The organism is Pseudomonas sp. MN1F (assembly GCF_009391885.1).
GTDB lineage: Bacteria > Pseudomonadota > Gammaproteobacteria > Pseudomonadales > Pseudomonadaceae > Aquipseudomonas.
In genome coordinates, this window is record NZ_VZII01000027.1 from 1 (window position 1) to 56,403 (window position 56,403).

The following is a 56,403-nucleotide window of genomic DNA, read 5'->3' on the forward strand; positions in this document are numbered from 1 at the left end:
AAACCTGCTGCAGCCAAGGCCCCAGCCAAATCGGCGGCCAAAACGGCTGCTGCCAAAGCACCGGCCAAACCTGCTGCAGCCAAGCCAGCAGCAAGGCCTGCGGCGAAGGCTCCAGCAAAACCCGCGGCAGCCAAGCCTGCCGAAACCAAACCGGCTGCACCTGCCGCCAGTGCGCCAGCGACCAACTCGGCCGCTCCCGCTACCTCCTCGGCACCCGCCAGCAGCCCCGCTCAGACGCCGTCTTCGGCCTCCTGAAGCTCTGCGGCCGCGACGCGCAAGCTAGCCAGCGCGTCGTGGCCGCGGGCCTGGTCCGGTGCCAGCCGGTCCAGCCAATCGTCCGTGCTCTCGAGCGAGCCTGTGGGCCATTGTTGCGCACAGGATTGCAGCCGTTGCAGCAACTGCTTCTCCGCTTGTAACTCCAGCCCCTTCACCTGCTCACGCAACGCCGCGAGGTGCGGATCGTGTTGCGCGGGTGTACGCCATTGCTGGCGCAGGTTGCGTAACGGTGCAACCACGTCGTGTTGCCAAGGCCCGGCAATCGCACGCAGTGCCTGGGCGCGCTCTTCACTGAAGGGCACTGCATGCGCCTGCAGCCAGGTCGCGCACAGCAGCAGGCAGACGTCGCCCCCCATCGCCTGGATCTCCAGGCAAGCCGTTTCGACTCCCGGGCGGGCATACAGCGCCAGGGCGTGATTCCACAGGTCGGTGTACATGATTCCACTCACGCTGCGGGCCGAGGAAGCTGGTAGACTCCGCGACCACTATGATCAGACTATCCAACCTCACTTTACAGCGTGGTCCGCAGCGCTTGCTAGAAGGCGCCGAGATGACCCTGCACGCCGGTCACAAGGCCGGCCTGATCGGCGCCAATGGCGCCGGAAAATCCAGCCTGTTCGCCATGCTGCGCGGCGAACTGTCGCCCGATGCCGGCGATTGCCAGCTGCCCGGCGACTGGCGCATTGCCCACATGCGTCAGGAGGTCGATACCCTCGACCGCCTGGCCGTGGACTATGTGCTCGACGGTGACGCCCGCCTGCGCAAGGTCCAGGCTGAACTGGCCGTGGCCGAACAGGCCCACGACGGCACCGCCCTGGCGCGCCTGCACAGTGAGCTGGAAGTTGCCGACGGTTACACCGCCGATGCCCGCGCCCGTAAATTGCTGGCTGGCCTTGGCTTCACCAACGAGCAGATGGACCGCCGCGTCGGTGACTTCTCCGGTGGCTGGCGGATGCGCCTGAACCTGGCCCAGGCGCTGATGTGCCCGTCCGACCTGCTGCTGCTCGACGAGCCGACCAACCACCTCGATCTCGATGCGATCCTGTGGCTGGAAGACTGGCTCAAGGGTTACCCGGGCACGCTGTTGCTGATCTCCCACGACCGCGATTTCCTCGATGCAGTGGTCGACCATGTGCTGCATGTCGAGCAGCGCAAGCTCAACCTGTACAAGGGTGGTTACACCGCCTTCGAGCGCACCCGTGCCGAGCGCCTGGCGCAGCAGCAGCAGGCCTACGAGAAGCAGCAGGCGCAGCGCGCGCACATGGAAAAGTACATCGCCCGCTTCAAGGCCCAGGCCACCAAGGCTCGTCAGGCGCAGAGCCGGATCAAGGCCCTGGAGCGCATGGAAGAGCTGTCGGCGGCACATGTCGATTCGCCGTTCGACTTCGTCTTCCGCGAATCGCAGAAAATCTCCAGCCCGCTGCTGAGCCTGTCCGAAGGCCGTTTGGGTTATGGCGACAAGGCGATCCTCGACAAGGTCAAGCTGCAGCTGGTTCCGGGTGCACGCATCGGCCTGCTCGGCCCCAACGGCGCCGGCAAGTCGACCCTGATCAAGAACCTCGCCGGTGAGCTGGAACCGTTGTCGGGCCGCCTGGTGCGTGGCGAGAACCTCGCTGTCGGCTACTTCGCCCAGCACCAGCTCGACTCGCTGGACGACAAGGCCAGCCCGCTCCTGCACCTGCAGCGCATCGCGCCGACCGAGCGCGAGCAGACCCTGCGTGACTTCCTTGGCGGCTTTGATTTCCATGGCGACCGCGTCGACGAGCCAGTGGTGAACTTCTCCGGTGGCGAGAAGGCCCGTCTGGCCCTGGCGCTGATTGCCTGGGAGCGGCCGAACCTGCTGCTGCTCGACGAACCGACCAACCACCTCGACCTGGAGATGCGCCTGGCGCTGACCATGGCCTTGCAGGAGTTTGCCGGTGCCGTGGTGGTGGTTTCCCACGACCGTCACCTGCTCAAGAGCACCACCGACGATTTCCTGCTGGTGGCCGATGGCAAGGTCGAGACCTTCGATGGCGACCTCGACGACTACAGCCGCTGGCTGGTCGAGTACCGCCAGCGCAGTGCGCCGGCCAGCAACGCCCCGGTCAACCCGGACAAGACCGACAAGAAGGCCCAGCGCCAGGCTGCGGCGGCCTTGCGTCAGCAGTTGGCACCGCACAAGAAGGTGGCCGACAAGCTGGAGACCGAGCTTAACCAGGTGCATGCGCAACTGGCCGAGATCGAGACCGCGCTGGGTGACGGCGGTGTGTACGAGGCGGCGCGCAAGGATGAATTGCGTGATTTGCTGGCTCGGCAGACCAAGTTGAAGCAGCGTGAGGGTGAGTTGGAAGAGGCCTGGATGGAGGCTCTGGAAGCGCTGGAGAGCATGCAGGCTGAGTTGGAAGCGCTTTCCTGAAAGGTCTCTATCGCCTGGGCTGGCCTCTTCGCGGATAAATCCGCTCCTACAGGGGCCAGTGCAGGCGATGGAAATCCCGCAGAATTTGCTGGTTATTTTTTCGCCAAGACCTTAGCTTAACGTTTTGCAACAACTGTTGAGCGAGGTGTGTGATGTCGATGGAAGTGTGGTTGGGCTTCTTTGCTGCGTGCTGGGTGATCAGCCTGTCGCCAGGTGCCGGGGCCATTGCCTCGATGTCCAGCGGGCTACAGTACGGCTTCTGGCGTGGCTACTGGAATGCCCTGGGCCTGCAACTGGGCCTGATCGTGCAGATCGCCATCATTGCTGCCGGCGTCGGCGCCATCCTCGCCGCTTCCGCCACCGCCTTCCAGGTCATCAAATGGTTCGGCGTGGGCTACCTGGTCTACCTGGCCTACAAGCAATGGCGTGCCCTGCCCATGGACATGACCGACGAATCCGGCGTGCGCCCGATCGGCAAGCCGTTGAGCCTGGTGTTCCGCGGCTTCCTGGTCAACGTCAGCAACCCCAAGGCGCTGGTGTTCATGCTGGCGGTGCTGCCGCAGTTCATCAACCCGCACGCGCCACTGCTGCCACAGTACATCGCGATCACCGTGACCATGGTCAGCGTCGACATGCTGGTGATGGCGGGTTACACCGGGCTGGCTTCGCGGGTGTTGCGCCTGCTGCGAACGCCCAAGCAGCAAAAGCGCCTGAACCGTACCTTTGCCGGCCTGTTCATCGGTGCCGCCACGTTCCTGGCCACCCTGCGCCGGGCGCCACTCTGATCGAATACCGGGGCTGCCCTGCAGCCCCGGTCATTTCTGCTTGTCCACCAACCCCTTGAGCAAGTCGACCGGCAACGGAAAGACAATGGTCGAGCTCTTGTCCCCGGCAATCGTCCCCAGCGTCTGCATGTAACGCAACTGCATGGCCCCAGGCTCCTTGCTGAGCATCTGCGCGGCTTGCATCAACTTCTCCGACGCCTGCAACTCGCCCTCGGCATGGATCACCTTGGCCCGCCGTTCCCGTTCGGCCTCCGCCTGACGGGCGATGGCGCGGACCATCGACTCGTTGAGGTCGACGTGCTTGATCTCGACGTTGGCCACCTTGATGCCCCAGGCGTCGGTTTGTGCGTCCAGTACCTGGCGGATGTCCAGGTTCAGCTGCTCGCGCTCGGCCAGCAATTCGTCCAGCTCGTGCTTGCCCAGTACCGCACGTAAAGTAGTCTGGGCCAGTTGGCTAGTGGCGACGAGGAAGTCCTCGACCTGGATGATCGCCTTCTGCGGGTCGAGCACGCGGAAATACAACACCGCATTGACCTTTACCGACACGTTGTCGCGGGTGATCACATCCTGTGGCGGCACATCCAGCACCACGGTACGCAGGTCGACCCGGACCATCTGCTGGATGACCGGGATCAGCAGGATCAGCCCCGGCCCCTTGACCTGCCAGAAGCGCCCCAACTGGAACACCACGCCCCGCTCGTACTCGCGCAGGATGCGGAATGCTGACAGCAACAGCATCGCCAGCACGATCAGCACAGCGCCGAAACCCACTTGCATGAACATCGTCAATCTCCTTGCGCCGCGGGCGCGGCGGCGCTCACTTCCAGCATCACGCCATGGCGTGCCATGACCCGGACGTTCTGCCCGGCCTGCAACGGCGTGGCGCACTGGACTTGCCATTGTTCGCCCTGGGCCTGGACCGAGCCACAGAACGGGTTGTCCGCCAGCACTTGGGTGACCGTCACCAGGCTGCCGACCAGGCCGGCGTCACCGCTGACCAGCGCCCGTCGCCGCGCCTTGATGGCCATGCCCAGCACACCGCCGATCAGCAGGGCCGAGAGCACGGCGAGGCTGCCGATCAGTGTCAGCGGAATACCGAAGCCGGGGGCATCGGTGTCGATCAGGATCACCGCACCGACCACGAAGGCGACGATGCCGCCGAAGCCGACCACGCCGAAACTGGGCAGGAATGCCTCGGCGATCATGAAGGCGATGCCGAGCAGGATCAGCGCCACGCCAGCGAAGCTCACCGGCAACAACTGCAGGGCATACAGCGCCAGTAGCAGGCAGATGCCGCCGACCACGCCGCCCAGTGCGGAGCCGGGGTTCATGAATTCGAACAGCAGGCCGTATACCCCGATCATGATCAGGATCAGCGCCACGCTGGGGTTGGTGATGACGGCCAGCAGGCGCGTGCGCCAGTCCGGCAGATGCTCGATCAGGGCCGCATCCCGTGTTTGCAGCAGCTGTGGCTGGCCAGCGGCGAGCAAGGTCTTGCCGTCAAGCTGGCGCATCAGGTCGGGCAGGTCGTTGGCCAGCTGGTCGATCACTTTCAGGCGCAGCGCTTCACTGGCAGGCAAGCTGACCGCCTCGCGCACGGCCTGCTCTGCCCAGTCGGCATTGCGCCCGCGCAGTTGCGCCAGGCCTCGGATGTAGGCCGCTGCGTCATTGACCTGTTTGCGGGCCAGGGTCTGTTCATCGTCGCTCGGCTTGGCCTTGTCGTCCTTTGCCGTGCCAGGCAGGCCGCCGATCTGCACGGGCGTGGCGGCGCCGAGGTTGGTCCCCGGGGCCATGGCGGCGACGTGGCTGGCATAGAGGATATAGGTGCCGGCGCTGGCGGCACGGGCGCCACTGGGGGCGACGTAACTGGCGACCGGTACCGGGCTTGCGAGAATCGCCTTGATCATCTGGCGCATGGCACTGTCCAGCCCGCCGGGGGTGTCCAGGCGCAGCACCACCAGCTGGGCGCCCTGGGCCTTGGCCTGTTCGAGGTTGCGCACCAGGTAGTCGGCGCTGGCCGGGCCGATGGCGTCATCGATGCTCAACAGCCAGACGCTGCCGGGCGCTGCCAGGCCCGCCTGGGCAAAGCCAAGCAGCAGCAACAGCAGCAGGCCGCGGCAACATCGAGTGATCACCTGTCGTCACCTCGTTGACCTCTCTGCTTGAAGTTTAGCCATGCCTGCCGGCCCAAGGCCTAAAATTGGAAGTTGGGGGGCGAAACCGGAGGTGCATCATGCGTATGGCCAAGACCCTGCAGCAACGCCTGGACCAGGCCAACTGCGATTACGACATCATTCCCCACCCACACTCGGCCACCAGCCTGGAGTCGGCGCGCACGGCTGGCGTACCTGCCGAGCGGGTGGCCAAGTCGGTCATGCTCGACGACCGTCATGGCAACTACATCATGGCCGTGCTACCGGCCAACCGGCACATGGACATGAGCAAGGTGCGCATGTCCGGCGCCTGGCAACTGACCCGCGAAAGCGCCTTGCCGATGCTGTTCGGCGACTGCGAAAGGGGCGCCATCCCGGCAATGGGTGACGCCTATCAGATAAAGATGCTGCTCGATTCGAGTCTTACCCGCCAGGGCGATGTCTACCTGGAGGCGGGTGACCACGATCACCTGATCCACATGAGCATGGAGCAGTACCTGAAACTGGTACCGCAAGCCGAAGTACGCGAGCTGTGCTGATGTGCTCAAGCCAATGCCGGGCTGGCGTCGTGGACGGCCCGCCCGGCACACAGGAGGAACCATGGACGCACCGATCCATCCATTCGCAGAGCTGTTCAAGCAATTGGGCCTGCCCGACGATGCGCAGAGCATCGACCAGTTCATCACCAGCCATTCGCCGTTGAAAAACGAGACCAAGCTGGTGGATGCACCGTTCTGGACTGACTCACAGCGCACCTTCCTGAAGGAAAGCATCATTGAAGATGCCGATTGGGCGGTGCCTTTCGATCAACTCAACGAAGCGCTGCGCCGCCCCCGAAAATAAAGTGCCGAGCGGCACCTGACGAGTGATTGGCCGTTGCTATGCTCAGGGAAAACAAGAGGGGATAGCGTGATGAAAGATCCCTACGCACCAGGCTTCTGGTGCTCCGTGACGATCCTGGGCACCTTGACGGCCGGTTACTTCTACGGCATCCGCCACACCCAGCAGATGAACCAGGCCATACAGTTCCTCTACGCTGCCGCCGCGGTCACTGGCGCGGTCGCGCTGGTGGCGCTGACCTGGATTGCCTGGCAGCAGTTACGCCTGAACAAGCGCGAAGTGATCCAGGGGCGAACGTTGCTGACCATCTGGAACACCAAGGTCGCGCTACGCCGCGTCGAAACGGTGTTCGACCGCTACTTCTGGGGCAGCTACTGGCATTCCGGGCGCACCTTCGAGGAGGTGATGGGCGAACTCAAGGGCACGCCGCTGGAGCAGAGCCTGGATGCGTTGAAACGCCAGTGCCGGGCGCTCGACCGGGAAATCCACGACCATCACCATCACTGGCTGGCCAATGCCCGCGACCTGTCCAGCGTGGCCACGGCCATGGCCCGCGAGCGTTATCAGCTGGACCTGTGCGAGCCGTCGAGCAACGGCCATGGTAATACCGCCGTGCTCAATCGTGACCTGGAAGTGCTGGTGTACACCTGGTCGGCGCGGCTGCGCAGCTTCGACCATCAGCTGGACGAACTGGAGCGCGCCTACCACTGAGGCCCGGCTATTCGCCGCGGATGTACTGCTCCAGTTGCTTGATCAGGCTGGCCTGTTCGGCGATGGTTTCCTTGACCAGGTCGCCGATCGACAAAAGGCCGAGCAGCTTGCCGTTTTCGACCACTGGCAGGTGGCGCAAGTGACGGTCGGTCATCTGTTGCATGCAGTAATCCAGGTTCTTCTTTGGCTCCACCGTGATCACTGGCGCACTCATGATCTCGCGCACCGGCGTGGCGGCCGAGGAGCGGCCCTTGAGCACCAGCTTGCGGGCATAGTCCCGCTCACTGACGATGCCCACCACCTGGTCGTTTTCGACGACCGGCAAGGCACCGACATTTTTCTCCGCCAGCAGTTTCAGGGCGTCGAGCACCGAGTCATCCGGGCCGATGGTGTACACGGTCTGGTGCTGGGATTTGGTCTTGAGGATTTGTTCGACGGTCTTCATACGGGCCTCTGCGGGTGAAAAAGACGAGCTCCTGGAGTAAATAAAGCATCCGGCACGCCGGCCTGCACGGCAATGCAGGAAACGGCATGGAGTCGATTGAAAAACGTCATTGAGCAGGTACGCACGTTGGTGAAGAGGCGGATTTCAGGTTTTTCAGAATTTGCCTACGAAAACTGCCCTCCTACGGCATCGGACTTCGAATTTACCCATCGCAATCAAAGGCTTAATTTCTAGAACTAGCTGAGACTCTCACGCCCGTAGTGCTGCGCACACGGGCGTTGATCTTTCTGGGGTGGAAAATGCTCGCGATGGAAAACAAGAAGTCATGCAGAACTCACAATTACCCAGGCGTAGCGCGTTGCAAGATGCCTTCATTGCCTTGGTTGAAATTGCACTGGCCCGTCGTCGCTCCGCTGACCACGGGGCAAATGATGAAGGTGTGCCTGCGTTCTCGTACTTGCTCACGCCTAAGCAGTTTGATCGTGTAAGGAAGATCTGCAAGGAGAAGGGCTGGGATGTGCCCAATCAGAGAGGCGTACTCATTGATCTGGAAGCGGTCGCTCATCCTTTGGATGCGCGGATGACCAAGGATCAATGCACGGTTGAGGAGGTCGTGGAAATTCTGTTCGCGGCCTATTCGCCACAAAGCCAGGTTGGCTTGAACAAGCCGAAGCATGCACAAGCGATCGTCTTCAATACGCGACAGAAAGTCCGCATTGGCAAGGCCAGCTTTTATGCTGTCGCTGTGGTCAGGATACGAGTTGAGGGAGCTAAAAAGTACTTGGCCCCGGTTACTGCATATCATGCAACCGAGGCCAAGATCAGGAATATCAGGTGACTACGCGGAAGGACGGCTTTGTAGGCGAATCTCCCACACTCAAGTGGAACGACTCATTTTGCCTGCAATCTCCCTTCATATGACCCCAATGTTTCGAGGCCTTCGCAGCACCGCCGACAAATTTTCTGCTGTCGTCGTAGTCAGAGCCAATGGTAGTTGGATGGCTACGCCGCTGCAAGCATTGCTCAAAGCTTCGGCATCTGCCCGATGCGCGCCACCATCTCGCTCACCACCTGCAAATCGAGCATGAACTGTTCCACGGTCTTGAACTCGTTGTCGTTGTGCCCGGTGTACTTCACATCTGGCATGGCCAGGCCGAACTGCACGCCGTTGGGCAGGTCATGCACCGAGGTGGCACCGGCCGAGGTGCCGAATGCGTGTTTCATGCCCAGGTTCTCGCTGGCCACATCGAGCAGCGCCTTGACCCATTCACCCTCGGGGTTGCGGAACATCGGCTCGTCGAGGCTGTAGTCGAAGGCCACCGAGGTGTGGCTCTGGCGGGTCCATTTGCCCAGCTTGTCGGCCAGCTGGTCCTTGAGTGTGGCCAGTGGCTTGCCTTTGGGAATACGCAGGTTAACGGCCAGCTTCAGGCCCTTGTCATCCACGCCGACGAAGGTCAGCGAGGTGGTCAGTGGGCCCATGAACGTGTCTTCGAAGCCGATGCCGAGTTTCTTGCCCAGGTAATCCAGGCCCCAGTTGTCGGCGGCGTAGCGGGCGGCATCGGTGAAGTGGTTGTGCTTGAGTGGTACCTGTTTGCCCAGGCCATTGAGGAAGTCGAGCATGCGCGCCACCGGGTTGACGCCGGACTCTGGCTCCGAGGAGTGGGCAGAAACGCCGGTCACGGTGAGCAGCACGTTGTTGCCGTCGACCTTGGCGTCGATGCTGAAGTCATTGCCATGACGCTTCACATAGTCGGCGCCGGCTTTCTCCAGACGCTTGGCCAGTTCCGCCGGTTTGTCTGCCACCAGGGTCGCTACCGACGTCGTCGGGATCTGGTTGGTCGCCAGGCCGCCGGTCAGGTTGACGATTTCCGCTCCCTGGCCGGTAGCCGGGCGTTTGCTGAAGCTGGCCATGACCGTGCCGTAGCCTTTTTCGGCAATCACCACCGGGTAACCGCCATCGAGCGCCAGGTTGTAGTCGGGAGTAGGGTTGCGCTCGAAGTAGTAGGGGATGGCGTCGCCGCTGGTTTCTTCGGTGGTGTCGATCAGCAGCTTGAACTGGCGGGCCAGTGGCAGGTTTTCGTCCTTGGCCACTTTCAGTGCATACAGGGCGACGATGATGCCGTTCTTGTCGTCTTCAGTACCACGGCCGTACATGCGGTCGCCGACCAGGGTGACCTTGAACGGGTCGAGGCGGGTGCCGTCGGCCAGTTTCCAGTTGTCCGGGTTGACCGGCACCACGTCAGCGTGGGCGTGGATGCCGACCACTTCCTTGCCTTCGCCCAGCGAGATCTCGTAGACGCGGTTGTCGACATTGCGGAAAGCCAGGCCGAAGCTCTCGGCCAGGGCTTTGATCTTGTCGGCGATCTTCAGGAACTCGGGGTTTTCGTGCTGCGGCACGCCGTCGACGCTGAAGGTGGGGATGGCTACCAGCTCGCGCAGGTTTTCCGTGGCGGCCTTGGCGTACTTGATGCGGGTATACAGGCCGAGCAGGCGGTTGATCTCGTTCTGCTGCTCGGCTGCGAGCGGCTTGCCGGCCAGGTAGGCGTCGAGGGTGGCTGCAAGGTTGTCGGCCTTGGCAAGGTCGCTGCCTTTGAGTTTGCCGAGGAACTGCTTGAAGTCGGCCGGGTTGCTGCCGTCGAAAGCCTTGACGATGGCGGCGGACTGTTGCGGGGAGAGGTTGGCCTGGGCCGGTTGGGTGAACAGGCCGATGCTGGCCAGCAGCAGGGCGGTGGAGGTGAGTTTTTTCAGGTGCATGGGCACGCATTCCTTCGCGAATCATTGTTATGGGATACCCGTCGGGACGGGAGGGGACCCACGCTAACACCAATGACCCATGGCACGGGAGTGCCAGAAACGCGACATGTCGCACAAATGAAAAAGCCCCGGGAGTGATCCCAGGGCTTTCAGGTATGGCGCACTCGGCGGGATTCGAACCCACGACCCCTGCCTTCGGAGGGCAGTACTCTATCCAGCTGAGCTACGAGTGCAACGCGCACGCATGATACCCATCTGATTCGGCGGCGTCCATCGCCTTGATCTATGGCTGTTTTTCCACTGTGGCCCGCTCAGTCCAGCGAAAATCCATCTATTCATATGCGATATCAGTATTTCCTTGACGGTTCTTATGCCCTCTATTATCTGGTCACAACTTGTTATAACAAGTCACCGACTTAGCGAAGAGACCCATGGCCGAACTGCTCCCCCTGTCCCCGGTACCGCTCTACACCCAGCTCAAGGAGCTGCTGCGCGAGCGCATCCTCGACGGTAGTTATCCACCGCACAGCCGTATGCCCTCGGAAAGCGAGCTGGGCAAGGCGTTCGATGTCAGCCGTATTACCGTGCGCCAGGCGCTGGGTGATCTGCAGAAAGAAGGGCTGATCTTCAAGATCCACGGCAAAGGCACCTTCGTCGCCAAACCCAAGGCGTTCCAGAACGTCAGCACCCTGCAGGGCCTGGGCGAGTCGATGACGCAGATGGGCTACGAGGTGATCAACCGCCTGCGCAGCTTCCGCCATGTGCCAGCCAATGCCTTGGTGGCGGCGCGGCTGCAGGTCGAGGAGGGCAGCCTGGTCACCGAGATCCGCCGGGTGCGGCTGATCAACCGCGAGCCAGTGTCGCTGGAGCTGACCTGGCTGCCCAAGGCCGTCGGCGAAAAGCTGGAAAAGGCCGACCTGGTTACCCGCGACATCTTCCTGCTGCTGGAAAACGACTGCGGCATCGCTCTGGGTCACGCCGACCTGGCCATCGACGCAGTGCTGGCCGACAGCGACCTGACCCAGGCGCTGGAGGTGGAAGAGGGCGCGCCGATCATGCGCATCGAACGCCTGACCCACGCCGCCGATGGCACGCCGCTGGACTTCGAACACCTCTATTACCGCGGCGATGCCTTCCAGTACCGCCTGCGCATCGACCGCCAGAAGGGGAGCAAGGCATGAGCATAGAAACCCAGGACTACGACATCATCGTCATCGGCGGCGGCACCGCCGGGCCGATGGCGGCGATCAAGGCCAAGGAGCACGACAAGCGCCTGCGCGTGCTGCTGCTGGACAAGGCCAACGTCAAGCGCAGCGGCGCCATCAGCATGGGCATGGACGGCCTGAACAACGCCATCATCCCCGGCCATGCCACGCCCGAGCAGTACACCAAGGAAATCACCGTGGCCAACGACGGCATCGTCAACCAGGCCGCCGTGCATGCCTATGCCACCCACAGTTTCGAGACTATCGAGCAACTCGACCGCTGGGGGGTGAAGTTCGAAAAGGACGAGACCGGCGACTACGCGGTGAAGAAGGTCCACCACATGGGCGCCTACGTGCTGCCCATGCCCGAAGGCCACGACATCAAGAAGGTGCTCTATCGCCAGCTCAAGCGTGCTCGGGTCGAGATCAGCAACCGCATGGTCTGCACCCGCGTGCTGCTCGATGCTGAAGGTGCTGCTGCCGGTGTGCTGGGCTTCGACTGCCGCACTGGCGAGTTTCGCGTCGTGCGGGCCAAGGCGGTGATCCTCGCCTGCGGCGCCGCCGGGCGCCTGGGCCTGCCGTCGTCGGGTTACCTGATGGGCACCTACGAGAACCCGACCAATGCCGGCGACGGCTATGCCATGGCCTACCATGCCGGCGCCGAGTTGGCCAACCTCGAGTGCTTCCAGATCAACCCGCTGATCAAGGACTACAACGGCCCGGCCTGCGCCTACGTCACCGGCCCGCTGGGTGGCTACACCGCCAATAGCAAGGGCGAGCGCTTCATCGAGTGCGACTACTGGAGCGGGCAGATGATGTGGGAGTTCCACCAGGAGCTTGAAGGCGGCAACGGCCCGGTATTCCTCAAGCTCGACCACCTGGCCGAGGAAACCATCCAGAACATCGAAGAGATCCTGCACAGCAACGAACGCCCCAGCCGTGGCCAGTTCCATGCCGGGCGTGGCACCGACTACCGCCAGCACATGGTCGAGATGCACATCTCCGAGATCGGCTTCTGCTCGGGGCATTCGGCTTCCGGGGTATGGGTCAACGAGAAGGCCGAGACTAGCGTGAAGGGCCTGTATGCCGCGGGTGACATGGCTGCGGTGCCACACAACTACATGCTCGGTGCGTTCACCTACGGCTGGTTTGCCGGCGTCAATGCCGCGCAGTACGTGGCCGGGCGGGAATTGGCCGAGGTCGATACCGGGCAGGTCGAGCGCGAACGTGCCCGGGTCTTCGCCCCGCTGCAGCGAGAGCATGGCCTGCCGCCGGCGCAGGTCGAGTACAAGCTGCGGCGCATGGTGAACGATTACCTGCAGCCGCCAAAGGTGACCAAGAAGATGGAAATCGGCCTGGCGCGCTTTGCCGAAATTGAACGTGATCTCGACCAGATGAAGGCCAGCAACCCGCATGAGCTGATGCGCGCGATGGAAGTGGCGGTGATCCGCGATTGTGCCGAGATGGCAGCACGGGCCTCGTTGTTCCGCGAGGAGAGCCGCTGGGGCCTTTACCACCACCGGGTGGACTTCCCCGAGCGCAACGATGGCGAATGGTTCTGCCATTGCCATCTGAAAAAGGGCGAAGACGGTGCAATGACCAGCTTCAAGAAAGCCATCGAACCGTACCTGATTGCGTTGGATGCCCAAGAACAGACCGCCTATGACCGGCTGCGGGTGAAAGCCGACGCTGCCTGATTAAAACAGAGGGCCGAAGGCCCCAAGGACCCCGTGAAATGGCCTACCAGCCCCAGGAAATCTTCTTTCGCAGCAGCGCCCCGGTAACCATCGACGAAGACAAGTGCATCGCCGAAAAAGGCTGCACTGTCTGTGTCGAGGCCTGCCCCATGGACCTGCTGGCGATCAACCCGGCCACGCAAAAGGCGTACATGGCCTTTGACGAGTGCTGGTACTGCATGCCCTGCGAGAAAGACTGCCCCACCGGTGCGGTCAAGGTCGACATCCCGTACCTGCTGCGCTGATCCATCCGCGCCATCCGGCAAACCACCGGACGCGCCTTCCTGCAATGCCCCTCGTTTCCCACCCCCCAAGCCGGGCGGCGGAGACGATTCCAGAACTCAAAACGATTCGAGGGGAAACACCCATGCGCCTTGTAGCAACCGTGGCCGGCCTCGCGCTGGCGCTCACCGGCCTGAACGCCAGCGGCGAAACCATCCGCATCGCCATCGGCACCCAGGACACCACCATCAACTGCGCCACCGGCGGCCTGCTGATCCGCGAGCTGGGCCTACTCGACAAATACCTGCCGCACGACGGCAAGTACAAGGATGCGCAGTACCAGGTCGAGTGGAAGAACTTCACCAGCGGCGCGCCGCTGACCAATGAGATGGTCGCCGGTAAGCTCGACTTCGGCGCCATGGCCGATTTCCCCGGTTCGTTCAACGGCGTCGCGCACCTGGATGCCGGCAAGCGCAGCCTGTTCATCAGCGTGCTGTCGGGCAGTGTGCATGGCAGCGGCAATGGCATTGTCGTACCGGCAGCATCGAAGGTGCAGTCGCTGGCTGAGCTCAAGGGCAAGACCATCTCCGTGCCGTTCGCCTCCACCGCCCACGGTATGCTGCTGCGCGCCGTCGCGGCCCAGGGCTGGGACCCGCAGAAGGACGTGCAAATCATTGCCCAGGCGCCTGAGATCGCCGGTTCCGCCCTGCGCAGCAACCGCATCGAAGCCCACGCCGACTTTGTGCCGTTCGCCGAGCTGTTCCCCAATCGCGGCTTTGCCCGCAAGATCTACGACGGCGCCCAGGCCAATGCACCGACGTTCCATGGCGCCCTGGTGGATGCCGACTATGCGAAGAAGTACCCGGAAGTAGTCACCGCCTACCTGCGTGCCAGCCTTGAAGCCGACCGCTTGATCGCTGCCGAACCAGAGAAATACAGCGAGCTGATCGAGAAGGTCACCGGCATCGAGGCCGAGGTCAATTACCTGTTCCACGGCCCGCTCGGCTTGCAGACCCGCGACCTGACCTGGAAGCCGGAGTACCGCCAGGCGGTGGCCACGTCCATTGATACGCTGAAGCTGCTGAAGAAGACCGACCGCGGCCTCGACACTGACCAGTTCATCGACGACCAGTACATCCGTGCGGCCTTCAAGCAGGCCGGCCAGGACTACGACAAGGCGCTGAAGAACTACGACCCGTTGCCGCTCAAGGCCAACGACGCGCTCACGGGCAAGCCGATCACCGACTTCAGCCGCCTGGCGCAGATATGGGTGCGCGGTGAAGCCAAGGTGCGCCACTACGCCTCGCCAGAGGCTGCCCTGGGTGCCTTGAGTCAGCTCGAGCAGGAGGGCAAGGACATCCGTGCGATCTACGCCCAGGCTGCCGACAGCGGCATCAAGCTGCTGGCCAACCAGGCCTGGTTCGTGCGCAATACCAAGGGCGAGCTGGCCGCGTTCCTGCTCAAGGACCAGGCCGAACAGTACGCCAAGGCCCACGGCGGTGAAGCGCTGGACTTCGTCAGTGCCAACCAGAAGCTGGTCGCCCAGCGCTGATCGGGAGGCACCGACATGACCCGCGACCTCAAGCGTTGGCCCGTGCGCCTGGTTTCGCTGCTGGCCTGCTTGCTGTTCTGGCAGGTGGCGGCCAGCGTCAAGCTGGACCTTGGCCTGCTGACCTTCACCTATGTCCCCACACCGCAGGCGGTGCTGAATGCGGCCTGGCAGTTGTTGACTTCCAGCGCCCTGTTGGCGCACCTGGGCAGCAGCCTGTCGCGGGTGTTTGCCGGTTATGCCGCTGCGGCGCTGCTGGGCTTGGCCCTGGGGCTGCTGATCGGCCGTTCGAAATGGGCCGAGGACACCTTGCTGCCACCACTCGAAGTGCTGCGGCCGATACCGGCGGTGGCGTGGATCCCGCTGGCGATCCTGATGTTCCCGTCGTCGGAGCTGTCGATGGTGTTCATCACCTTCACTGGCGCGCTGTTCCCGATCCTGCTCAACACCGTGCATGGCGCAGAGGCCGTCGACCCGCGCCTGGTGGCCTCGGCGCGCAGCCTTGGTGCCGGGCCCTGGGCGATTCTGCGCGAAGTGGTACTGCCTGGCGCGCTGCCGAGCATCATCACGGGCCTGGCCATCGGCATGGGCACCTCGTGGTTCTGCCTGGTCACCGCCGAGATGATCGCCGGGCAGTTCGGTATCGGTTACTACACCTGGGAGTCGTACACCTTGCAGAACTACCCGGACATCATCGTCGGCATGCTGTTGATCGGCGTGCTGGGCATGGGCAGTAGCGCACTGGTCAAGCGCCTCGGTGCACTGGCCACGCCCTGGTACCGCACGCGGAGGGCCGCTTGATGAGCCGTTATCAACCAGCCCCCGGGCGGATCGACGGGCATGGCCTGTCGATTCGGCTGGGGCAAGGCCGTGAAGCCTTCGAGGCGGTGCAACGCCTCGACTTTGCCGTGGAGCCTGGGGAGTTCGTCTGCATCCTCGGGCCGTCTGGCTGCGGCAAGTCGACCCTGCTCGGCGCCCTGGCCGGGCACCTGGTGCCCAGCAGCGGCCAGCTGAGCGTGGATGGCCAGGCCATTGCCGGGCCGTCGCCGCAGCGCGGCATGGTGTTCCAGCACCACACCTTGCTGCCGTGGCGCAGCGTGCTCGACAACGTCGCCTTCGGCTTGAAGATGCAAGGCCTGGGCAAGGCCGAACGCCGCCAGCAGGCACGCGAAATGCTGCAGCTGGTGGGCCTGGCCGACTTCGCCGAGCGCTGGCCCAGCCAGTTGTCCGGTGGCATGCAGCAGCGTGCCGAGATTGCCCGGGTGTTGATCAACCGCCCGCGCCTGCTGTTGATGGACGAGCCGTTCGGCGCCCTGGATGCGCAAACCCGCTCGCGCATGCAGGAGCTGCTGCTGGACATCTGGGCGCGCATCCGCACCACCGTGGTGTTCGTCACCCATGATATCGACGAAGCCTTGTTTCTGGCCGACCGCATTTTGGTGATGAGCCCGCGCCCCGGTCGCTTCATCGAGGACCTGCGCCTGGACTTTGCGCGCCCGCGCCGTGCCAGCCTGTTGACCAGCCCTGAATTCACCCACCTCAAACGCCATTGCCTGGCCTTGCTGCGCCATGAAGAGGGCCGCGAACTGCCGCGCCTGACGCCACTCGGCCTGCCAGCCACCGACCATCCGTCGCTAAGGATCGCGCTATGACTGTACGAAGCACCGACAACCCTGAAATTCGCGAATTGCTGCCACGTCTCGAAGCCGATGACGCGGGCGTGCGGCGCATTGCCTTGATCGAACTGGCCGACCTGGAAGACCCCGATGCCTTGCCGTGGCTGACCGACGCCCTGTTGGTCGATGGCGCCGACGAAGTGCGTGCCGAGGCCGCGCGCCTGCTGGAGGCCTGGGAGGAACCGGAAGTGGTACAGGCACTGTGCGCTGCGTTGGCCGATGGCGCCGAAGCGGTTCGCCTGGCGGCCGCGCAGAGCCTTAGCGAGTTGAAGAGCCCGGAAGCCGGCCAGCTGATTCTGCCGTGGACGGTACATGCCGATGCCTTTGTTCGCGCCAGTGCCTTGCGTGCCTTGCGTGAGCTGCGCCTGGAAGACGCTGCCCAGCCTGCGCTGCGGGCATTGGAGGATCAGGACGCAGCCGTACGGCGCGAGGCCGTGGGTATTCTCGGTTGGCTCAAGCACGAGCCTGCGCTGCCTGCCTTGGCAAAACTGGCCGAACACGAGCCCGACACCGAGGTACGTCGCGCCGCGATTGGCGCCTTGGGCCTTGCGCGCGACCTCGCCGTATTGCCGGCGCTGGTTGGCGCGTTGCGCGACCCGGCCTGGCAGGTACGCGAAGAAGCCGCGACGACGCTGGGCAAGGTTGGCCATGCCCAGGCGGGGCCGGCACTGGTGGCGGCGCTGGGCGATGGCTTCTGGCAAGTGCGCTTGCGCGCTGCCCGTTCACTGGGCCGGCTGCGGCATGCCGAGGCGCTGGATGCCTTGGCCGACTTGCTGGGCCACGGTATCGCCAACCTGCGCAAGGAAGCGGCGCTGGCGCTCGGCGAACTGGGCCAGGCCCGCGCCTTGCCGGCGTTGCAGGTGGCTGAAGCGGACAACGACCCGGAAGTGCGCAAGGCCGTGCGCATCGCTTTGGCGCAGCTGCGCGGGGCGGCTTGATGGACAGCCCGAGCGCAATACGCAACCAGCGCGAGGCCGGGCAGCTGACCGTGCAATGGCACGATGCCGAGCAGGTCATCAGCCATGCGCGCTTGCGCGGTGCCTGCCCGTGCTCGCAGTGCCGCGCTGCCCGTTTGCGCGGTGCGATCGGCGTGGTGCAGGACGATGTGCGAGTAGAGCGCATCGAGCCGCAGGGTTACGGCGTGCAACTGCTGTTCAGCGATGGGCACCAACGGGGGATCTACCCCTGGGAATACTTGCGCGGATTGGGGGTGGCATAGCAGTACCCCCATTCAGTACCTCGGGTCGGAGCAGTTTCAAGGCTTTCGAACCGAGGAACATGAGCATGACCGATCCGTACCAGCAGAGCCTTGATTGGCTCAAGGACGCCAAGACGATCCTGGAAAAGGCCCGGCGTTATCGTGAGGCATTTCCTGACCTGCATTCACTGGCGCATGAACAGGCAAGTGCTTACCTGTCGATGCAAGCCGGCATGGCGCTGGACCCTGACCAGGTCTGGTGGCACCACTTCCGTGACGGTGACAATCGGCGCGCCCGCTGTTTCACTGGCTGGACGCATCACCAGGCACCCGTCAGCTCACTGACCTTTACCGATCTGTGGATCAGGCGCCTCGATGTCGAGTTGCAAGACGAAGATGCCGATACGCTCTTTCGCCTGAACGGTTTTTACCGTGACGGCCCGGATGCAAAGGCATTCGATGCGCAGAACGAAGTGAAGCTCGACCCGGTGAAGGTCAGGAAACATTTCTGGGAACTCAACTTTGCCAATGGGGTGCGTGAGCGCACGGACCGGTTCTGGAGCAACGAAGGCAAGGATCTGCCTGTGATGCTCAAGGTCAGCTTCATCTCGGCCATCGAGAGCAGCCTCGTTGATGGCCATATCACCACCGAGGATCGCCAGCGGTTATGGACGTGGTTGGGGCTGGAAGCCGGGAAACGCCTGAACCTCGCCGGCTTGAGTGGCCCAGGTGGCAGCACCGAATACGCGGTTCGGCACTACCCGATGCACGGAGGGGGGCACTTGTTGACCTTCGCGCTGCGCAGTGGTCGGTTTCTTCTGTATACCCCGACTGCGGATGTGGTACTGCAGGCATTCGATGACGTAGTAGCCTTGCGCGTCTGGGTTTCCAGGCGGCTGCACGGTGCCGATGGCCAGCACTGGTACGACTCCCTGCACAAGCCTTACGCCGAGGTAGACGAGGCCGCGCGCAAGGCCGGGTTACAGAAACTGCGCGAGCGCAGCGGCACCGGGCCGGCCCCACACTGGCCGTTTGGCCTGGGCGCTGAAGTGTCTCGACCGTTGTTCGAACAGATGAGCGAATGGGTCAGGGATGACGTTGAGGCCAGCCACCGCATACTGGTCTCCAATAGCGACCTGCACAAACAATACTGGCGCCATGAGCTGGGTATCGCGCTCGCCGTGCTGAGTGTGTTCGCCTTGGCGTGGCAGCCCTTTGGCATGGTGCTGTTCATACTCGGCAGCGCCCGCTTGGGGTTGGATATCGATGCGTTGGTGCATGCCCCTACCCAGGCTCAGCGCATCGAAGCGTTCACCTCAGCCCTGTGCGACGTGCTGGTGATCGCGTTTTCGGTGTTCTCGGTGCTGCCCAAGGGTGCCCCTGAACAGTGGGATACCTACATGGAAGTGGACGAGACGTCCAGCGACCTGGTTTCACGCGCCGTGCGCCAGCGTCACAGAGCCTTGCTGAACCAGGCCGACCTGCCCGAGTTCGAAGGGCACATGGCTCCGATGGACGAATTCGGCACCCCACATGTGGAGCGCCAAGGCGCGCGCTTCTACAGCTTCAGGCACGAAGGTGAAGTGCACAACAACCTCATCGAGCAATACAGTGGCCACATGGCCAAGGTCAACGATGTGTTCAGTGTCGGCAGGCAGCGCCTGGCAGCGATACCTGAAGACGAGCTGCGGGCATACCTCGACAATCTGTTCGACTCGATGGAGCAACTGCCAGGCAGCGACGCCAAGGTGCTGTGGCGCGGAGGCCGTGGCCCGCGCGTGACCATCGGGGCGCGCTGGCGGGCTGGCGCACTCCGCCAAGGTGATGTGCTGGTCAGCACCGACGTCACGTCCTTCACCGAGAGCCCGTACATCCCGCGGCGGTTCATGCTGCCCAAGGAGGCGGTCGACCTGCCGCTGGCGCAGGTGGCGGGGCATTTCGATGACCACACAGTCTTGTACGAGTTGCTCGCCGATGGCCAGGCCAGTGGTGTGCCGGTGGCATCGCTGTCGTTGAACTGGCAGGAGGCTGAAGTGTTGTTCACGCCTGGGCGCTACTTCCGGATCGAGTCCGCCGGCGAGATCAGCGGCACGCATTATCGCTTCCTGCGCATCCGTTTGCGGGAAGTGCCCAGGCCCACCGGCAAACCGGTCTACGCCATGCGCAGCGGTCTGCCGTTCGATCGTCAGGCCTACCTGCAACGGGTGCAGCATGACGCTGTGGTCGAGCGCTTCTTCCCCGCTGCGGATTGGACCTAAAGGGCAATCAGTTCGGGCCGCAACCCTTCCACGCGGCGCGCTGGCGGCGGCAGGTAGCCGCCGTCACCGGTGATCTGGTGCAGAACCTGCTCGCGTAAAGCATGCAGGGCCACACCGGTACGCAGCCGCGGGTGTGGCAGGCCGATTTCCACCACCGACTTGATCCGCCCTGGGCGCGGCTCCAGTACCACCACCCGGTCGGCGAGGTAGGTGGCTTCCTCGGCATCGTGGGTCACCAGCAATGTGGTGATGCCGGCGCGTTCGCGGATGGCCAGCAGTTCGTCCTGCAGTTGCTGGCGGGTCAGGGCATCAAGCGCGCCGAACGGCTCGTCGAGCAACAGGATGCGCGGGCTGGCCACCAGGCCTCGGGCAATTGCCACGCGTTGGGCCATGCCGCCAGACAGCTGGTGCGGGTAGGCCGACTCGAAACCGACCAGGCCCACCAGTTGCACAAACTCGTGCACACGACGGGCGCGCTCGCCCTGGGTCAGGTGTTCGTTGACCAGGCCCAAGGCGATGTTTTGTTCCACCGTCAACCACGGGAACAGGCGATGCTCCTGGAACACGATGCCACGCTCGCCGCCAATGCCGCTGACTGCCTGGCCATCGACGCGGATGCTGCCGCTGTAGTCGGTGTCCAGCCCGACCAGCAGGCGCAGCAGGGTCGACTTGCCGCAGCCCGAGGCGCCGACGATGGCGATGAACTCGCCTTCGTTGATGGCCAGGTTGAAGTTGCGGATGGCCTCGAAGGGCTGGCCATCGACGCTGAAGACTTTGCCGACGCCTTCGAAGCTGACCAGCGGCGGCGTGGTGTCGGCCTGGTTGGCCGCGAGCAGGTGTGAAGCATTGAAGGCGTTCATGCGGTTCTCCAGCGCGTGGCGCGCGATTCGAGGCGTTGGCCGAGGGTGCCGAGCAGGGCGCCGACCAGGCCGATCAGGACCATTGCGGCCATCACCTGGTCCATGCGGAACAGTTGTTGCGCGCCGATCATCAGGCTGGCGATGCCACCGTCCGAGGGCATGAAGTATTCAGCACCGATGGTGCCCAGCCAGGCGTAGATCAATGACAAGCGCAGGCCGGCAAAGATGGCCGGGGCGGCACCCGGCAGTACCAGCAGGCGTAGCCGTTGCCACAGGTTCAGGCGCAGTGTGCGGGCCGCCTCGCCCAGTTGCGGCGAGAGGCTGGCGATGCCGCGCTGGGTGGCGATCAGCAGCGGGAAGAATGCCGCCAGGCCGACGAACACGTTCTTGGCCCCTTCGCCGAGGCCGAACCAGGCAGTGAGCAAGGGTACCCAGGCGAATAGCGCTACTTGCCGCAGCGCCGACAGGCTTGGCCCGAAGAGACGTTCGGCGTTATGCGACAGCCCCAGCAACAGCCCGCTGAGCAAGCCGGCGCCGCCACCCAGGAGCAGGCCGGTCAGGGTGCGCTGCAGGCTCAGCAGCATGGCTTCTGGCAGCGAGCCATCGGTCAGGCCGCTGAATAGGGCGCGCAGTACATCCAGCGGGGAAGCAAGAATGTTCGGGTCGATCCAGCCCAAGCTGTTGCTCGCCTGCCACAGCGCCAGCAGTGCCGCTGGCAGCAGCAGGCTTTGCCAGCCCCGTGGAATGGGCCCGCGCTGTTGTTCGCCGGTGGCTGCTTGCGGCCAGTACAGCAGGCGCTTTTCCAGAGTCGAAAAGCCTCGTTCCAGCAGCGCACCGACCAGGCCGATCACCAGGATGCACAACAGCACCAGGTCGAGCATGAACAGCTGCCTGCCCCAGACCATCAGGTAACCGATGCCCTCGCTGGAGGCCAGCAGTTCAACGGCGAGCAATGAGGTCCATCCGGTCGCCAGGGCCAGACGCACCCCAGTGAGGAAGGCGGGCAGGGCCGCTGGCAGCAGCAGGCGCAGGAACAGCAAGTGGCGTGGCAGACGCAGCGCGGCGGCGGCTTCGCGCAGCTTGGGCTGGGCATCGCGTACACCCACCAGCGTGTGCAGGGTGACCGGCACCACCACAGCCTTCACCAGCACCACCAGCTTGAGCAGCTCGCCGATACCGAAGAACAGCATGAACAGCGGGATCCAGGCCAGGGTGGGAATCTGCGCCAGGGCCACGAAGGTTGGCAGCACCAAGGTTTGCGCATGGCGTGAGGTGCCCAGCCAGGTACCGAGCAGCAAGCCGCTGCTGACGCCCGCCAACAGCCCCCAGAACAGCCGCTGCAGACTTATCCACAAGTGCCCCCAAAGCTCACCGGAGCCAAACTCCAGCGCGCTCTGCCACACCAGCGACGGCGCCGGCAGGATCTGCTCGCTCATCCAGTGCTGCCGGCTCGCCACTACCCACAACAGCGCAATCAACGCTGGCAGCAGGTAAGAGCGGCCTTGTGTCATCAAAGGGCCGCGAAGCGGCCCCCGCTGCCACCACGATCTCCTGCTAAGCACTCCATTCATCGGCCATCTCTCGAAGCGTTCCAATGTTATTCACTTATGGAATTAAAAAATCACACAAGCAATATTCAAGAGATAAGAGCATGCAAGCCGTGCATGCGAAACCCCCTCGCCCTTGCGTTTTCCTCATATTTTCCATGCGTTTCCCGCAAGCCGCCCCGCGCACCGCATGAATCCTCGGTTATGTCTTTCAGTTACTAAAAAATGAAGTTTTGATCTTTGTAGGTTCTAACCATACCTGCCTAGCTTCTGGCCAAAGCGCCGGCCATCGCCGGTGGCAGCCTGCCAAGGAGCCTTGCCATGAAAACCCCTCTGCGCCACCTGATCACCGCCCTCGGTCTGGCCTTTACCCTGAGCGCCCACGCAGCCGAGCCGGCCAAGCCGGAAAGCATCCGTATCGCCGTGCCCGACCTGAGCGCTGGCAGCAAGCACAGTGCTGGCGGCGTGGTCGATGTACTGCGTGACCAGCAATTGCTGGAAAAGGAATTTGCCAAAGACGGTATCCGCATCGACTGGCACTTCTTCAAGGGCGCAGGCCCCGTGGTCAACGAAGCCTTGGCCAATGGCCAGGCTGACTTCGCCTACCTGGGCGACCTGGCGGCGATCGTCGGCAAGGCCAACGGCCTCGACACCCGCGTGCTGTCCGCCGGTGTGCGTGGGGTGAAGAGCTATCTGGGCGTGGTGCCGGGTTCCGGCATCAAGACCCTGCACGACCTCAAGGGCAAGCGCGTGGCGGTGTTCCGCGGCACTGCCAACCAGCTGTCGTTCGCCAGTGCCTTGGCCAGCCAGGGGCTGTCCGAGCGTGACCTGAAAGTGATCAACCTGGATTTCAACGCCGCTAACGCTGCGTTGGCCGCGAAACAGATCGACGCCACCTGGGGGCTTTCCAACCTGCTGTCGCTGCGTGAGCGCGGGTTGGTCGAGCTGCCCGTCAATTCCCGCGACCTGGCAGGCGCCGGCAGCACCCAGGCGGTGTTGCTCGGCACGGGCGATTTCATTCGCAAATACCCCGAACTGGTGCAGCGCCTGGTCAATGCCCAGGAGCGGGCCACCCGCTGGCTGCGCGATGAGCATAACCGCGAGGCTTATGTCGACCTGGTGGCAAGCAACGCCAAATGGCCTCGCAGCATCCTCAGCGATGACCTGGCCAAGGAAGACCTTGCCCATTACTTCGACCCACGGCTCGATGCCGACTTCGTCGCCCAGTTGCAGCAAGGCGTCGACCTGGCCGCCCGCGAGCGCCTGATCCGCCGCGGCTTCCAGGTTTCCGAGTGGATCGAACCACGCTTTCTCGATGCCGCACTGCAACAGCAACAGGCCGTGCAGGCCGCCCGCTGAACCCTTAACCCGACCCAGACCGCAAGGACCACGACCATGAGCAATGCCGCACTAGCCACCGCGCCACATGCCCTCGAACTCGACATCCATCCGGTTGCCGGGCGGATCGGTGCCGAAATTCGGGGGGTGAAGCTTTCCGCCGACCTCGATAGCGCCACTGTCGAAGCCATCCAGGCTGCCCTGGTGAAACACAAGGTGATCTTCTTCCGTGGCCAGACTCACCTCGACGACCAGGCCCAGGAGGGCTTCGCCAAGCTGCTCGGCGAGCCGGTCGCCCACCCCACCGTGCCGGTGGTGGATGGCACCAGCTACCTGCTCCAGCTGGACGGCGCCGAAGGCCAGCGGGCCAACTCCTGGCACACCGACGTGACCTTCGTCGATGCCTACCCCAAGGCCTCGATCCTGCGCAGCGTGGTGGCGCCGGCCTCCGGCGGCGATACCGTCTGGGCCAACACGGCGGCGGCCTACCAGGAACTGCCCGAGCCGCTGCGCGAACTGGCCGACAAGCTGTGGGCAGTGCACAGCAATGAATATGACTACGCGAGCATCAAGCCCGATGTCGACCCGGCGAAGCTTGAGCGTTATCGCAAGGTGTTCACCTCGACCGTCTACGAGACCGAGCACCCAGTGGTGCGGGTGCACCCGATCAGCGGTGAACGGGCGTTGCAGCTGGGGCACTTCGTGAAGCGCATCAAGGGTTATTCACTGGCCGACTCGCAGCACCTGTTTGCGGTGCTGCAGGGCCATGTGACGCGGCTGGAGAACACCGTGCGCTGGCGCTGGCAGGCGGGGGATGTGGCGATCTGGGATAACCGTGCCACGCAGCATTATGCGGTGGATGACTACGGCACCCAGCCACGGGTGGTGCGGCGGGTGACCTTGGCCGGTGAAGTGCCGGTCGGGGTGGATGGGCAGTTGAGCCAGACCACCCGTAAGGGGTAAGCCTAGAGAAGCCCTGTGGGAGTGGGCTCGCCTGCTCCTGCAGCTTCGATGAAGGCCTTCAGCTTTCGGTATCACAGGCAATCAGCTGCCTGACCAACCCCTGAGCCAACGGCGACAAGCCATATCCCACCCGGCTAACCACCCCATAGCGGGTGTAGAACGCCTCCTCCTGCTCCGGTGCCAGGTCGACCAGTTTCAACGCGACCAGGCCCCCCTCCCTCTGGTAGGGCCGCAAGTTGGCATTGCAGGCGATGCCAATGGTGTCCGACTGCATCACCACGTTCAGCAGCGCATACCCATGCTCGCATTCCACCGTTGGCAGAAAGTCCTGACGACCGCTGAGGTCGCTGAGGATCTTGCGGATGTTCGGCGGCCGGAAAGTGGTCGCCAGCGGGTAATCGAATACGTCCCGTGCATGCACCTCGGCCTGCTCGGTCAGCGGGTGCCCGGCCCGGCAGCAGAAGTGCCAGCGCTGCGGTGCCAGCTTGTGCACGCGGTAGTCGGGGTCGGACTCGAACTGGCGGGTATCGGCAACGAAGAACTCGATCTCCTCGGCGACCAGCTTGCGGTTCAGCGCTTGCCAGTTATCCACCTGGAAGCAGGTGCGTGCCGCCGGGTACTCGGCCACGAAGCGCGCCACTGCCTTTGGCACCAGGCCGCCAGCGGGTGCCGGGCCAGAGCCGAAGCGCACCACGCCAGTGGTGGCACCGTTGAACTGGTGGATCTCGTTCACCAGGTTATGCGCGCCATGCACCAGGCGCCGCGAGTGCTCCAGCACCAGCAGGCCCTGGCGGGTGGGTGAAAGTTCCTTGCTGGCACGGTCGACCAGGCGGCAGCCGATGTTGTGCTCCAGGGTCTGGATGCTGCGGCTGAAGGCCGATTGCGACAGGTTCACCGCGGCCGCCGCGGCGACAAAACTGCGGTGCTCGACAAGGGCGATGAAGTGGCGGAGCTGGCGGAGGTCGATATGCATTTTCTACATGAAAACTTTCGGTCGAATGCAATTGATGAAGAGGGTTAGCCACCTTATAAAGGGAGTCACTTATTCCACAAAATATGAATTATAAATATTTATATTTCTTAAAAGAATATAAGCCCGACTGACCGCGATTCGGTTCCGCCAACGGAAATGCTCGCCCAGGGCCCATGCCTCAAGGAGCATTTGCATGTCCGGACTTTCCCGTTGGCCTGCGCGCGCGTCGCGTTTCACCTTGCAACCCTTGGCCGCCGGCGTGTTGCTGGCGGCATCCAATGGCAGCTTCGCCGAAGAACCCGTCAGCACCACGCCGGCCGTGGAGCAGGAAGCCAAGCTCGGCACGGTCACGGTCAATGCCCGCCGCCGTGAGGAAACCGCGCAGAGCGTGCCCACGCCAATCAGTGTGCTCAGCAGCGAAACCCTGGAAACCCAGCGCATCTACCGTGTGCAGGATCTGCAACAGCTGGTGCCCAGCACCAACGTCGCCTATGTGCATGCACGGCAGTCGAGCATCTCGATTCGTGGCCTGGGCAACAACCCGGCCAGCGATGGCCTGGAAGGCAGCGTTGGTATCTACCTGGACAACGTCTACCTCGGCCGCCCGGGCATGGCGGTGTTCGACCTGCTCGATGTCGAGCAGCTGGAAGTGCTGCGCGGCCCGCAGGGCACGCTGTTCGGCAAGAACACCACGGCGGGCGTGCTGAACATCACCACGCGCAAACCGACCTTCCACCCGGAAGGCAGCATTCAGCAATCGATTGGCGAGGACGGTTACCTGCAGACCCAAGGCAGCTACTCCGGGCCGATCACCGAGACGCTGGCCGGGCGTATCAGTGCCTATCACACCGAAGACGACGGCTATGTGAAGAACATCCACAACGGCGACGAGCTCAATGGCGGCAAGCGCCAGGGCTTTCGTACCCAGTTGCTGTTCAAGCCGAGCGACACCTTCAACCTGCGCTGGATCGGCGAGTACAACGAAGAAGACTCCAACAACGGCATCCTCAGCCTGTATAGCACCGGGCCGACCATCAACGGCGTCAACCGCTATGAAAGCCTCGCCGCCCAGGCGGGCGCGACGCTGGTGTCGGGCAAGGACCGCAAGGTCAATTTCGATGCCGACCAGCAGGTGACCGTGTTCCAGGGCGGTACCTCGGTGGAGGCCAACTGGACCCTGCCCAACGACTTCACCCTGACCTCGATCAGCGCCTACCGCTGGTGGGACTTCACCCCGCGCAACGACGACGGCCTCAATGTGCCGGTGTTCTACAGCGCCGGGGTATCGGTGCGCGACAAGCAGTACTCCCAGGAAATCCGCCTGGCTTCGCCTACCGGTGGCTTCTTCGACTATGTGCTCGGCGCGTACTACTTCAAGCAGGACCTGGACAACAAGTCCTTCACTTATTACGGCCCCCAGGCAGACATCTGGAACATCACCCCGGCCGGTGCCCTGGCCAACGTCAATACCATCGGCAACGGCCATATCGATACCGACAGCTACGCGCTGTTCGCCCAAGGCACCTGGCACCTCACCGATCGCCTGGACTTCACCGCTGGCATTCGCGGCACCTACGAAGAAAAGAGCGCCTGGGTGACCCGCGATGCGCCAACCGGCGGCGCTGCCGTGACCGGTGCCGCCGCTGCTGCGCGCCAGGGCAGGGTGGGGGCGTACGATTCGGGCGACCTCAACCAGTACGGTTTCAGCCCTTCCGGGCTGCTGGGGCTCAGCTACCGCTTCAACGAGCAATTGCTCGGCTACGCCACCCTGACCCACGGTGAGAAGTCGGGTGGTGTGAATCTGACCGTCGGCGCTGCGCCACGCCTGGGCACCGATTCGCTGCTGGTCGGCACCGAGCGGGCCAACAACGCCGAGTTGGGTCTCAAGAGCACGCTGTTCGACAACCGCCTGCAGCTCAACACCAACCTGTTCTGGACAGAGGTGCATGGCTACCAGGCCAACGTCTACGACCAGATCAACCGCGTGCAGTACCTGGCCAACGCCGGCAGCGTGCGCTCGCGTGGCCTGGAATTCGAAGCCACGGCGTTGCCGATCAATGGCCTGACGGTGAACTTCAACGGTTCGTGGAACGACGTGCGCTACCTGAAGTACGACGATGCGCCATGCCCGCCGGAGGTGAGCCTGGCCAATGCCACCGCCACCTGCGACCTGTCCGGCCACCAGGTGGTCGGCGCCTCCAAGTACATCGCCAACCTCAACGGCGAATACAAGTGGCAAGCCAGCCAGCACGTCGAGCCCTACGTCACCGCCAGTTACGCGTTCCGCTCCAGGGCGGTGGGCACCATCGACGATTCCGACTTCGGCCAGATCCCCAGCTATGCGCTGGTCAACCTCTCCGCCGGTGTACGCCTGGACCAGGGCGACGGCGTGGTCGACCTGTCGCTGTGGGTAAAGAACGCCGGCGACAAGACCTATTTCACCAGCCTGTGGAACTCCGCCAACGGTGGTTATGCCGGCGTGCTGGGTACCCCACGCACCTTCGGCGCCACCGCCCGTTACGACTTCTGAGTAAACAAGGAGCTTTGCCATGAATGCCAAGACCCAAACCCCTGCGCTGCCTGAAGGCGCATGCCTCACTGCCAAGGTCCCCGAACGCGCCGAGGCGCTGCTTGGCGATGTGGTGGTCAACCCGTACCGCCTGGCGCCGCTGACCGCGATCATCCGCGATGGCGGGCGCAGCCTGAGCGCCGCCCATGTGCGGGTGCGCGGCAAGGGCGAGCGCGGTGTGGACATCGCCTACGAAGTGTCCGAGCGCTCGCTATGGACCTATGGCGGCATCCCGGTATTTGGCCTGTATCCGGATCACGTCAACCAGGTGGAGGTGAGCTACAAGCTCGATGGCGAGCGCATCCGCGAGCAGTACCAGATCTACGCCCCGGCCGTGCGCCTGCCGGTGGTGGCGAAGCAGACCGCCGCGCTGCCCGAGGTGGAACCGGTCAAGGTGGCGCCAGGCTTCGAGCAGCGCCTGTACCTGTTCAACCACCTGCAAGGTGACATTCCCGGTGGCCGTGCCTTCAAGTGGAACGGCCTGGGCGGCGCCGCTGAATGGGACCAGGTCGGCAACAACTGGATCGCCGACAGCAACGGCGACGTGCGCTGGTACCTGGACATCGAGCAGATCCACGACTCCAACCGCCGCGATGGCCTGGGCGGGACCATGGGCTTCCAGCAGACCCGCGACGGCAAGCTGATCTGGGGCCAAGGCCAGACCTACGCCAAGTTCGACCTGCTGGGCCGGCGCATCTGGCAGCGCAACCTGCCGGACAAGTTTGCCGACTTCTCCCACGAGATTCGTGAAACCACCAACGGCACCTACCTGCTGCGTGTCGGCACCAGTGATTACCGTCGCCCGGACGGCAAGCGGGTGCGCTCGATCCGCGACCACATCATCGAGGTCAGCGAGGCGGGGGATGTGCTGGACTTCTGGGACCTGAACCAGATTCTCGACCCCTATCGTGGCGACTTGCTGGAAACGCTGGGTAAGGCGGCGATTCAGCTGCCAGAAGGTGTACAGAAGCAGGACGATCGGTTGGCCAACGAACTGGCCGAAGGCGACTTGCCGTTCGGCGATACCCCGGGCGTGGGCACCGGGCGTAACTGGGCGCACGTCAATGCCATCGACTACGATGCCGATGATGACAGCATTATCGTTTCAGCCAGGCATCAGGGTGTGGCGAAGATCGGACGTGACAAGCAGGTGAAGTGGATTCTTGCTTCGCCACAGGGCTGGCCGCAGCACTTGCGCGAAAAAGTGCTGACCCCCGTCGAGAGCGAAGGCTTCGACTGGTCCTGGACCCAACACACCGCCTGGCTCACCGGCAAAGGCACACTGACCGTATTCGACAACGGCTGGGGGCGTGACTTTGCGCCCACCAAGCTCAGCGGTAACTACAGCCGGGCGGTGGAGTACAAGATCGATGAAGCCAAGGGCACGGTCGAGCAGGTGTGGGAATACGGCAAGGAGCGCGGCGACGAGTGGTACAGCCCGGTGACCTCGGTGGTGGCCTACCGGCCAGAGACCGATACCCAGTTCATTTATTCGGCTTCGGTGAATTTCCTCACGCCTGAGAAACTGACCACCACGGTGCTCAATGAGGTGCGTCGTGGGACCCAGGAGGTGCTGGTGGAGCTCAAGGTGCACAGCCGGCAGCCGGGTTCCGTTGGCTATCGGGCCCTGGTGATCGACCTGGCCAAGGCGTTCTGATTCATTCCCTCCGGGAGGGCCGTCGGTCCTCCCATCACATTTCCTTCAGCTCGTTCGTCTACCCTGTAATGCCGCTGTGCAAAATCATGAAATTTTGCCGGGGTGTTCAACCATTCGTTCTTTTTTTCGAACAGCCTATTGTCCAACACCCCAGCAGCCGCTTAGCATTCGTTTGAGATTTCAAACGCTCGATGCCCTGCCTTGGGCGCTTTTCAAACAATCAACAATTCGGGAAGCCGACATGCAGCTCAAAGACGCTCAGTTGTTCCGCCAGCAAGCCTTCATCAACGGTGAGTGGCTGGATGCGGACAGCGGCCAGACCATCAACGTGACCAACCCGGCCACTGGTGAAGTCATCGGTACCGTGCCGAAGATGGGCACTGCGGAAACCCGCCGCGCCATCGAAGCCGCCGACAAGGCCCTGCCGGCCTGGCGTGCCCTGACCGCCAAAGAGCGCTCGAACAAGCTGCGTCGCTGGTTCGAACTGATGATCGAGAACCAGGACGACCTGGCGCGCCTGATGACCACCGAACAAGGCAAGCCGCTGGCCGAAGCCAAAGGCGAAATCGCCTATGCCGCCTCGTTCATCGAGTGGTTCGCCGAAGAAGCCAAGCGCGTCTACGGCGACACCATCCCGGGCCACCAGCCAGACAAGCGCCTGATCGTCATCAAGCAGCCGATCGGCGTTACCGCGGCCATCACCCCGTGGAACTTCCCGGCCGCCATGATCACCCGTAAAGCCGGCCCGGCCCTGGCCGCTGGCTGCACCATGGTGCTCAAGCCTGCTTCGCAGACCCCGTACTCCGCCCTGGCCCTGGTCGAGCTGGCCACCCGCGCCGGCATCCCGGCTGGTGTGCTGAGCGTGGTTACCGGCAGCGCCGGCGAAGTCGGCGGCGAGCTGACCGGCAACTCCCTGGTACGCAAGCTGTCCTTCACCGGCTCGACCGAAATCGGTCGCCAGCTGATGGAAGAATGCGCCAAGGACATCAAGAAGGTTTCCCTGGAGCTGGGCGGCAACGCGCCGTTCATCGTGTTCGACGACGCCGACCTGGACAAGGCGGTCGAGGGCGCGATCATCTCCAAGTACCGCAACAACGGCCAGACCTGCGTCTGCGCCAACCGTATCTACGTGCAGGACGGCGTCTACGACGCGTTCGCCCAGAAGCTGGCCGCTGCTGTTGCCAAGCTGAAGATCGGTAACGGCCTGGAAGAAGGCACCACCACTGGCCCGCTGATCGACGGCAAGGCTGTCGCCAAGGTTCAGGAACACATCGAAGACGCCGTTGGCAAAGGCGCCAAGGTGCTGTCCGGTGGCAAGCTGATCGAAGGCAACTTCTTCGAGCCGACCATTCTGGTCGACGTGCCGAAAACCGCTGCTGTCGCCAAAGAAGAGACCTTCGGCCCACTGGCGCCGCTGTTCCGCTTCAAAGACGAAGCCGAAGTCATCGCCATGTCCAACGACACCGAGTTCGGCCTGGCCTCGTACTTCTACGCCCGTGACATGAGCCGTGTGTTCCGTGTTGCCGAGGCCCTGGAATACGGCATGGTGGGTATCAACACCGGCCTGATTTCCAACGAAGTCGCGCCGTTCGGCGGCATCAAGGCTTCGGGCCTGGGCCGCGAAGGTTCCAAATACGGTATCGAGGACTACCTCGAAATCAAATACCTGTGCATCAGCGTCTGATCGCCGGGTAAAGGTTTTACCTCTGCCAGCGGGGCGCGAGAGCGACGTCTCGCTGGCCTTTTTGACATCGCAGTACCTGGTGGCCAGGGCGTTCACGGCAGTCGATCAACGAATACTGTTCGCGAACACATCCAGCCACCCCCGAATAAAAGCGCTGCTATCGGCGCAATGAGGGCTTTATGAGCAAGACCAACGAATCCTTGATGCAACGTCGTGTAGCCGCCGTCCCACGTGGCGTCGGCCAAATCCACCCGATCTTCGTGGAATCCGCGAAGAACTCGACGGTGATCGACGTTGAAGGCCGCGAACTGATCGACTTCGCCGGCGGCATCGCAGTACTGAACACTGGCCACCTGCACCCGAAAGTGGTTGCAGCTGTGCAAGAGCAGCTGACCAAGGTCAGCCACACCTGCTTCCAGGTGCTGGCCTACGAGCCTTACGTCGAGCTGTGTGAAAAGATCAACAAGCTGGTCCCAGGTGACTTCGACAAGAAGACCCTGCTGGTTTCCACCGGCTCCGAAGCCGTTGAAAACGCCGTCAAGATCGCCCGTGCCGCCACTGGTCGTGCTGGCGTGATCGCCTTCACCGGCGCCTACCACGGCCGTACCATGATGACCCTGGGCCTGACCGGCAAGGTCGTGCCGTACTCCGCTGGCATGGGCCTGATGCCAGGCGGCATCTTCCGCGCCCTGTTCCCGAGCGAACTGCACGGTGTCAGCGTTGATGACGCCATCGCTTCGGTCGAGCGCATCTTCAAGAACGATGCCGAGCCACGCGACATCGCCGCGATCATCCTCGAGCCAGTACAAGGCGAAGGCGGCTTCCTGCCAGCGCCGAAAGAGCTGATGAAGCGCCTGCGCGAACTGTGCGACAAGCACGGCATCCTGCTGATCGCCGACGAAGTGCAGACCGGCGCTGGCCGTACCGGCACCTTCTTCGCCATGGAACAGATGGGCGTCGCGCCTGACCTGACCACCTTCGCCAAGTCCATCGCTGGCGGCTTCCCGCTCGCCGGTGTGTGCGGCAAGGCCGAGATCATGGACGCCATCGCTCCAGGCGGCCTGGGCGGCACCTATGCCGGTTCGCCGATCGCCTGCGCCGCGGCCCTGGCCGTTATTCAGGTGTTCGAGGAAGAGAAACTGCTGGACCGCAGCAAGGCTGTCGGTGAGCGCCTGACTGCTGGCCTGCGCCAGATCCAGGAAAAGCACCCGATCATCGGCGACGTCCGTGGTCTGGGCTCGATGATCGCTGTGGAAGTCTTCGAAAAAGGCACCCACACCCCGAACGCTGCTGCCGTTGCCCAGGTTGTGGCCAAGGCACGCGACAAGGGTCTGATCCTGCTGTCCTGCGGCACCTACGGCAACGTCCTGCGTATCCTGGTTCCGCTGACCGCCGAAGACGCGCTGCTGGACAAAGGCCTGGCCATCATCGAAGAGTGCTTCGCTGAACTCGCCTGATGTGACGCGCTTCATGAAAAAACCCGCTTAGGCGGGTTTTTTTTGTGCCCAGAAAAGCCGTGTGAGGCTATGGTGGTCAAAGGATTCGCTTTGGAAGCTGCGAAGGACTGTGTGTCAGGGATATTCAGGAGTTGGCCATGAGTGCTGCAGACCCCGCCCCACCTTGCGTATTGATCGCCGAGGGCGACCCTTGGGTACGCGAAATGCTGAGCGAAATGCTGCTCAGCGTGCGTTGCGACGCCCGCTTGCACGTCTGCGCCGACGGCTCGCAAGCGCTCACGGCGCTGGCCAGCAAACCTGACCTGATCATCGCCGCCCGCGAGCTGGCAGGATGCGATGGCCTCGACCTGCTGCGCAAGGTGCGCGCCAAGGGCCCGGGGCTGCCGTTCATTCTGATGAGCAACCGCAGCGATAGCGCCAGCGTGCGCGAAGCGTTGCCGCTGCACCCCACGGCTTACCTGAGCAAGCCGCTGAACCTGGACAAGCTGCGCAAGAGCCTGGAAGAGCTGCTGCTGGCCGTGGGCGAGCAGGTCGCCTGCCCGGTGCCGCCATTGCAGCCTGGCGCCAAGCTGCCGGCCTACCTCGAACAACGCCGCGCCACTGCCGACGGCGGGCCGCTGTTCGCCGATGTACAGCTGGCGATCAAGCGCGCACTCAACCCGCAGGGCCTGAACCTCAAGGTGCTCGAAGAGGAAGTGCGCGACGACCCGCAGATCACGGCGGTGCTTATCGCTGCTGCCAACAGTGCCAGCCTGCACCGTGAAGCACCTGTGCAGACGCTGATGCAGGCGCTGAACAAGCTTGGCAGCACCCAGAGCATGAACCTGATCCTCGGCCTTACCCTCAAGCGCAGTGCACGGCTCAGCGACCCGCTGCTGACGCAACATGCCACGCATTACTGGAACCTGTCGCTGCACACGGCTGAATACGCCCGCACGCTGGCGCGCATGCTTGAGCTGGACCAGGAGCGCTGCTATTGCGCTGGCCTGCTGCATTGCCTGGGCGACCTGGCGGTGTTGCGCTGCCTGCAGGAGTGGCGCCTGGCCGGTGGTGAACTGGACGAAGACCATGTGCAGCTGTCGCTCAATGAGTTCGGCGCAGCGTTCGGCTCGGCGCTGCGCACCCGCTGGCGTTTGCCGCTGAGCCTGCGCGAGCTGATCGCGGCGATCTACCAGCTGGGGGGCGGGGTGTATTCGCGGGAGATCCTGGCCCTGAACCTGGCCGGGCAACTGGCGCGCTTGCCGGCGGATCAGGGACTGGAGAAGATCGCCAGCAGCAAGACGGCGCGCTTGCTGAAGATGGGGCTGCCGGAGCTGAGCCGGTTGCGTAAGGTGGAGAATGCTGAGGCCACGGAACAGCAGACACCGCCATCTACCGAAGAGCCTGCATCGACTTGAGATCCCGGGGCCGCTTTGCAGCCCCAGTCAGCCGCGGACTATCTGATTCTTACCCTGCCGCTTGGCCCGGTACATCGCCGCATCGGCGCGGGCAAACAAGCTGTCCAGTGACAGGTCTTCGTCGGTCAGCCCGGTCAGTCCCTGGCTCACTGTAACGTTGTACGTCTGGTCACCATGGCTGAAGGCCTGCCGCTGAATCTCTCGCTGCAACCGTTCGGCGATCTGTTCGGCCACCTGTGCATTACAGCCCGGGAACACCGCCGCGAACTCCTCGCCACCGATACGCCCGAACAGGTCACCGCGACGTAGCACGGCCTTGCCGCTGTCGGCGATGCGCTGCAGCACCTGGTCGCCTTCCTGGTGCCCGTAGCTGTCGTTGATGCGCTTGAAGTCGTCGATGTCCAGCAGCAGGAAGGCCAGCGGGGTGCCTTCTTCACGGGCACTGTCGAAGGCCTGCTGGGCGCACTCGAAGAAGTGCCGGCGGTTGCTGCTCTGGGTCAGCACGTCGGTGGTCGCCAGCCGTTGCAGTTCGCCTTCGAGCTGTTTCTTCTCGGTGATGTCTTCGGCGATGCCGACGATGATCACCCGGTCGCCTTCGCTCTGCTGGTTGATATAGCACTTGTCGCTGAGCCAGCGTACCTGGCCGCTGGCGTTGAGGATGCGGTACTCGCGGTCTTCCACTGCGCCCTTGAGCAGCACCTGGGCCAGGCTGCGTTCGGCGAACTCCAGGTCGTCGGGGTAGATGCTGTCGCGCCATTCGTTGTAGTCGGCCAGTACCAGGCTGGCCGGGCGACCGAAGATGCGTTCGTAGGCGGGGCTGACGTAGAGCACCTGGCGGGTTTCCCAGTCGAAGGCCCAGAGCACGGCGTTGACGCTGTCGAGCAGCGAGCTGTAGAGCTGGTCGCGTTCACTCAGGCGGGCGACTTCGCCCTGGGCATGCAGCAGGGCCAGCAAGGTTTGTGCAGCTTCGGGAGGCGGGGTACCTGACAACGGCGGAGGAGGGTTCTTGGCCATGAGCACGGAGCAGTTCTCGACGATAGAGCGCGCGGCCACAAACCGGCCCGCCACGCGGGCGATGTGCCGGGTTTGAGTTGATTTTCAGGCGGGAAGTTCCAGCAGGCACGCCCCGTTGCAGGGCGTGCCGATCAGCGGCTATCAGGCGCCGGTGGGGCGCAGGGAATAGGTTTTCAGCTGTGCTGCGAAGTCGCGCAGGGCGTGGATGCCGCTGGCCTCGGCCTCGTGTACCCAGTCCTTCATGGCCGCCAGCATGTCGTGGCCGTTGGCGCTGGTGCGGGCCCAGATCTGTTGCAGTGCCAGGCGCTTCTCGTAGATGGTCTTCAGCGCCTGGCTGTGGGCGAGCATGCTTTCGATGCGCACATGGTGGCGGTCTTCCAGCAGGCTGGTTTCACGCGAGAGCAGGCGTTTGGCACGGCGGAAGCGGTGGCGTACCGAGGCATCGACCTTGGCCAGCTCTTGTTTGACCAGCGGGCCGATTACCAGCTTGCGGTACTGGGCCATGATCTGGAAGCGGTTGTTGAGGATGGCCATGGCCGTGTCCATGTCCAGGCTGGCCTTGCCCTCGACGCGGTGGGCGATGGGCGCCACGCGTTGCACCTTGGCCAGGCGCAGCAGACAGAACAGGCGGATCCACGCCCAGCCCATGTCGAACTCCCAGCGCTTGACCGAGAGCTTGGCCGAGTTGGGGTAGGTGTGGTGGTTGTTGTGCAGCTCTTCGCCACCGATGACGATACCCCACGGCACCAGGTTGGTGGCAGCGTCGCGGCATTCGAAATTGCGGTAGCCGACTGCGTGGCCCAGGCCGTTGACCACGCCAGCGGCCCAGAACGGAATCCACATCATCTGCACCGCCCAGATGGTGATGCCGAGGGTGCCGAACAGCAGCAGGTCGATGATCGCCATCAGCACGATGCCGCCGAGCTTGTAGCGCGAGTAGAGGTTGCGCTCGATCCAGTCTTCCGGGCAGTTCTTGCCGTAGATGCGCAGGGTCTCGGGGTTGCGTGCCTCTTCGCGGTAGAGTTCGGCACCTTTGCGCAGTACCGTGCCCAGGCCCTTGTACACCGGGCTGTGCGGGTCATCCGGGGTTTCGCACTTGGCGTGGTGCTTGCGGTGCACTGCCGTCCATTCGCGGGTGTTCTGTGCCGTGGTCAGCCACAGCCAGAAACGGAAGAAGTGCTTGAGCGCGCCATTGAGCTCCAGCGCACGGTGGGCGGAGTAGCGATGCAGGTAGATGGTGACGCTGACGATGGTCACGTGGGTCATCAGCAGGGTGACGCCAACCAGTTGCCAGGCCGACAAGTCGAGCAGACCATTGTACCACATAGGTGTAGAAGCCCTCGGTAATGCAGGGAGAAAGGCGTGATTATCCCTTGGCGGGGAAATAAAACCAGTCACCCTTTCAGATAGGAAGTCACGGCATGTTTCAGCCTTTATAATGCCCCATCCTTTTTCATGGGCTTTCCCCCCCGACATGTCTGTTTCCGTTCGCGACGCCTTGCGCATGGCCGCGCTGTATGTGGTGCTCTCGTTCCTCTGGCTGGTGCTGGCCGAGGTGGTCCTGCGCAGTATGTCTGACGACCCCCTGGCGTTGACCGTGGGCCGGCAGATCAATGTGGTGGTGTGGGTACTGGTCAGTGCCTTGCTGATCTTCGTGTCCCGCGCCCGCCTGCTCAACTTCATCGGTATCGGCGCGCGCCTGCGCAGCGAGGACCGCGAGCGCCTGCGCATGGCCGCGGCGGTGTTCGACAGCACCCTGGAAGGCGTGCTGGTCACTGACCGCCAAGGCCTGATCGTGCACGTCAATCGCGCCTTCATGCGCATCACCGGCTACCAGCAGGAAGAAGTGCTGGGCCAGCGCCCCAGCAAGTTCAAGTCGGGCCGCCATGGCGTGCCCTTCTACCAGCAGATCTATGCCACCCTGGCCGAAAAGGGGGAGTGGAGCGGCGAGATCTGGAACCGCCGTAAAAGCGGCGAAATCTACCCGCAATGGCAGACGATCTGCGCCATCCGTGACGACAGTGGCGAGCTCAGCCATTACGTGGCGGTGTTCAGCGACATCAGTGCGATCAAGCATTCCGAGCAGGAACTGGCCTACCTGGCCCACCATGACCCACTCACCGGGCTGCCCAACCGGCTGCTGTTCAACGACCGCGCCGAACAGGCGCTGGCTGCGGCACAGGCCAACAAGCGCGGCTGCGCCTTGCTGTTGCTCGACCTGGATCACTTTCAGAGCATCAACGACGGCCTTGGCCATACCATTGGCGACCAGTTGCTCAAGCTGGTTGGCGAGCGCCTGGGTGAGACCGTTGGCAGCAACGTGACCCTGGCGCGCCTGGGCGGTGACGAGTTCGGCGTGCTGGCCGAGAACTGCCAGCAGGTTGGCCAGGCCGGCAAGTTGGCGCAGGGCATCATCGAACGCATGCGTGAGCCCTTCGAATTCGATGGTCACCGGCTGTTCATCAGTGCCAGCGTGGGTATCAGCCTGTTCCCCAACGACGCCCTGAGCGCCGAGCAACTGTTGCGCAATGCCGACTCGGCGCTGTTCAAGGCCAAGGGCAATGGCCGTGCCTGCTATGCGCTGTACACCGAAGAATTGACCGCCCACGCCCAGCACCGGGTGGAGACCGCGAGCGAGTTGCGCCGGGCGCTGGCCAAGGATGAGCTGCGAGTGTTCTTCCAGCCGGTGCATGACCTGTTCACGACGAAGATGGTCGGTGTCGAGGCATTGGTCCGCTGGCAGCACCCGCAGCGTGGGTTGGTGCCGCCGAGTGATTTCATCCCCATCGCCGAACGTACCGGCCTGATTGCCGAGATTGATGCCTGGGTGTTGCGTGAAGCTTGCCGGCAGATGGTTCGGTGGCGGGAGGATGGGCGCGCGCTGGAGTTCGTGGCGGTGAACATTTCCAGCCGCCTGTTCGGCCAGCGCGAGTTGTATCGGCAGGTGGCTGATGTGTTGCATGAAACCGGTCTGGACCCGGCACTGCTGGAGCTGGAAGTGACCGAGAGTGCGGTCATGGAAGACCCGGAAGTGGCGCTGGAACAGCTGCATCGCCTGCGCGAGCTGGGGCTGAACCTGGCCATCGATGACTTCGGCACGGGGTACTCGTCGTTGCTGCGGCTCAAGCGCCTGCCGGTGCAGAAGTTGAAGATCGACCAGGGTTTTGTGGCCGGCTTGCCGCAGGATGACGATGACATTGCCATCGTCCGGGTGATTGTCGCGCTGGCGCGAAGCATGGGCATGCAGGTGCATGCCGAGGGCATCGAACAGGCGGAGCAGGCGCGGTTCCTGCTGGAGCAGCAGTGCCAGTTGGGACAGGGGTACTGGTTTGGGCGGCCGTTGCCGGCCGCGGAGCTGCGCTGGGGCTGAGGGGTATGGCGGAAGTTGTTGAGCGCCTGCGAGATCGAGCGCCGCCCGCGCGCTAGGTCTCACAGGCGCTGAAAATCTTGTGCCAGGCATTTCAACGCTTGTTCAAGCCTTTCGCCAACCGGTCCCCTCCCAACTGGATCAGCGCCACCAACGCCACCAACATGGCAATCACGGTCAACATGATCTGGCTGTCGAAACGCTGATACCCATACCGATAGGCAATATCCCCCAGGCCACCCGCACCAATCGCCCCGGCCATGGCTGACGAGTTGATCAGCGTCACCAGGGTAATGGTGAACCCTCCCACGATCCCCGGCAGCGCCTCGGGCAGCAGTACGTGCCAGACGATGTGCCAACGCCGGCAGCCCATGGCCTGTGCGGCCTCCACCAGGCCATGGTCGACCTCGCGCAGGCTGACCTCGGCAATCCGCGCAAAGAACGGCGTCGCGGCGATGGTCAGTGGTACCACGGCGGCCCACACCCCATAGGTGGTACCCACCACCAGCCGGGTGAAGGGGATCAGCGCGACCATCAGGATCAGGAACGGGATCGAGCGGAACAGGTTGACGAAGGCACCGAGTACCCGGTTCAGCAACGGTGCCTCGAAGATGCCACCCTTGTCGCTGGTGACCAGCAGTACCGCCATCGGCACCCCCACCAGCAGCGCGACCAGCGAGGACACGCCGACCATCAGCAAAGTGTCGAGCAGGCCTTCAAGCAAGCGATCAAACCACATGGCCCAGTACCTCCACGTCTTCGGCCCAGCGGCGGGCGCGCTCGAGCAATTGATGGGTGTCGTGCGGCGAGCCCTGAATCGACAGGATCAGCTGCCCGAGCGCATGCTCGCCGATGGTCTCCACGCCACCTTGAAGCAGGCGCACGCGTCCGCCAAGTTCCGCGAACAGGTCGGATAGCGCCGGTTCGCCGAGCAAGGTGAGTTTGAGCACCACCGCACTGTCACGGCCCACGGGGCTAGCCCGGAGGCTTGCCTGCAAGGTCGCGGGCAGCTTGGTCTGCAACGGCGCGAGCAGGGTACGGGTGACTTCATGGTGTGGGCTGCCGAACACGCGCCAGACTTCACCCTGCTCGACGATTGCGCCACGCTCCAGCACCACCACGCGCTGGCAGATGTCGCGGATCACTGCCATTTCGTGGGTGATCAGCACCACGGTCAGGCCCAGGCGCTGGTTGATGTCGCGCAGCAGTTCGAGGATCGACGCGGTGGTCTCGGGGTCCAGCGCCGAGGTGGCTTCGTCGCACAGCAGGATCTCAGGGTCATGCACCAGCGCCCGGGCGATGCCGACCCGCTGCTTCTGGCCGCCGGACAACTGCGCCGGGTAGACGTGATGTTTTTCCTGCAAGCCCACCAGCTCCAGCAGCTCGCGCACCTTGCGCTGGCGCTCGGGCTTGGCCACGCCCGCCACTTTCAGCGGCAGCTCGACGTTCTGCCACACGGTCTTGGCCGACATCAGGTTGAAGTGCTGGAAGATCATGCCGATGCGCCGGCGCAGCGCCACCAGGCGGTCCTCGTCGAACGGCGCGATGTCCACCTGGTCGATGAGCACGCGGCCCTGGCTCGGCTGTTCGAGGCGGTTGATGGTGCGCAGTAGCGACGACTTGCCTGCGCCACTGCGGCCGATGATGCCGAAGATCTCACCACGGCGGATGTTCAAGTCGATGCCGTGTAGCGCTGGCTGTTGCTGGCCAGGGTAGGTTTTGCCAAGGCCGATGAAGCGCACGTGGGCTTGGTTGACCTCCGGGCGCAGAGCCTGCTCCCTGGCCGTTGGCGGCGATGGTTGTGCGGTGGGCGCCCTGAGCGCGTTGGCCTGGCCCATGTCAGCCTTCCCAACCGGCCTGGTACAGGCTGCCATGGGCCTTGTTCAGTGCCGCACGCACGGCAGGCGAGTGTTGGTAGATATCGACGAATTTGGCCAGGCGCGGGTCATCCTTGCTTTGCGGGCGGATGACGAACTGGATCACGTACTCCTTGTTCTCCAGGCCATCGAACAGCAACGCCGAGGTGGCATCGAAACTGTTGGCCAGGCGGATATAGGCTGGGTAGCCCTGTACCAGGTCGGCGTCGTCATAGGCGCGTACCAGTTGCACGGCTTCGACCTGCAGGATCTTCAGCTTCTTCGGGTTGGCGACGATGTCGTCCTCGGTGGCCTTGTAGCCGACACCTGGCTTGAGGGTGATCAAGCCAGCCTTGGCCAGCAGCTGCAGGCCGCGGCCGCTGTTGATCGGGTCGTTGGCGATGGCCACGCTGGCGCCCTCGGGCAGCTCGGCGAAACTTTTGTACTTTTTCGAGTACAGGCCGACGTTGTTGATGATGCCCGGGGCGTAGGGCACCAGGTTGAAACCGGCTGCAGCCTTGGCGTTCTCCAGGAAGGGGGTGTGCTGGAAGTAGTTCACGTCGATGTCGCCGCTGTTGAGGCTGACATTCGGCGCGATCCAGTCGCTGAACTCGATCAGCTTCACTTCCAGGCCTTGCTTGTGGGCTTCTTCCACCGCCGCTTCCAGGGGGATGGCGAAGGCTGCGGTGGTGCCGATCTTCAGCGGCTCGGCAGCGAAGGCGCTGGTGGCCAGGCCGAGGGTGATGGCGATGGCCGCGACGGGCCGGAACAGTTTTTCAAGCATGGTGCAGGGCTCCAGTCGGGGCAGGGGTAGAGGTGTTGCGGTAGGTGGAACCTGGATGGTCGGCAGGCAGGTGCGGGTGGTCGCTGGCAAACAGCTTCTCGCGCAGGGTGCCGTCGGCGTAGGCGGTCTTGTAGCGGCCACGTTGCTGCAGTTGCGGGACTACCAGTTCGATGAAGTCCTCATAGCTTTCCGGGGTGACGGTGCGGGTCAGGTTGAAGCCGTCCAGGCCGGTTTCGTCGATCCAGGCGATCAGCTGTTCGGCTACCTGATCGGGCGCGCCGACCAGGGTCACATAGCGCCCGCCAAGGGCGTGCTGCTCCAGCAGGCGGCGGCGGGTCCAGGCGTTTTCCTGCAGTTGGCGGGTGGCCGACTGGATGGCGTTGCCCTTGCTGGCGCCGATCGGCTCGTCCAGCCCGTAGGCGGCAAAGTCGATGCCGGTAGAGGCGGCGAAGTGCGCCACGCCGGCTTCGGCGCTGGCATGTTGCAGGTACTCGGCATATTTGGCCTGGGCCTGTTGCTCGGTGGGCGCGACGATCACCGTGATGCCCATGAACACCTTCACCGCCTGAGGATTGCGGCCAGCGGCCTGGGCGGCCGCGCGCACCTTGTCGACCTGGGCGCGGGTAGCAGCTTTGTCCTGGCCGCTGATGAACACGCACTCGGCGTGGTTGCCGGCGAAGGCCAGGCCGCGCGGCGAACTGCCCGCCTGGAACAGTACCGGTGTGCGCTGTGGCGAGGGTTCGCACAGGTGGTAGCCCTCGACCTTGTAGAACTCGCCCTGGTGGCGCACCTTGCGCACCTTGCCCGGCTCGGCGTACACCCGGCGCTCGCGGTCATTGACCACGGCGTCATCGGCCCAGCTGCCTTCCAGCAGCTTGTACAGCACCTGCAGGTATTCGTCGGCCTGGTCGTAGCGGCGGTCGTGCTCGGGCTGTTGCTCCAGGCCCATGGCACGGGCGGCGCTGTCGAGGTAGCCGGTAACGATGTTCCAGCCGACCCGGCCGTTGCTCAGGTGGTCGAGGGTGGAGAGGCGCCGGGCGAACAGGTACGGCGCCTCGTAGGTGAGGTTGGCGGTGAGGCCGAAGCCCAGGTGGCGGGTGGCGGCGGCCATGGCCGAGACCAGCAGCAGTGGGTCGTTCACCGGCAGCTGGATTGACTCTTTCAGGGTCACGTCCACGGAGTTGCCGTAGATGTCGTAGGTGCCGACGATGTCGGCGATGAACAGGCCGTCGAACAGCCCGCGTTCCAGCAGGCGCGCCAGGCCGGTCCAGTATTCCAGGGTCTTGTATTGGGTCGAGGTGTCCCTTGGGTGGGTCCACAGGCCGTGGTTGATGTGCCCGATGCAGTTCATGTTGAAGGCATTGAGCAGGATCTGCTTGGGCATCAGATAGTCCCCCGGCGTGGTGGGTGCTCGTTGTTCAGGTAGTAGTTGCCGATGGCGTGGTACTTCCAGCGCACCGGGTCGTGCAGGGTGTGCACGCGGGCGTTGCGCCAGTGGCGGTCGAGGTTGTGCTCGGCCAGGGTGGCCTGGCTGCCGGCCAGTTCGAACAGCGTGGTGCCGGCAGCGAGGGAGACTTCCGTGCTGATTGCCCGTGCTTCGGCAACGGCGATGGAGGCAGCGGCCACGGTGTCGGCATTGCTGTCGGCCTGGGCGCGGTCAAGGAATTCGCCGGCGCGCTCGAGCAAGGCTTCTGCGGCGTGCAGGCGGATTACCAACTGGCCGAAGCTTTTCAGGGTCAGCGGGTCGTCGCTGGCCTTGTCCAGGCCGGAGTCGACCCATGGCCGGCTGCGCGTGCGCACGAAGTGCAGGGCGTCATCCAGCGCGGCACGGGCGATGCCGGTGTCGATGGCGGCGTGGAGAATTTGCGCCAGCGGGCCGACCGGTGTCGGCCGTTCGAAGGCACTCTGGAACGGCACCACATCGTCGGCATCGACCCAGACGTTGTCGAAGGTCACCGAGCCGCTGCCGGTGGTGCGCTGGCCGAAACCGCTCCAGTCGTCGATTACCTGCAGGCCCTGGCTGTCGGCGGGGACGAAGGCCAGTTGCTGGCGGCCTTGGTCGTCGATCACCGAGGTCGGGATACGCTGGGCGTAGAGCGCGCCGGTGGCGTAGAACTTGCGGCCGTTAATGCGGTAACCGGCGCCGTCGCGGGTCAGGCGGGTGGTGCGCTCGTGGGCGGTTTTCGTGCCCAGCTCGGCCAGGGCGTTGCCAAAGCGGCGGCCCGCCAGCACTTCGGCGTAAAGGCGGCGCTGTTGCTCGGGGCTGCCGTTCACCCGCAGCACTTCGAGGGCGTAGAAGTGGTTCTGGGGAATCTGGCCAAGGGAGGCGTCAGCCTGGGCGATGCGGGCGATGACCTGGGCCAGGGTGACGTTGGATACACCCGCCCCGCCAAAGGCTTTGGGGACGCTGATGGCCCATAGGCCGGAGCGGGTGAACAGCTCCAGTTCGGCGTGGGGCAGACGGCGTTCGCGGTCGCGCAGGGCGCTGTCGCGTTTGAGTTGCTGGGCAATATGTTCGGCGGCAGCCAGGGCTTGGCTGTCACTGGTGATAACGGATGTTGTCATGGTCACCTCAAATCAGATCCAGGAATGCCGCGCAGGCAGGGTGCCGTTGAGGTGGTAAGCGCCAACCGCGTGGTACTTCCAGCGCACCGGGTCGTGCAGGGTGTGCACCCGGGCATTGCGCCAGTGCCGGTCGAGGTTGAACTCGGCCAGGCTGGCGCGGCTGCCAGCCAGCTCGAACAGCTTCTCGCTGGCCTGCAGCGAGATCTCGGTGGTCAGTACCTTGGCCTCGGCCACGGCAATCGATGCCCGCGCGGCGGCGGCAGCATCGATCGGCCCGGCATTGACCTCGTCGAGCACCCGCGCCGCCTTGCGCAGCAGCGCTTCGGCGGCATGCAGCTCAAGCTTCAGGCGGCCGATGTCGGCAATCACGTAAGGGTCATCGCTGGCGCGCTCGACCTTGGCCTCGATCCAGGGCCGGGACTTTTCGCGGACGAAGGTGATGGTGTCGTCGATGGCTGCCTCGGCGATGCCGGCATCGATGGCCGCCTGAATCAGCTGCGAGGCCGCACCCTGGATATTGGGGGTATCGCGCTGGCGCCAGTTGTCGATGACCAGTTCCGCATCGACCGGTACCTGGTCGAGCAGCACGGTACCGCTGGCAGTGGTGCGCTGGCCGAAGCCGGACCAGTCGTCGACGATGCGCAGCCCCGGGCTGCCACGGCGGACGAAGGCCAGGCGCTGGCGGCCCTCGTCGTCCAGTGCCTTGACCGCCACCCAGTGGGCGAACAGCGCGCCGGTGGAATAGAACTTCTCACCGCTGATGCGATAGCCGTCAGCGCTGCGGGTGATCCTGGCCTTGAGCGTCAGGGTGTCCTTGGTGCCGCGCTCGGGGCCGGCGTTGCCGATGCGCCAGCCGTCCAGCACGCTGCGGAAGATCAGCGCCTGCTGGGCCTCGGTGGCGGTCAGGCGCAGCAGTTGCAGCATGCCGAACTGGTTCTGCGGGATCTGCCCCAGGGCCGGGTCGGCGGCGCTGATCAGGCGGAACACTTCGGCGACGGTTGCGAACGAGACGTCCGGGCCGCCATGGGCCTTGGGCACAGTGATGCTGCCCAGGCCGCTGCGGGTGAACTGTTCGATTTCTGCCCAGGGCAGCTTGCGTTGCTGGTCGCGGCGGGCGGCCTGCTCGCGGGCGCTCTCGGCCAGCTCCCGGGCGGCTTGCAGGGCTTCGGCGTCGTTGCGCAGTATCTTGGCCGGCAGCAGCAGGGGCGAGCTGTCGAGATCGCTATGGAATGGGGTATTTGGCTGGGTGGTCATCAGAACCGAACCTCACAAAAGTGGATGCGTCGCTTCAGCTGATGGCGACAGACATTTGCTGGTCCGGTGGTCCGGTTTATATACCCTAAAGGCTTATTAAAAGTTTATGAACTAACTTTTTGGAATATGTATAGAAGAGGGGGATTTGCTTGGATGTTCCGGCCCTTTCGCGGGTAAACCCGCGAAGAGCCAGAGAGGGTTTACTCTGAAGCAGCAGTCCCGAGGAACTTGCGCAGGAACTGCCGGGTACGTTCTTCCTTGGGGTTGGCAAACAGCGCCTTGGCTTCACCCTGTTCCACGATCACACCCTTGTCGAAGAAGATCACCCGGTTCGCGACATCCCGGGCAAAGCTCATCTCGTGGGTCACGATGATCATGGTGCGCTTTTCCTCGGCCAGGCCGCGGATGGTCGCCAGTACCTCGCCGACCAGCTCCGGGTCGAGTGCCGAGGTAGGTTCGTCGAACAGGATCACTTCAGGTTCCATGGCCAGCGCGCGGGCAATCGCCACGCGCTGCTGCTGGCCGCCGGAAAGGCGCCGTGGGTAGGCGTCTTCCTTGCCTGCCAGACCGACCTTGGCCATTAACCGCCGACCAAGCTCGATGGCCTGTTCACGAGGCGTCTTCTTGACGATCACCGGGCCTTCGATGACGTTCTCCAGCGCAGTGCGGTGGGGGAACAGGTTGAAGTTCTGGAACACGAAGCCAGCTTGCTGGCGCAGGCGGCGGATCGCACTTTGCTGGCCGCTGAGCGGGCGGTTGGCATCGATGCTGATGTCGCCGATCTGGATCTGCCCGGCATCCGGGGTTTCCAGCAGGTTGAGGCAACGCAGGAAGGTGGTCTTGCCCGAGCCGCTGGGGCCGATGATGGCCACCACTTCACCCGGTTGCACGGTCAGGTCGATACCGTTGAGTACGGTCTGGCCCTTGAACTGCTTGGTCAGGCCTTTGGCGACGATCATCTCATTGCTCCTGGTCGTGCTGGTTGACCCGCGCTTCCATGCGGTTCTGGAAGTGCGCGAGGATGCTGCAGAGGATCCAGTAGACCACTGCTACGGCCAGGTACATGGTGAACACTTCGAAGGTGCGCGCGGTAATCAGCTGGGCCTGGCGGAACAGCTCGGGCACCTGGATGGTCGCGGCCAGCGCGGTGTCCTTGACCAGCGAGATGAAGCTGTTGCCCAGTGGTGGCAGCGCGGTGCGCAGCGCCTGGGGCAGGATCGCCCGGCGCATGGCCTGGGTGCGGGTCATGCCGATGCTGGCTGCGGCTTCCCACTGGCCACGGTCGATCGAGGAGATCGCCGCACGCAGGATTTCGCAGATGTAGGCCGCCATGTTCAGTGACAGGCCGATCAGCGAGGCCGGGATCGGATCGAGCTCGATACCGATCTGCGGCATGCCGAAGTAGATCACGAACAGCTGCACCAGCAGCGGCGTGCCGCGGAAGAACGACACATAGACCCGGGCCAGCCAGTTCAGCGGCAGGATCTTCGACAGCCGCATCAGCGCCAGGGCAAAGCCCAGCACCAGGCCAAAGAACATGCCGCCCACACTGAGCAGCACCGTATAACCCGCGCCCTTCAGCAGGAAGGGCGTGGAATCGGCAACGAGTTGCAGGCTTTCAGCGATCATTTGGTGACGTCAGCACCGAAGTATTTCTCCGACAGCTTGGCCAGCGTGCCGTCGGCCTTGAGCTTGTCGATGGCCTTGTTGATCGCGGCCAGCAGCTCAGGCTCGCCCTTGCGCAGCGCCACGCCGCTTTCCAGGCGCGAGAAGGCATCGCCTGCCAGTTCGGTGTCCTTGGCCTTCTGGGCGTATTCCAGTGCGGCCAGGCGGTCGATCAGGATGGCGTCGATGCGGCCGTTGCGCAGGTCGGCGAACTTGCTCGGGTCGTCTTCATAGGTGCGCACGTCAGCCTTCGGCACGTCCTGCTTCACCCATTGCTCGTAGTTGGTGCCCAGGCCGACACCGACTTTCTTGCCGGCCAGGTCCTGCGCGGTCTTGATGTTCAGCTGCTCGGCCTTTTTCTTCAGGATCAGCGCCTGGATGCCGGAGATGGTGTACGGCTCGGAGAAGTCGTATTTCTTCTTGCGCTCTTCGGAGATGGTCACCTGGTTGACTACCACGTCCAGGCGCTTGGACTCCAGCGCGGCGAGGATGCCGTCCCATTTGGTCGGCTGGATCTTGGCCTTGACCCCCAGCTCCTTGGCCAGCAGCTCGGACAGCTCAACCTCGAAGCCGGTCAGTTTGCCGTTTTCATCCTGGAAGCTGAACGGCGGGTAGGTGCCCTCCAGGCCGACGTTGATCACGCCTTTTTCCTGGATGGTCTTCAGTTGCTCGCCGGCGAAGGCATGGCTGAGCAAGCCGGCACCCAGCAGGATGGCCAGGCTGGCGTTGAGAAGCGGTTTGGCAAATTTCGACATGGCAGGCCCCGCGCTTGTTGTGGAAGTGGTGGGTGGCGACTATAGAGTTGGCTTGATAGGTCAGGAAATAATAAAAACTTATTTTCTTATTCCTGTTGTGATCTGTGCCAGGTTCTGGCTGCTTTGAGGGTAGGCCAGGATGCTGGCGCCGTCATCGCGGCTTATGCCCGACTTAGCGCAGGATGGAATAAAGCGTTGTTTTTTCCAAGGGCCAGATTTGCCGTAGAGTGGATCGCATAACGACAGATTGGCCACCTTCGGCAGGAGAACACCGTGAGCGAACAACCTTCATCTGGGCACTGGCAACTGCACAGCATCGTCAGTGGCCTGCGCGGTGCCCGCGAGCAATGGCGCAGCCGCAATGGCCGCAGCAGTGGCGAGCAGGGCGGGCGCGAGCTGCCTTCGCGTGAGGCCATGCGGCAGATTCTCGAGCAGCTGTGCGGGGCGCTGTTCCCGATGCGCCTGGGCCCGGTCGACCTGCGTGAAGAGAGCGAGGACTTCTACGTCGGCCATACCCTCGACGCGGCACTGACGGCATTGCTGGTACAGGCGCGGCTGGAACTGCGTTACGCCGCCCGCCAGAGCAACACGCAACTGGAGGGCATCGATGCCCAGGCCCTGCGCCTGATCCAGGACTTCGCGGCGGCCTTGCCGGGCCTGCGCGTGCTACTCGATACCGATGTGCTGGCGGCCTATCACGGCGACCCGGCGGCGCGCAGCGTTGACGAGGTATTGCTGTGCTATCCGGGGATCCTGGCGATCATCCATCATCGCCTGGCCCACCACCTTTATCAGGCGGGCTTGCCGCTGCTGGCGCGGATCAGTTCGGAACTCGCGCATTCGGCCACCGGTATCGACATTCACCCAGGCGCGCAGATCGGCCAGAGCTTCTTCATCGACCACGGTACCGGCGTAGTGATTGGCGAGACCGCGATCATCGGTGAGCGGGTGCGTATCTATCAGGCGGTAACCTTGGGCGCCAAGCGCTTCCCGAGCGATGAGTCAGGGACGCTGCACAAGGGGCTGCCACGTCACCCGATCGTCGAGGACGATGTGGTGATCTATGCCGGGGCGACGATCCTGGGGCGGATTACCATCGGCAAGGGCTCGACCATTGGTGGCAATGTCTGGCTGACCCGCAGTGTGCCGGCCGAAAGCAACATCACCCAGGCCAACCTGCAGCTGGATTGCCAGGACAAGAACTGAGTTGCAAGGGGCGCCAATCGGCGCCCCGGTTCGCTTTGAAAGCCGATCCATGTTTAACTTGAACGCTTGTTCAATGAAAAACGCTGGTCCGCTGCCGGTGTTCAACAGGAGGATTCCTTTGCTGAACCCGTTCATTCCGAACCTCACGTCGATCGACGAGGTGCCTGTCTCATGAGTGCACCGTCCCCCTCCCTTGCCAATGGCAAGATCCGCATGAACCCGCCGGTGTTCTACTTCGCGGCAAGTTTCATTCTCCTCTTCGGCCTGGTGGTCATCGCCTTCCCTCAGGCTGCCGGCGAGTGGCTGCTGGCGGCACAGAACTGGGCGGCCAACACGGTCGGCTGGTACTACATGCTGGCCATGACCCTGTACCTGGTGTTCGTGGTGGTCACTGCCTTGTCTGGCTACGGCAAGATCAAGCTCGGTGCCGACCACGACGAACCCGAGTTCAGTTACCTGTCCTGGGCCGGCATGCTGTTCGCCGCCGGTATCAGCATCACGCTGTTCTTCTTCTGCGTGTCCGAACCGCTGACCCACATGCTCGCGCCCCCTCAGGGCGAAGGGGGCACGGCCGAGGCCGGGCGCCAGGCGATGGAGATCCTGTTCCTGCACTGGGGCCTGCATGGCTGGGGCGTGTTCGCCTTCGTCGGCATGGCGCTGGCCTACTTCGCCTACCGGCACAACCTGCCGCTGGCCTTGCGTTCGGCGCTGTATCCGCTGATCGGCAAACGCATCAACGGCCCGATCGGCTATGCCGTGGACGGCTTCGGCATCATTGCCACGGTGTTCGGCCTGGGGGCCGACATGGGCTTTGGTGTGCTGCACCTGAACGCCGGCCTCGACTACCTGTTCGGCATCAGCCATAGCCAGTGGGTGCAGGTGATCCTCATCGCGCTGATGATGGGCGCGGCGGTGGCGGTAGCCGTGGCGGGGGTGGAAAAGGGCGTGCGGGTGATGAGCGACATCAACCTGTTCCTGGCCTGTGCACTGCTGCTGTTCGTGCTGTTCGCCGGGCCTACCCAGCACCTGTTCAATACCCTGATCCAGAACCTTGGCGATTACCTCGGCGCCTTGCCGCGCAAGAGCTTCGACGTGTACGCCTATGGCGAGCAGCGTGACTGGCTGGGTGGCTGGACGGTGTTCTACTGGGCCTGGTGGATTGCCTGGGCGCCGTTCGTGGGTTTGTTTATTGCGCGTATCTCGCGTGGCCGCACCATCCGTGAATTCGTCTTCGGAGTGCTGCTGATTCCGCTGGGCTTCACCCTGGCGTGGATGTCGATCTTCGGCAACAGCGCGCTGGACCAGGTGATCAACCACGGCATGACCGCGCTCGGCCAGTCGGCGTTGGACAACCCGTCGATGAGCCTGTACCTGCTGCTGGAAACCTACCCGTGGAGCAAGACGGTGATCGCCGTGACGGTGTTCATCAGCTTCGTGTTCTTCGTCACCTCGGCCGACTCTGGCACCGTGGTGCTGTCGACCCTGTCCGCCAAGGGCGGCGGTGCCGACGAAGACGGGCCGAACTGGCTGCGCATCTTCTGGGGGGCGATGACGGCGCTGATCACCAGCGGCCTGCTGTTCGCAGGCAGCATCGACTCGCTGAAGTCGGCGGTGGTGCTGACCTCGCTGCCGTTCTCGCTGATCCTGCTGTGCATGATGTGGGGGCTGCACAAGGCCTTCTACCTGGAGAGCCAGCGGCAGATCGCGCAGATGCACTCGCTGGCCCCCTTCGCCCAGTCACGCCGTGGCCGTGGTGGCTGGCGCCAACGCTTGAGCCAGGCCGTGCACTTCCCCTCGCGCGATGAGGTGTACCGCTTCATGGACGACGTAGTGCGCCCGGCGATTGCCGATGTGCGTGAAGTGTTCGAGCAGAAGGGCCTGGTGCTGGTGACCCAGGACGACCCGAGCCATGACAACGTCAGCCTGAAGGTGGGCCATGGCGAGGAGCAGCCGTTCATCTACCAGGTGCAGATGCGTGGCTACTTCACGCCGTCGTTCGCCCTGGGTGGGTTGGGTACGCAGGAGTTGAAGAACCGCCGTTACTACCGCGCCGAGGTGCACCTGAGCGAAGGCAGCCAGAACTACGACCTGGTGGGCTACAGCAAGGAGCAGATCATCAACGACATCCTTGACCAGTACGAGCGGCACATGCAGTTCCTGCATCTGGTCCGTTAGATCGCCGGGGCCGCTTTGCGGCCCAATCGCCGGCAAGCCAGCTCCCACAGGTACTGCACAAACCTTGAGTCCTGTGCTGTACCTGTGGGAGCTGGCTTGCCGGCGATTGGAGGCCGAAGGCCTCCCCAGGGCCCATCAGTAAGGCGCATCCCCCAGGATGGTCGCCCGGTGCATCACCCGCCGATTGGGCCGGTAGTCATCCACCGCAAAATGCTGGGTCACGCGGTTGTCCCAGAACGCCACGTCATTCTCCTGCCAACGCCAGCGAATGCTGAACTCCGGCCGCGTCGCATGGGCAAACAGCAGCTTCAGCAGCGCTTCGCTCTCCAGTTCGCTCAGCTCATTGATGCGTGTGGTGAACCCTTCATTGACGAACAGTGCCTTGCGCCCGCTCACCGGATGCGTGCGCACCACCGGGTGCGACAGCGGCGGGTTGTTGCGCCGGGTCGCTTCCCAGCGGGCCAGGTCTTCGGCCGTGGTACCAAAACGCTCCAGCGGGAACGACTTGGTGAAGTCATGGGTGGCGGTCAGGCCATCGAGCATTTCGCGCAGCGGCGCCGACAAGGCTTCGAACGCCGCGATGCCGCTGGCCCACAGGGTGTCGCCGCCATAGGCCGGCAACTGCTTGGCGCTGAGCACCGTGCCCAGCGCCGGGGTCGGCAGGAAGGTCACGTCGGTGTGCCACACCGCGTTGTCGCGCACGTCAGTGACTGCCGTGTCGAGGATCAGCACCTGTGGCGTCTCTGGCACGTTGGGGTAGATCGGGTGGATGTGCAGGTCGCCGAAACGGGCGGCGAAACGTGCCTGTTGCTCCGGGTTGATCGGCTGGTCGCGGAAGAACAGCACCTGGTGCTGGAGCAGCGCCTGCTCGATGGCATCGCGCTGTTCGGCGCTGATGTCGCGGCTGATGTCCACGCCGCTGATCTGCGCGCCGAGCGCCGGGCTGAGGGGAGTGATGGTCAGGCTCATGTCGGTCTCTTCAATCAGGCGCCAGGCTGCTGGCGTGGTCAGTCGGTATTCAGTGGCTTTGCCCGTGCCAAGGCACCAGCTTGCGTTGCAGGGCGCGCAGGCCCATCTCCAGGGCGAAGGCGATCAGGGCGATCAGCAGGATGCCCAGCACCACCACGTCGGTGACCAGGAACTGCGCCGCCGACTGCACCATGAAACCCAGGCCGCTGGTGGCGGCGATCAGTTCGGCGGCGACCAGGGTCGACCAGCCGACCCCCAGGCCAATACGCACGCCGGTCAAGATGTCGGGCAGGGCACTGGGCAGGATTACGTGGCGAATGAGCTGCGCCTTGGTCGCGCCCAGCGATTGCGCCGCGCGCAGCTTGGCCGGGTCGACAGTGCGCACGCCGGTGGCGGTGGCGATGGCGATCGGGGCGAAGATCGCCAGGTAGATCAGCAGCACCTTGGACAGCTCGCCGATGCCGCACCAGATGACGATCAGTGGCAGGTAGGCCAGCGGCGGGATTGGCCGGTAGAACTCGATCAGCGGGTCGAGGATGCCTCGGGCCACACGGTTGTAGCCGATGGCGATGCCGACCGGGATGGCGGTCAGGGTTGCGGCGGCCAGCGCCAGGCCGATGCGGCCCAGGCTGGCACCCAGGTGCTGCCACAGGCTGGCGTCCATGTAGCCCTCGGTGAGCAGGGTCCAGGCCTTGGCCAGGATGTCACCGGGCGAAGGCAGGAACAGCGGCTCGATCCAGCCGGCGGCCGTCACCAGCCACCAGGCGAGCAGCAGGCTGGCCAGGGTCAGGCTGCTGATCCAGCGGGTAGACAATGGGCGGCGGGCCTGGGGAGTGGGCCGGGTTTGATTGTCGCGTTTGCCGGCGACCGGCAGATCCAGGCTGCTCATGCGCGCTCCTGCAGGCTTTGGCGTTGGGAGAACACGCGGGCCAGGACATGCTCGCGGGTTTCGATGAAGCGTGGGTCAGACTTGATCGCCCGGGCCGATTCGCCAGCTGCGTAACGCTGACCGAAGTCCAGCTGCAGGCGCTCGACCACGCGGCCGGGGTTAGGCGCCAGCAGCACCAGCTCGCTGGCGAGGAACACCGCTTCTTCGATGTCATGGGTGATCAGGAACACCGGTTTGGCGGTGCGCTGCCAGACTTGCAGCAGCAGCTCTTGCATCTGTTCGCGGGTGAAGGCGTCGAGGGCGCCAAACGGTTCGTCCATCAGCAGCACCCGTGGGTTGGCAGCCAGTGCCCGGGCCAGGCCCACGCGCTGTTTCTGGCCGCCTGACAGTTGCCAGATGCGCCGCTCGCCGAAGCCGTCGAGGTCGACCAGGGCCAGCATCTCGCGGGCCTTGGCTTCACGCTGGGCGCGAGGCACACCGGCCAGTTCGAGGCCGAAGGCGACGTTGCCCAGCACGTTCTGCCATGGCAGCAGGGCATCATCCTGGAACACCACGCCACGCTCGGCACCGGGGCCTTGCACCGGCACGCCGTCGAGGGTGATGCGCCCACTGCTCGGGGCGACGAAGCCGGCTATCAGGTTCAGCAGCGAGGTCTTGCCACTGCCGGATGGCCCCAGGGCCACCAGCAGCTGGCGTGGCCCCAGGCTCAGGTTGATGTCGGCCAGCACCGGGGCGGTGGCGCCGGGGTACTGTGCGCTGATGCGCTCCAGTTCGAGCAAGGCCATGGCAGGCTCCGTGCGGTTGCAGTCTTAGTTGGGGATGTACTGGGCGCTGACGTACGGCGAGTAGTCCGGCAGCACCGCGTCGACTTTGCCTTGCTGCTTGAGGAAGGTGGCTGTGTCGGTCAGTGCCTGGGTGGTTGGCGCGCCCAGTTCCTTGGCCTGGTCGGCGGCCAGCGGGTAGACGTTGCCCTGCAGCAGCACCGGGATATCCGTTGGCTTGGCGCCGGACAGCTTGGCCAGCTTGGCGACGTTGTCCGGGTTGGCCAGCCAGGCTTGCGGGTCCTTGCGGTAGTCGGCGTAGGCGTCGAGGGTGACCTTGGCGAACGCCTTGACCACGTCAGGGTGCTTGGCGGCGAAGTCCTTGCGCACGATCCAGGCATCGAAGGTCGGTGCGCCTTTTTCGGCCAGCTCACCCGAGGTGATCAGTACCTTGCCGTTTTCCTTGGCCACGCCCAGGGCCGGGTCCCAGACGTAGGTGGCATCGATGTCGCCGCGCTTCCAGGCGGCGATGATCGCCGGTGGTGCGAGGTTGAGGATCTGCACCTTGGACGGGTCGATGTTCCAGTTTTTCAGCGCGGCCAGCAGGCTGTAGTGGCCGGTGGAAACGAACGGCACGGCGACTTTCTTGCCGATCAGGTCCTGTGGGGTCTTGATGTTGTCACGGGCGACCAGCGCCTCGCCGGCGCCGATCTGGGTGGCGATGAGGAAGGTCTCGACCGGCAGTTTGCGGGTGGCGGCGGCAGCCAGCGGGCTGGAGCCGAGGTAGCCGATCTGCACGTCGCCGCTGGCCACGGCGGTGATCACGTCCGCGCCGTTATCGAACTTGCGCCAGTCGATGCTGGCCTTGCTGGCTTTTTCGTAGTTGCCATCGACCTGGGCCACCTTGGCCGGGTCGACGGTGGTCTGGTAGGCAACGGTCAGGTCGGCGGCCTGGGCCAACCAGCTGGCGCTGGCGAGGGTCAGGGCAGCGAACAGGCGCAGCGGAGCATGCGGGATCATGGTGAACCTCTCGTCAGGCAATGATGTACTGGATGGCGAGAAGGCTAAATGATCTAAGAAATATAAAATAAATAACTTTTTAGAATTAGCTTAGGAGCCAAATGCTTTAACGCTGGCCATAGCCGGAATGGGTGGCTAGCGCTACAGCGATCCGCTGCTAGTCTTTCTTTCCTTCGTAACGGTGGGGCACCTGCTGTTGGTCGGCAAACGTTTGCAAATAACCTAAAGGTATGATTGACGGCGCCGATACAACTTTTCGTAGTAAAGGTTCCTACGATATTCCTTAAAAATCTTACAATTTCATAAAACGGTCATTTTGGATTTATAGGATTGTCATTATCCTGTAGCGCAGGGGGCGTGTTAGACCAAAGTCTAGAAACGTTTAGAAACGATTGACTTAATGGTCACGCTTTGGGGCTAATCGCCCATCCACGGTTGAGCGGGGCAACAGACCCTGCCGCCAGAGATACACAAGAATTAGAACGTAGAGGAGCAGAACTTGTACAAGTCCAGCCTGGCTCTGGCCGTGGCAGTGGGGGTTTTCGCCCAAGCAGCAGGTGCCGCCGGTTTCGTCGAAGACAGCAAATTGTCGCTGAGCTCGCGCACCATGTACTTCAACAACGACAACCGTGAAGCGCACGCTACTGGCACTGCCGAGCGTCCGGATCAGCGTGAGTCGGGTCAGGGCTTCAAGCTCGACTACATCTCGGGCTTCACTCCAGGCACCGTAGGCTTCGGTGTTGACGCTCAGGCGCTGTGGGGTATCCACCTCGATGGTGGTGAGGGTTACCACAAATCCGGCTTCTTCCCGGATGACGGCAAGGGTTCCGCTGCCCAGTGGGCTCGCTTCGGCGCCAACGCCAAGGCTCGCTTCTCCAAGACCGAAGCACACTTCGGTAGCGCGCTCGCTCCGAACCTGCCGATCCTGGTCTCCAACGATGGTCGTCTGCTGCCACAGACCTTCGAAGGTGGCACCATCCAGTCGAAGGAAATCGATAACCTGACCATCAACGCCGGTCAGCTGACCCACGCCATGGGTCGTGCTTCGAGCAACCGTACCGGCCTGTCCGTTGCTGGCGCCACTGCAGAAAGCAACAAGTTCCGCTATGGCGGTCTGGACTACAAGCTCACTCCAGACCTGACCCTGCAGTACTACTACTCGAACCTGGAAGACTTCTACAAGCAGCACTTCCTGGGTGCGACCCACGTCTTCAAGATCGCTGACAACCAATCGTTCAAGACCGACCTGCGCTACTTCGACAGCAGCAGCGACGGTAAAAACGGCAACGACAGCACTTACAACTTCAACAACAACGGTGGCTACGCCAAGAACACCGGCGAGGTCGACAACAAGACCTGGTCCGCCATGTTCACCTACACCCTGGGTGGCCACGCGTTCATGGTCGGCCGCCAGCAAGTTGGCGATGACGGTGGCTTCGTCTGGCTGAACCAGGGCAGCCTGGTGAACGACA

General features: G+C 63.6%; 49 protein-coding genes and 1 tRNA gene (1 of these 50 only partly in view). 26 read left to right on the top strand and 24 right to left on the bottom strand.

The window, feature by feature from the left end; translation table 11 throughout:
• Positions 1-230: 230 nt before the first annotated feature.
• Positions 231-713, bottom strand: a complete 483-nt coding sequence (locus F6X59_RS14410; protein WP_152956785.1) for a TIGR02444 family protein — start codon at positions 711-713, stop codon at positions 231-233.
• Between the two features lie 50 nt (positions 714-763).
• Here F6X59_RS14410 and F6X59_RS14415 point away from each other — a divergent pair, with 50 nt between their 5' ends.
• Positions 764-2,674 carry an ATP-binding cassette domain-containing protein gene (locus F6X59_RS14415; protein WP_152956786.1) on the top strand — a complete coding sequence of 637 codons (1,911 nt, stop codon included), beginning with the start codon at positions 764-766 and terminating at the stop codon, positions 2,672-2,674.
• Positions 2,675-2,826: 152 nt separating this feature from the next.
• A complete protein-coding gene (locus tag F6X59_RS14420) occupies positions 2,827-3,459 on the top strand; it encodes a LysE family transporter (protein ID WP_152956787.1) in 633 nt (210 codons plus the stop codon).
• A gap of 30 nt (positions 3,460-3,489) precedes the next feature.
• Here the strand turns inward: F6X59_RS14420 and F6X59_RS14425 are convergent, their stop codons facing one another.
• Positions 3,490-4,242: a slipin family protein gene (locus tag F6X59_RS14425; RefSeq protein ID WP_060507606.1), complete on the bottom strand. Its 753-nt coding sequence runs from the start codon at positions 4,240-4,242 to the stop codon at positions 3,490-3,492.
• A 2-nt stretch (positions 4,243-4,244) separates the two neighbouring features.
• Positions 4,245-5,594 carry a nodulation protein NfeD gene (locus F6X59_RS14430; protein WP_372240391.1) on the bottom strand — a complete coding sequence of 450 codons (1,350 nt, stop codon included), beginning with the start codon at positions 5,592-5,594 and terminating at the stop codon, positions 4,245-4,247.
• Between the two features lie 98 nt (positions 5,595-5,692).
• Here F6X59_RS14430 and F6X59_RS14435 point away from each other — a divergent pair, with 98 nt between their 5' ends.
• From F6X59_RS14435 to F6X59_RS14445, 3 genes are all read left to right on the top strand, one after another.
• A complete protein-coding gene (locus F6X59_RS14435; protein WP_027916942.1) occupies positions 5,693-6,151 on the top strand; it encodes an aminoacyl-tRNA deacylase in 459 nt (152 codons plus the stop codon).
• Between the two features lie 61 nt (positions 6,152-6,212).
• On the top strand, positions 6,213-6,455 hold the full coding sequence (locus F6X59_RS14440) for a DUF2789 domain-containing protein (protein ID WP_152956788.1): 243 nt from the start codon (positions 6,213-6,215) through the stop codon (positions 6,453-6,455).
• Positions 6,456-6,524: 69 nt separating this feature from the next.
• Positions 6,525-7,163: an NADH:ubiquinone oxidoreductase subunit N gene (locus F6X59_RS14445; RefSeq protein ID WP_085678504.1), complete on the top strand. Its 639-nt coding sequence runs from the start codon at positions 6,525-6,527 to the stop codon at positions 7,161-7,163.
• A gap of 7 nt (positions 7,164-7,170) precedes the next feature.
• On the opposite strand, the gene F6X59_RS14450 is transcribed toward F6X59_RS14445, so the two are convergent.
• Positions 7,171-7,608 carry a CBS domain-containing protein gene (locus tag F6X59_RS14450; RefSeq protein ID WP_110637902.1) on the bottom strand — a complete coding sequence of 146 codons (438 nt, stop codon included), beginning with the start codon at positions 7,606-7,608 and terminating at the stop codon, positions 7,171-7,173.
• Positions 7,609-7,933: 325 nt separating this feature from the next.
• On the opposite strand from F6X59_RS14450, the gene F6X59_RS14455 reads away from it, so the two are divergent.
• Entirely contained in the window at positions 7,934-8,446 is a 513-nt protein-coding gene (locus F6X59_RS14455) for a hypothetical protein (RefSeq protein ID WP_152956789.1), read from the top strand.
• Between the two features lie 185 nt (positions 8,447-8,631).
• On the opposite strand, the gene F6X59_RS14460 is transcribed toward F6X59_RS14455, so the two are convergent.
• Positions 8,632-10,362, bottom strand: coding sequence for a dipeptidase (locus F6X59_RS14460; RefSeq protein ID WP_152956790.1), 1,731 nt, complete (start codon positions 10,360-10,362; stop codon positions 8,632-8,634).
• A 156-nt stretch (positions 10,363-10,518) separates the two neighbouring features.
• Positions 10,519-10,595: transfer RNA gene (locus F6X59_RS14465), tRNA-Arg, on the bottom strand.
• Between the two features lie 198 nt (positions 10,596-10,793).
• Here F6X59_RS14465 and F6X59_RS14470 point away from each other — a divergent pair.
• The 9 genes from F6X59_RS14470 (at position 10,794) to F6X59_RS14510 (ending at position 20,206) form a co-directional block, all read left to right on the top strand.
• Complete coding sequence (locus F6X59_RS14470) at positions 10,794-11,543, top strand: GntR family transcriptional regulator (protein WP_152956791.1); 750 nt, start codon at positions 10,794-10,796, stop codon at positions 11,541-11,543.
• Positions 11,540-13,264: a fumarate reductase/succinate dehydrogenase flavoprotein subunit gene (locus F6X59_RS14475; RefSeq protein ID WP_152956792.1), complete on the top strand. Its 1,725-nt coding sequence runs from the start codon at positions 11,540-11,542 to the stop codon at positions 13,262-13,264. Before F6X59_RS14470 ends, F6X59_RS14475 begins: the two co-directional genes overlap by 4 nt.
• A 38-nt stretch (positions 13,265-13,302) precedes the next feature.
• On the top strand, positions 13,303-13,548 hold the full coding sequence (locus tag F6X59_RS14480; RefSeq protein WP_152956793.1) for a ferredoxin family protein: 246 nt from the start codon (positions 13,303-13,305) through the stop codon (positions 13,546-13,548).
• 122 nt (positions 13,549-13,670) lie between these two features.
• Positions 13,671-15,077: an ABC transporter substrate-binding protein gene (locus F6X59_RS14485; RefSeq protein WP_152956794.1), complete on the top strand. Its 1,407-nt coding sequence runs from the start codon at positions 13,671-13,673 to the stop codon at positions 15,075-15,077.
• 15 nt (positions 15,078-15,092) lie between these two features.
• Positions 15,093-15,875, top strand: a complete 783-nt coding sequence (locus tag F6X59_RS14490) for an ABC transporter permease (protein ID WP_152956795.1) — start codon at positions 15,093-15,095, stop codon at positions 15,873-15,875.
• Complete coding sequence (locus F6X59_RS14495; RefSeq protein ID WP_152956796.1) at positions 15,875-16,726, top strand: ABC transporter ATP-binding protein; 852 nt, start codon at positions 15,875-15,877, stop codon at positions 16,724-16,726. Before F6X59_RS14490 ends, F6X59_RS14495 begins: the two co-directional genes overlap by 1 nt.
• Positions 16,723-17,688 (top strand): HEAT repeat domain-containing protein, encoded by a 966-nt coding sequence (locus F6X59_RS14500; protein ID WP_152956797.1) that lies wholly within the window; start codon positions 16,723-16,725, stop codon positions 17,686-17,688. Before F6X59_RS14495 ends, F6X59_RS14500 begins: the two co-directional genes overlap by 4 nt.
• Positions 17,688-17,969 (top strand): gamma-butyrobetaine hydroxylase-like domain-containing protein, encoded by a 282-nt coding sequence (locus F6X59_RS14505; RefSeq protein ID WP_152956798.1) that lies wholly within the window; start codon positions 17,688-17,690, stop codon positions 17,967-17,969. The genes F6X59_RS14500 and F6X59_RS14505 overlap by 1 nt, the downstream gene beginning before the upstream one ends.
• Positions 17,970-18,034: 65 nt before the next feature.
• Complete coding sequence (locus F6X59_RS14510; protein ID WP_152956799.1) at positions 18,035-20,206, top strand: dermonecrotic toxin domain-containing protein; 2,172 nt, start codon at positions 18,035-18,037, stop codon at positions 20,204-20,206.
• On the opposite strand, the gene F6X59_RS14515 is transcribed toward F6X59_RS14510, so the two are convergent.
• Both F6X59_RS14515 and F6X59_RS14520 read right to left on the bottom strand, forming a co-directional pair.
• Complete coding sequence (locus tag F6X59_RS14515; protein WP_152956800.1) at positions 20,203-21,066, bottom strand: ABC transporter ATP-binding protein; 864 nt, start codon at positions 21,064-21,066, stop codon at positions 20,203-20,205. The two genes, F6X59_RS14510 and F6X59_RS14515, sit on opposite strands and share 4 nt — an antisense overlap.
• On the bottom strand, positions 21,063-22,577 hold the full coding sequence (locus F6X59_RS14520) for an ABC transporter permease (protein WP_256669331.1): 1,515 nt from the start codon (positions 22,575-22,577) through the stop codon (positions 21,063-21,065). The genes F6X59_RS14515 and F6X59_RS14520 overlap by 4 nt, the downstream gene beginning before the upstream one ends.
• Before the next feature lie 357 nt (positions 22,578-22,934).
• Between F6X59_RS14520 and F6X59_RS14525 the strand changes: the two genes are divergently transcribed.
• Both F6X59_RS14525 and F6X59_RS14530 read left to right on the top strand, forming a co-directional pair.
• Positions 22,935-23,972 carry an ABC transporter substrate-binding protein gene (locus F6X59_RS14525; protein ID WP_152956801.1) on the top strand — a complete coding sequence of 346 codons (1,038 nt, stop codon included), beginning with the start codon at positions 22,935-22,937 and terminating at the stop codon, positions 23,970-23,972.
• 36 nt (positions 23,973-24,008) lie between these two features.
• Positions 24,009-24,914 carry a TauD/TfdA family dioxygenase gene (locus F6X59_RS14530; RefSeq protein ID WP_152956802.1) on the top strand — a complete coding sequence of 302 codons (906 nt, stop codon included), beginning with the start codon at positions 24,009-24,011 and terminating at the stop codon, positions 24,912-24,914.
• A gap of 58 nt (positions 24,915-24,972) precedes the next feature.
• Here F6X59_RS14530 and F6X59_RS14535 read toward each other — a convergent pair whose 3' ends face one another.
• Positions 24,973-25,887 (bottom strand): LysR family transcriptional regulator, encoded by a 915-nt coding sequence (locus tag F6X59_RS14535; protein ID WP_152956803.1) that lies wholly within the window; start codon positions 25,885-25,887, stop codon positions 24,973-24,975.
• Between the two features lie 193 nt (positions 25,888-26,080).
• Here F6X59_RS14535 and F6X59_RS14540 point away from each other — a divergent pair, with 193 nt between their 5' ends.
• The 5 genes from F6X59_RS14540 (at position 26,081) to F6X59_RS14560 (ending at position 34,651) form a co-directional block, all read left to right on the top strand.
• Positions 26,081-28,417: a TonB-dependent receptor gene (locus tag F6X59_RS14540; RefSeq protein ID WP_152956804.1), complete on the top strand. Its 2,337-nt coding sequence runs from the start codon at positions 26,081-26,083 to the stop codon at positions 28,415-28,417.
• A 19-nt stretch (positions 28,418-28,436) separates the two neighbouring features.
• On the top strand, positions 28,437-30,113 hold the full coding sequence (locus tag F6X59_RS14545; protein ID WP_152956805.1) for an aryl-sulfate sulfotransferase: 1,677 nt from the start codon (positions 28,437-28,439) through the stop codon (positions 30,111-30,113).
• Positions 30,114-30,354: 241 nt separating this feature from the next.
• On the top strand, positions 30,355-31,797 hold the full coding sequence (gabD, locus tag F6X59_RS14550) for an NADP-dependent succinate-semialdehyde dehydrogenase (RefSeq protein WP_027917646.1): 1,443 nt from the start codon (positions 30,355-30,357) through the stop codon (positions 31,795-31,797).
• Positions 31,798-31,976: 179 nt separating this feature from the next.
• On the top strand, positions 31,977-33,254 hold the full coding sequence (gene gabT, locus F6X59_RS14555) for a 4-aminobutyrate--2-oxoglutarate transaminase (protein ID WP_152956806.1): 1,278 nt from the start codon (positions 31,977-31,979) through the stop codon (positions 33,252-33,254).
• A 137-nt stretch (positions 33,255-33,391) separates the two neighbouring features.
• Complete coding sequence (locus F6X59_RS14560; protein WP_152956807.1) at positions 33,392-34,651, top strand: response regulator; 1,260 nt, start codon at positions 33,392-33,394, stop codon at positions 34,649-34,651.
• 27 nt (positions 34,652-34,678) lie between these two features.
• On the opposite strand, the gene F6X59_RS14565 is transcribed toward F6X59_RS14560, so the two are convergent.
• Positions 34,679-35,665 carry a sensor domain-containing diguanylate cyclase gene (locus F6X59_RS14565; RefSeq protein ID WP_152956883.1) on the bottom strand — a complete coding sequence of 329 codons (987 nt, stop codon included), beginning with the start codon at positions 35,663-35,665 and terminating at the stop codon, positions 34,679-34,681.
• A gap of 141 nt (positions 35,666-35,806) precedes the next feature.
• Positions 35,807-36,991, bottom strand: a complete 1,185-nt coding sequence (gene desA, locus F6X59_RS14570) for a delta-9 fatty acid desaturase DesA (protein WP_152956808.1) — start codon at positions 36,989-36,991, stop codon at positions 35,807-35,809.
• Positions 36,992-37,139: 148 nt separating this feature from the next.
• On the opposite strand from desA, the gene dibA reads away from it, so the two are divergent.
• Positions 37,140-39,035, top strand: coding sequence for a phosphodiesterase DibA (dibA, locus tag F6X59_RS14575; RefSeq protein ID WP_152956809.1), 1,896 nt, complete (start codon positions 37,140-37,142; stop codon positions 39,033-39,035).
• Between the two features lie 91 nt (positions 39,036-39,126).
• On the opposite strand, the gene F6X59_RS14580 is transcribed toward dibA, so the two are convergent.
• The 9 genes from F6X59_RS14580 to tcyJ form a co-directional block, all read right to left on the bottom strand.
• Positions 39,127-39,771, bottom strand: coding sequence for a methionine ABC transporter permease (locus tag F6X59_RS14580; protein WP_079230410.1), 645 nt, complete (start codon positions 39,769-39,771; stop codon positions 39,127-39,129).
• Positions 39,761-40,870 carry a methionine ABC transporter ATP-binding protein gene (locus F6X59_RS14585; protein WP_152956810.1) on the bottom strand — a complete coding sequence of 370 codons (1,110 nt, stop codon included), beginning with the start codon at positions 40,868-40,870 and terminating at the stop codon, positions 39,761-39,763. Before F6X59_RS14585 ends, F6X59_RS14580 begins: the two co-directional genes overlap by 11 nt.
• Position 40,871: 1 nt before the next feature.
• Positions 40,872-41,672, bottom strand: a complete 801-nt coding sequence (locus F6X59_RS14590) for a MetQ/NlpA family ABC transporter substrate-binding protein (protein ID WP_152956811.1) — start codon at positions 41,670-41,672, stop codon at positions 40,872-40,874.
• Complete coding sequence (locus F6X59_RS14595; protein WP_152956812.1) at positions 41,665-43,056, bottom strand: LLM class flavin-dependent oxidoreductase; 1,392 nt, start codon at positions 43,054-43,056, stop codon at positions 41,665-41,667. The genes F6X59_RS14590 and F6X59_RS14595 overlap by 8 nt, the downstream gene beginning before the upstream one ends.
• Entirely contained in the window at positions 43,056-44,237 is a 1,182-nt protein-coding gene (locus F6X59_RS14600; protein ID WP_152956813.1) for an SfnB family sulfur acquisition oxidoreductase, read from the bottom strand. Before F6X59_RS14600 ends, F6X59_RS14595 begins: the two co-directional genes overlap by 1 nt.
• 12 nt (positions 44,238-44,249) lie before the next feature.
• Positions 44,250-45,491, bottom strand: a complete 1,242-nt coding sequence (locus F6X59_RS14605; protein ID WP_152956814.1) for an SfnB family sulfur acquisition oxidoreductase — start codon at positions 45,489-45,491, stop codon at positions 44,250-44,252.
• Between the two features lie 200 nt (positions 45,492-45,691).
• Complete coding sequence (gene tcyN / locus F6X59_RS14610) at positions 45,692-46,450, bottom strand: L-cystine ABC transporter ATP-binding protein TcyN (protein WP_152956815.1); 759 nt, start codon at positions 46,448-46,450, stop codon at positions 45,692-45,694.
• A 1-nt stretch (position 46,451) separates the two neighbouring features.
• Positions 46,452-47,120, bottom strand: coding sequence for a cystine ABC transporter permease (tcyL, locus tag F6X59_RS14615; RefSeq protein ID WP_152956816.1), 669 nt, complete (start codon positions 47,118-47,120; stop codon positions 46,452-46,454).
• Positions 47,117-47,911, bottom strand: a complete 795-nt coding sequence (tcyJ, locus tag F6X59_RS14620; protein WP_152956817.1) for a cystine ABC transporter substrate-binding protein — start codon at positions 47,909-47,911, stop codon at positions 47,117-47,119. The genes tcyL and tcyJ overlap by 4 nt, the downstream gene beginning before the upstream one ends.
• 273 nt (positions 47,912-48,184) lie before the next feature.
• Between tcyJ and epsC the strand changes: the two genes are divergently transcribed.
• Together epsC and betT are read left to right on the top strand one after the other, a co-directional pair.
• Positions 48,185-49,117, top strand: coding sequence for a serine O-acetyltransferase EpsC (gene epsC / locus F6X59_RS14625; protein ID WP_346653282.1), 933 nt, complete (start codon positions 48,185-48,187; stop codon positions 49,115-49,117).
• Between the two features lie 213 nt (positions 49,118-49,330).
• Positions 49,331-51,292, top strand: coding sequence for a choline transporter BetT (gene betT, locus F6X59_RS14630; protein ID WP_178120090.1), 1,962 nt, complete (start codon positions 49,331-49,333; stop codon positions 51,290-51,292).
• 135 nt (positions 51,293-51,427) lie between these two features.
• Here the strand turns inward: betT and tauD are convergent, their stop codons facing one another.
• Genes tauD through tauA form a run of 4 tightly spaced genes read right to left on the bottom strand, consistent with a single transcriptional unit; the run spans position 51,428 to position 54,931 of the window.
• On the bottom strand, positions 51,428-52,261 hold the full coding sequence (gene tauD / locus F6X59_RS14635; protein WP_152956819.1) for a taurine dioxygenase: 834 nt from the start codon (positions 52,259-52,261) through the stop codon (positions 51,428-51,430).
• Between the two features lie 49 nt (positions 52,262-52,310).
• Positions 52,311-53,150, bottom strand: a complete 840-nt coding sequence (gene tauC, locus F6X59_RS14640; protein WP_152956820.1) for a taurine ABC transporter permease TauC — start codon at positions 53,148-53,150, stop codon at positions 52,311-52,313.
• Complete coding sequence (gene tauB, locus F6X59_RS14645; protein WP_152956821.1) at positions 53,147-53,935, bottom strand: taurine ABC transporter ATP-binding subunit; 789 nt, start codon at positions 53,933-53,935, stop codon at positions 53,147-53,149. The genes tauC and tauB overlap by 4 nt, the downstream gene beginning before the upstream one ends.
• 24 nt (positions 53,936-53,959) lie before the next feature.
• Entirely contained in the window at positions 53,960-54,931 is a 972-nt protein-coding gene (gene tauA, locus F6X59_RS14650; protein WP_152956822.1) for a taurine ABC transporter substrate-binding protein, read from the bottom strand.
• A 499-nt stretch (positions 54,932-55,430) separates the two neighbouring features.
• On the opposite strand from tauA, the gene F6X59_RS14655 reads away from it, so the two are divergent.
• Positions 55,431-56,403 carry the 5' portion of an OprD family outer membrane porin gene (locus F6X59_RS14655; protein WP_152956823.1) on the top strand. It continues 380 nt past the right edge of the window, so 973 of the gene's 1,353 nt are visible here — the first part of the coding sequence; the start codon lies at positions 55,431-55,433; its stop codon lies off the right edge, out of view.

What these genes read in the sequence shown, in the direction of transcription:
- F6X59_RS14410 (WP_152956785.1), bottom strand. Translation starts at nt 713, where the DNA reads ATGTACACCGACCTGTGGAATCACGCCCTGGCGCTGTATGCCCGCCCG.
- F6X59_RS14415 (WP_152956786.1), top strand. Translation starts at nt 764, where the DNA reads ATGATCAGACTATCCAACCTCACTTTACAGCGTGGTCCGCAGCGCTTG.
- F6X59_RS14420 (WP_152956787.1), top strand. Translation starts at nt 2,827, where the DNA reads ATGTCGATGGAAGTGTGGTTGGGCTTCTTTGCTGCGTGCTGGGTGATC.
- F6X59_RS14425 (WP_060507606.1), bottom strand. Translation starts at nt 4,242, where the DNA reads ATGTTCATGCAAGTGGGTTTCGGCGCTGTGCTGATCGTGCTGGCGATG.
- F6X59_RS14435 (WP_027916942.1), top strand. Translation starts at nt 5,693, where the DNA reads ATGCGTATGGCCAAGACCCTGCAGCAACGCCTGGACCAGGCCAACTGC.
- F6X59_RS14440 (WP_152956788.1), top strand. Translation starts at nt 6,213, where the DNA reads ATGGACGCACCGATCCATCCATTCGCAGAGCTGTTCAAGCAATTGGGC.
- F6X59_RS14445 (WP_085678504.1), top strand. Translation starts at nt 6,525, where the DNA reads ATGAAAGATCCCTACGCACCAGGCTTCTGGTGCTCCGTGACGATCCTG.
- F6X59_RS14450 (WP_110637902.1), bottom strand. Translation starts at nt 7,608, where the DNA reads ATGAAGACCGTCGAACAAATCCTCAAGACCAAATCCCAGCACCAGACC.
- F6X59_RS14455 (WP_152956789.1), top strand. Translation starts at nt 7,934, where the DNA reads ATGCAGAACTCACAATTACCCAGGCGTAGCGCGTTGCAAGATGCCTTC.
- F6X59_RS14460 (WP_152956790.1), bottom strand. Translation starts at nt 10,362, where the DNA reads ATGCACCTGAAAAAACTCACCTCCACCGCCCTGCTGCTGGCCAGCATC.
- F6X59_RS14470 (WP_152956791.1), top strand. Translation starts at nt 10,794, where the DNA reads ATGGCCGAACTGCTCCCCCTGTCCCCGGTACCGCTCTACACCCAGCTC.
- F6X59_RS14475 (WP_152956792.1), top strand. Translation starts at nt 11,540, where the DNA reads ATGAGCATAGAAACCCAGGACTACGACATCATCGTCATCGGCGGCGGC.
- F6X59_RS14480 (WP_152956793.1), top strand. Translation starts at nt 13,303, where the DNA reads ATGGCCTACCAGCCCCAGGAAATCTTCTTTCGCAGCAGCGCCCCGGTA.
- F6X59_RS14485 (WP_152956794.1), top strand. Translation starts at nt 13,671, where the DNA reads ATGCGCCTTGTAGCAACCGTGGCCGGCCTCGCGCTGGCGCTCACCGGC.
- F6X59_RS14490 (WP_152956795.1), top strand. Translation starts at nt 15,093, where the DNA reads ATGACCCGCGACCTCAAGCGTTGGCCCGTGCGCCTGGTTTCGCTGCTG.
- F6X59_RS14495 (WP_152956796.1), top strand. Translation starts at nt 15,875, where the DNA reads ATGAGCCGTTATCAACCAGCCCCCGGGCGGATCGACGGGCATGGCCTG.
- F6X59_RS14500 (WP_152956797.1), top strand. Translation starts at nt 16,723, where the DNA reads ATGACTGTACGAAGCACCGACAACCCTGAAATTCGCGAATTGCTGCCA.
- F6X59_RS14505 (WP_152956798.1), top strand. Translation starts at nt 17,688, where the DNA reads ATGGACAGCCCGAGCGCAATACGCAACCAGCGCGAGGCCGGGCAGCTG.
- F6X59_RS14510 (WP_152956799.1), top strand. Translation starts at nt 18,035, where the DNA reads ATGACCGATCCGTACCAGCAGAGCCTTGATTGGCTCAAGGACGCCAAG.
- F6X59_RS14515 (WP_152956800.1), bottom strand. Translation starts at nt 21,066, where the DNA reads ATGAACGCCTTCAATGCTTCACACCTGCTCGCGGCCAACCAGGCCGAC.
- F6X59_RS14520 (WP_256669331.1), bottom strand. Translation starts at nt 22,577, where the DNA reads ATGACACAAGGCCGCTCTTACCTGCTGCCAGCGTTGATTGCGCTGTTG.
- F6X59_RS14525 (WP_152956801.1), top strand. Translation starts at nt 22,935, where the DNA reads ATGAAAACCCCTCTGCGCCACCTGATCACCGCCCTCGGTCTGGCCTTT.
- F6X59_RS14530 (WP_152956802.1), top strand. Translation starts at nt 24,009, where the DNA reads ATGAGCAATGCCGCACTAGCCACCGCGCCACATGCCCTCGAACTCGAC.
- F6X59_RS14535 (WP_152956803.1), bottom strand. Translation starts at nt 25,887, where the DNA reads ATGCATATCGACCTCCGCCAGCTCCGCCACTTCATCGCCCTTGTCGAG.
- F6X59_RS14540 (WP_152956804.1), top strand. Translation starts at nt 26,081, where the DNA reads ATGTCCGGACTTTCCCGTTGGCCTGCGCGCGCGTCGCGTTTCACCTTG.
- F6X59_RS14545 (WP_152956805.1), top strand. Translation starts at nt 28,437, where the DNA reads ATGAATGCCAAGACCCAAACCCCTGCGCTGCCTGAAGGCGCATGCCTC.
- gabD (WP_027917646.1), top strand. Translation starts at nt 30,355, where the DNA reads ATGCAGCTCAAAGACGCTCAGTTGTTCCGCCAGCAAGCCTTCATCAAC.
- gabT (WP_152956806.1), top strand. Translation starts at nt 31,977, where the DNA reads ATGAGCAAGACCAACGAATCCTTGATGCAACGTCGTGTAGCCGCCGTC.
- F6X59_RS14560 (WP_152956807.1), top strand. Translation starts at nt 33,392, where the DNA reads ATGAGTGCTGCAGACCCCGCCCCACCTTGCGTATTGATCGCCGAGGGC.
- F6X59_RS14565 (WP_152956883.1), bottom strand. Translation starts at nt 35,665, where the DNA reads ATGGCCAAGAACCCTCCTCCGCCGTTGTCAGGTACCCCGCCTCCCGAA.
- desA (WP_152956808.1), bottom strand. Translation starts at nt 36,991, where the DNA reads ATGTGGTACAATGGTCTGCTCGACTTGTCGGCCTGGCAACTGGTTGGC.
- dibA (WP_152956809.1), top strand. Translation starts at nt 37,140, where the DNA reads ATGTCTGTTTCCGTTCGCGACGCCTTGCGCATGGCCGCGCTGTATGTG.
- F6X59_RS14580 (WP_079230410.1), bottom strand. Translation starts at nt 39,771, where the DNA reads ATGTGGTTTGATCGCTTGCTTGAAGGCCTGCTCGACACTTTGCTGATG.
- F6X59_RS14585 (WP_152956810.1), bottom strand. Translation starts at nt 40,870, where the DNA reads ATGGGCCAGGCCAACGCGCTCAGGGCGCCCACCGCACAACCATCGCCG.
- F6X59_RS14590 (WP_152956811.1), bottom strand. Translation starts at nt 41,672, where the DNA reads ATGCTTGAAAAACTGTTCCGGCCCGTCGCGGCCATCGCCATCACCCTC.
- F6X59_RS14595 (WP_152956812.1), bottom strand. Translation starts at nt 43,056, where the DNA reads ATGCCCAAGCAGATCCTGCTCAATGCCTTCAACATGAACTGCATCGGG.
- F6X59_RS14600 (WP_152956813.1), bottom strand. Translation starts at nt 44,237, where the DNA reads ATGACAACATCCGTTATCACCAGTGACAGCCAAGCCCTGGCTGCCGCC.
- F6X59_RS14605 (WP_152956814.1), bottom strand. Translation starts at nt 45,491, where the DNA reads ATGACCACCCAGCCAAATACCCCATTCCATAGCGATCTCGACAGCTCG.
- tcyN (WP_152956815.1), bottom strand. Translation starts at nt 46,450, where the DNA reads ATGATCGTCGCCAAAGGCCTGACCAAGCAGTTCAAGGGCCAGACCGTA.
- tcyL (WP_152956816.1), bottom strand. Translation starts at nt 47,120, where the DNA reads ATGATCGCTGAAAGCCTGCAACTCGTTGCCGATTCCACGCCCTTCCTG.
- tcyJ (WP_152956817.1), bottom strand. Translation starts at nt 47,911, where the DNA reads ATGTCGAAATTTGCCAAACCGCTTCTCAACGCCAGCCTGGCCATCCTG.
- betT (WP_178120090.1), top strand. Translation starts at nt 49,331, where the DNA reads ATGAACCCGCCGGTGTTCTACTTCGCGGCAAGTTTCATTCTCCTCTTC.
- tauD (WP_152956819.1), bottom strand. Translation starts at nt 52,261, where the DNA reads ATGAGCCTGACCATCACTCCCCTCAGCCCGGCGCTCGGCGCGCAGATC.
- tauC (WP_152956820.1), bottom strand. Translation starts at nt 53,150, where the DNA reads ATGAGCAGCCTGGATCTGCCGGTCGCCGGCAAACGCGACAATCAAACC.
- tauB (WP_152956821.1), bottom strand. Translation starts at nt 53,935, where the DNA reads ATGGCCTTGCTCGAACTGGAGCGCATCAGCGCACAGTACCCCGGCGCC.
- tauA (WP_152956822.1), bottom strand. Translation starts at nt 54,931, where the DNA reads ATGATCCCGCATGCTCCGCTGCGCCTGTTCGCTGCCCTGACCCTCGCC.